This is a genomic window from Candidatus Yanofskybacteria bacterium, from assembly GCA_003514055.1.
Lineage (GTDB): Bacteria > Patescibacteriota > Minisyncoccia > 2-02-FULL-40-12 > GWA2-44-9 > UBA12115.
The window spans coordinates 57,672-107,249 of the sequence record DOSG01000001.1 but is presented as its reverse complement, the minus strand read 5'-3'; the positions used below and the strand labels follow the sequence as shown (position 1 = coordinate 107,249).

Annotated in this window: 53 protein-coding genes, 1 tRNA gene and 1 pseudogene (1 of these 55 cut by a window edge); 11 read left to right on the top strand and 44 right to left on the bottom strand. The window is 43.5% G+C overall.

The features are described 5' to 3' along the window. Both DEG18_00570 and DEG18_00565 read left to right on the top strand, forming a co-directional pair. Positions 1 to 339 (top strand): hypothetical protein (locus tag DEG18_00570; GenBank protein HBX58092.1); only part of this gene is annotated, 339 nt, incomplete at its 5' end. 3 nt (positions 340 to 342) lie between these two features. After that, a complete protein-coding gene (locus DEG18_00565; GenBank protein HBX58091.1) occupies positions 343 to 1,854 on the top strand; it encodes a hypothetical protein in 1,512 nt (503 codons plus the stop codon). Between the two features lie 22 nt (positions 1,855 to 1,876). Here the strand turns inward: DEG18_00565 and metG are convergent, their stop codons facing one another. Both metG and DEG18_00555 read right to left on the bottom strand, forming a co-directional pair. Further along, positions 1,877 to 2,197, bottom strand: coding sequence for a methionine--tRNA ligase subunit beta (gene metG, locus DEG18_00560; GenBank protein ID HBX58090.1), 321 nt, complete (start codon positions 2,195 to 2,197; stop codon positions 1,877 to 1,879). A 1,530-nt stretch (positions 2,198 to 3,727) separates the two neighbouring features. Further along, positions 3,728 to 4,621 carry a hypothetical protein gene (locus DEG18_00555; protein ID HBX58089.1) on the bottom strand — a complete coding sequence of 298 codons (894 nt, stop codon included), beginning with the start codon at positions 4,619 to 4,621 and terminating at the stop codon, positions 3,728 to 3,730. Here DEG18_00555 and DEG18_00550 point away from each other — a divergent pair. From DEG18_00550 to DEG18_00535, 4 genes are all read left to right on the top strand, one after another. Beyond that, positions 4,584 to 5,810, top strand: a complete 1,227-nt coding sequence (locus DEG18_00550; protein ID HBX58088.1) for a tyrosine--tRNA ligase — start codon at positions 4,584 to 4,586, stop codon at positions 5,808 to 5,810. The genes DEG18_00555 and DEG18_00550 overlap by 38 nt on opposite strands. Positions 5,811 to 5,861: 51 nt before the next feature. Further along, a complete protein-coding gene (gene hutH, locus DEG18_00545; protein HBX58087.1) occupies positions 5,862 to 7,394 on the top strand; it encodes a histidine ammonia-lyase in 1,533 nt (510 codons plus the stop codon). Between the two features lie 5 nt (positions 7,395 to 7,399). After that, positions 7,400 to 8,524: a hypothetical protein gene (locus tag DEG18_00540; GenBank protein ID HBX58086.1), complete on the top strand. Its 1,125-nt coding sequence runs from the start codon at positions 7,400 to 7,402 to the stop codon at positions 8,522 to 8,524. A 75-nt stretch (positions 8,525 to 8,599) separates the two neighbouring features. Next, on the top strand, positions 8,600 to 9,289 hold the full coding sequence (locus DEG18_00535; protein HBX58085.1) for a hypothetical protein: 690 nt from the start codon (positions 8,600 to 8,602) through the stop codon (positions 9,287 to 9,289). A 75-nt stretch (positions 9,290 to 9,364) separates the two neighbouring features. Here the strand turns inward: DEG18_00535 and DEG18_00530 are convergent. Continuing rightward, positions 9,365 to 9,441 (bottom strand) — tRNA-His (locus tag DEG18_00530). Positions 9,442 to 9,542: 101 nt separating this feature from the next. Here DEG18_00530 and hisS point away from each other — a divergent pair. Next, positions 9,543 to 10,925 (top strand): histidine--tRNA ligase, encoded by a 1,383-nt coding sequence (gene hisS / locus DEG18_00525; GenBank protein HBX58084.1) that lies wholly within the window; start codon positions 9,543 to 9,545, stop codon positions 10,923 to 10,925. 37 nt (positions 10,926 to 10,962) lie between these two features. Here hisS and DEG18_00520 read toward each other — a convergent pair whose 3' ends face one another. The 7 genes from DEG18_00520 to DEG18_00490 all read right to left on the bottom strand — a co-directional run bounded on the left by DEG18_00520 (position 10,963) and on the right by DEG18_00490 (position 20,574). After that, complete coding sequence (locus DEG18_00520; GenBank protein HBX58083.1) at positions 10,963 to 11,469, bottom strand: hypothetical protein; 507 nt, start codon at positions 11,467 to 11,469, stop codon at positions 10,963 to 10,965. Between the two features lie 132 nt (positions 11,470 to 11,601). Continuing rightward, a complete protein-coding gene (locus tag DEG18_00515) occupies positions 11,602 to 12,582 on the bottom strand; it encodes a hypothetical protein (protein ID HBX58082.1) in 981 nt (326 codons plus the stop codon). Further along, positions 12,575 to 13,057, bottom strand: coding sequence for a hypothetical protein (locus tag DEG18_00510; GenBank protein ID HBX58081.1), 483 nt, complete (start codon positions 13,055 to 13,057; stop codon positions 12,575 to 12,577). The genes DEG18_00515 and DEG18_00510 overlap by 8 nt, the downstream gene beginning before the upstream one ends. Before the next feature lie 90 nt (positions 13,058 to 13,147). Further along, positions 13,148 to 13,342: a DUF378 domain-containing protein gene (locus DEG18_00505; protein HBX58080.1), complete on the bottom strand. Its 195-nt coding sequence runs from the start codon at positions 13,340 to 13,342 to the stop codon at positions 13,148 to 13,150. 70 nt (positions 13,343 to 13,412) lie between these two features. Next, the gene (gene amrB / locus DEG18_00500) at positions 13,413 to 14,258 is read right to left on the bottom strand and encodes an AmmeMemoRadiSam system protein B (protein ID HBX58079.1); all 846 of its coding nucleotides are present in this window, start codon (positions 14,256 to 14,258) and stop codon (positions 13,413 to 13,415) included. Continuing rightward, positions 14,255 to 19,828: a hypothetical protein gene (locus DEG18_00495; protein ID HBX58078.1), complete on the bottom strand. Its 5,574-nt coding sequence runs from the start codon at positions 19,826 to 19,828 to the stop codon at positions 14,255 to 14,257. Before DEG18_00495 ends, amrB begins: the two co-directional genes overlap by 4 nt. A gap of 53 nt (positions 19,829 to 19,881) precedes the next feature. Continuing rightward, positions 19,882 to 20,574 (bottom strand): hypothetical protein, encoded by a 693-nt coding sequence (locus DEG18_00490; protein HBX58077.1) that lies wholly within the window; start codon positions 20,572 to 20,574, stop codon positions 19,882 to 19,884. A 237-nt stretch (positions 20,575 to 20,811) separates the two neighbouring features. On the opposite strand from DEG18_00490, the gene DEG18_00485 reads away from it, so the two are divergent. Beyond that, the gene (locus tag DEG18_00485) at positions 20,812 to 21,411 is read left to right on the top strand and encodes a hypothetical protein (GenBank protein HBX58076.1); all 600 of its coding nucleotides are present in this window, start codon (positions 20,812 to 20,814) and stop codon (positions 21,409 to 21,411) included. 108 nt (positions 21,412 to 21,519) lie between these two features. Here DEG18_00485 and DEG18_00480 read toward each other — a convergent pair whose 3' ends face one another. From DEG18_00480 to DEG18_00350, 27 genes and pseudogenes are all read right to left on the bottom strand, one after another. Continuing rightward, positions 21,520 to 21,921: a cupin domain-containing protein gene (locus DEG18_00480; protein ID HBX58075.1), complete on the bottom strand. Its 402-nt coding sequence runs from the start codon at positions 21,919 to 21,921 to the stop codon at positions 21,520 to 21,522. A 140-nt stretch (positions 21,922 to 22,061) separates the two neighbouring features. Further along, the gene (locus tag DEG18_00475) at positions 22,062 to 23,453 is read right to left on the bottom strand and encodes a cysteine--tRNA ligase (protein HBX58074.1); all 1,392 of its coding nucleotides are present in this window, start codon (positions 23,451 to 23,453) and stop codon (positions 22,062 to 22,064) included. 68 nt (positions 23,454 to 23,521) lie between these two features. Further along, on the bottom strand, positions 23,522 to 24,385 hold the full coding sequence (locus tag DEG18_00470) for a hypothetical protein (GenBank protein ID HBX58073.1): 864 nt from the start codon (positions 24,383 to 24,385) through the stop codon (positions 23,522 to 23,524). A 169-nt stretch (positions 24,386 to 24,554) separates the two neighbouring features. Then, positions 24,555 to 26,417 carry a hypothetical protein gene (locus tag DEG18_00465; protein ID HBX58072.1) on the bottom strand — a complete coding sequence of 621 codons (1,863 nt, stop codon included), beginning with the start codon at positions 26,415 to 26,417 and terminating at the stop codon, positions 24,555 to 24,557. A gap of 275 nt (positions 26,418 to 26,692) precedes the next feature. Then, positions 26,693 to 26,938, bottom strand: a complete 246-nt coding sequence (locus DEG18_00460) for an endonuclease (protein ID HBX58071.1) — start codon at positions 26,936 to 26,938, stop codon at positions 26,693 to 26,695. Positions 26,939 to 27,022: 84 nt separating this feature from the next. After that, on the bottom strand, positions 27,023 to 28,417 hold the full coding sequence (locus tag DEG18_00455; protein HBX58070.1) for a hypothetical protein: 1,395 nt from the start codon (positions 28,415 to 28,417) through the stop codon (positions 27,023 to 27,025). Continuing rightward, positions 28,417 to 29,178, bottom strand: a complete 762-nt coding sequence (locus tag DEG18_00450; protein HBX58069.1) for a hypothetical protein — start codon at positions 29,176 to 29,178, stop codon at positions 28,417 to 28,419. The genes DEG18_00455 and DEG18_00450 overlap by 1 nt, the downstream gene beginning before the upstream one ends. Positions 29,179 to 29,390: 212 nt before the next feature. Beyond that, entirely contained in the window at positions 29,391 to 30,161 is a 771-nt protein-coding gene (locus DEG18_00445) for a hypothetical protein (protein HBX58068.1), read from the bottom strand. A 1-nt stretch (position 30,162) separates the two neighbouring features. After that, on the bottom strand, positions 30,163 to 30,672 hold the full coding sequence (locus tag DEG18_00440) for a hypothetical protein (GenBank protein HBX58067.1): 510 nt from the start codon (positions 30,670 to 30,672) through the stop codon (positions 30,163 to 30,165). 49 nt (positions 30,673 to 30,721) lie between these two features. Next, on the bottom strand, positions 30,722 to 31,054 hold the full coding sequence (locus DEG18_00435; protein ID HBX58066.1) for a pyrophosphatase: 333 nt from the start codon (positions 31,052 to 31,054) through the stop codon (positions 30,722 to 30,724). 56 nt (positions 31,055 to 31,110) lie between these two features. Further along, entirely contained in the window at positions 31,111 to 32,391 is a 1,281-nt protein-coding gene (locus DEG18_00430; protein HBX58065.1) for an aminoacetone oxidase family FAD-binding enzyme, read from the bottom strand. Between the two features lie 10 nt (positions 32,392 to 32,401). After that, positions 32,402 to 33,850, bottom strand: a complete 1,449-nt coding sequence (locus tag DEG18_00425) for a hypothetical protein (GenBank protein ID HBX58064.1) — start codon at positions 33,848 to 33,850, stop codon at positions 32,402 to 32,404. Positions 33,851 to 33,959: 109 nt separating this feature from the next. Further along, positions 33,960 to 35,315, bottom strand: a complete 1,356-nt coding sequence (locus DEG18_00420; protein ID HBX58063.1) for a hypothetical protein — start codon at positions 35,313 to 35,315, stop codon at positions 33,960 to 33,962. Between the two features lie 46 nt (positions 35,316 to 35,361). Beyond that, the gene (locus tag DEG18_00415; GenBank protein ID HBX58062.1) at positions 35,362 to 35,886 is read right to left on the bottom strand and encodes a hypothetical protein; all 525 of its coding nucleotides are present in this window, start codon (positions 35,884 to 35,886) and stop codon (positions 35,362 to 35,364) included. A 173-nt stretch (positions 35,887 to 36,059) separates the two neighbouring features. Then, a complete protein-coding gene (locus tag DEG18_00410) occupies positions 36,060 to 37,121 on the bottom strand; it encodes a winged helix DNA-binding domain-containing protein (protein HBX58061.1) in 1,062 nt (353 codons plus the stop codon). Positions 37,122 to 37,305: 184 nt separating this feature from the next. Beyond that, the gene (locus tag DEG18_00405) at positions 37,306 to 37,677 is read right to left on the bottom strand and encodes a hypothetical protein (GenBank protein HBX58060.1); all 372 of its coding nucleotides are present in this window, start codon (positions 37,675 to 37,677) and stop codon (positions 37,306 to 37,308) included. 7 nt (positions 37,678 to 37,684) lie between these two features. Beyond that, positions 37,685 to 38,284, bottom strand: a complete 600-nt coding sequence (locus DEG18_00400; GenBank protein ID HBX58059.1) for a hypothetical protein — start codon at positions 38,282 to 38,284, stop codon at positions 37,685 to 37,687. 6 nt (positions 38,285 to 38,290) lie between these two features. Beyond that, positions 38,291 to 38,806: pseudogene (locus DEG18_00395) on the bottom strand (adenylate cyclase). Positions 38,807 to 38,814: 8 nt separating this feature from the next. Then, positions 38,815 to 39,495 (bottom strand): short-chain dehydrogenase, encoded by a 681-nt coding sequence (locus DEG18_00390; GenBank protein ID HBX58058.1) that lies wholly within the window; start codon positions 39,493 to 39,495, stop codon positions 38,815 to 38,817. Further along, positions 39,492 to 40,019 (bottom strand): hypothetical protein, encoded by a 528-nt coding sequence (locus DEG18_00385; protein HBX58057.1) that lies wholly within the window; start codon positions 40,017 to 40,019, stop codon positions 39,492 to 39,494. The genes DEG18_00390 and DEG18_00385 overlap by 4 nt, the downstream gene beginning before the upstream one ends. Further along, the gene (locus DEG18_00380) at positions 40,016 to 40,474 is read right to left on the bottom strand and encodes a hypothetical protein (protein ID HBX58056.1); all 459 of its coding nucleotides are present in this window, start codon (positions 40,472 to 40,474) and stop codon (positions 40,016 to 40,018) included. Before DEG18_00380 ends, DEG18_00385 begins: the two co-directional genes overlap by 4 nt. A gap of 32 nt (positions 40,475 to 40,506) precedes the next feature. Beyond that, positions 40,507 to 40,917 (bottom strand): hypothetical protein, encoded by a 411-nt coding sequence (locus DEG18_00375; GenBank protein ID HBX58055.1) that lies wholly within the window; start codon positions 40,915 to 40,917, stop codon positions 40,507 to 40,509. A gap of 56 nt (positions 40,918 to 40,973) precedes the next feature. Continuing rightward, positions 40,974 to 41,159, bottom strand: coding sequence for a hypothetical protein (locus tag DEG18_00370; protein HBX58054.1), 186 nt, complete (start codon positions 41,157 to 41,159; stop codon positions 40,974 to 40,976). Positions 41,160 to 41,480: 321 nt separating this feature from the next. Continuing rightward, entirely contained in the window at positions 41,481 to 41,903 is a 423-nt protein-coding gene (locus DEG18_00365; protein HBX58053.1) for a hypothetical protein, read from the bottom strand. A 62-nt stretch (positions 41,904 to 41,965) separates the two neighbouring features. Next, positions 41,966 to 42,451 carry a hypothetical protein gene (locus DEG18_00360; GenBank protein HBX58052.1) on the bottom strand — a complete coding sequence of 162 codons (486 nt, stop codon included), beginning with the start codon at positions 42,449 to 42,451 and terminating at the stop codon, positions 41,966 to 41,968. A gap of 70 nt (positions 42,452 to 42,521) precedes the next feature. Continuing rightward, positions 42,522 to 43,049 carry a hypothetical protein gene (locus DEG18_00355; GenBank protein HBX58051.1) on the bottom strand — a complete coding sequence of 176 codons (528 nt, stop codon included), beginning with the start codon at positions 43,047 to 43,049 and terminating at the stop codon, positions 42,522 to 42,524. 68 nt (positions 43,050 to 43,117) lie between these two features. Next, positions 43,118 to 43,585 carry a hypothetical protein gene (locus DEG18_00350; protein HBX58050.1) on the bottom strand — a complete coding sequence of 156 codons (468 nt, stop codon included), beginning with the start codon at positions 43,583 to 43,585 and terminating at the stop codon, positions 43,118 to 43,120. A gap of 165 nt (positions 43,586 to 43,750) precedes the next feature. On the opposite strand from DEG18_00350, the gene DEG18_00345 reads away from it, so the two are divergent. The 3 genes from DEG18_00345 (at position 43,751) to DEG18_00335 (ending at position 45,085) form a co-directional block, all read left to right on the top strand. Continuing rightward, positions 43,751 to 44,191 carry a hypothetical protein gene (locus DEG18_00345; GenBank protein HBX58049.1) on the top strand — a complete coding sequence of 147 codons (441 nt, stop codon included), beginning with the start codon at positions 43,751 to 43,753 and terminating at the stop codon, positions 44,189 to 44,191. Between the two features lie 138 nt (positions 44,192 to 44,329). After that, positions 44,330 to 44,560, top strand: coding sequence for a hypothetical protein (locus DEG18_00340; protein HBX58048.1), 231 nt, complete (start codon positions 44,330 to 44,332; stop codon positions 44,558 to 44,560). A 132-nt stretch (positions 44,561 to 44,692) separates the two neighbouring features. Then, complete coding sequence (locus DEG18_00335) at positions 44,693 to 45,085, top strand: hypothetical protein (GenBank protein ID HBX58047.1); 393 nt, start codon at positions 44,693 to 44,695, stop codon at positions 45,083 to 45,085. A 98-nt stretch (positions 45,086 to 45,183) separates the two neighbouring features. Here the strand turns inward: DEG18_00335 and DEG18_00330 are convergent, their stop codons facing one another. The 7 genes from DEG18_00330 to DEG18_00300 all read right to left on the bottom strand — a co-directional run. Then, positions 45,184 to 46,005 carry a hypothetical protein gene (locus DEG18_00330; protein HBX58046.1) on the bottom strand — a complete coding sequence of 274 codons (822 nt, stop codon included), beginning with the start codon at positions 46,003 to 46,005 and terminating at the stop codon, positions 45,184 to 45,186. 328 nt (positions 46,006 to 46,333) lie between these two features. Then, positions 46,334 to 46,864, bottom strand: coding sequence for a hypothetical protein (locus tag DEG18_00325; protein ID HBX58045.1), 531 nt, complete (start codon positions 46,862 to 46,864; stop codon positions 46,334 to 46,336). 123 nt (positions 46,865 to 46,987) lie between these two features. Next, positions 46,988 to 47,464 (bottom strand): hypothetical protein, encoded by a 477-nt coding sequence (locus tag DEG18_00320; protein ID HBX58044.1) that lies wholly within the window; start codon positions 47,462 to 47,464, stop codon positions 46,988 to 46,990. A 21-nt stretch (positions 47,465 to 47,485) separates the two neighbouring features. Beyond that, entirely contained in the window at positions 47,486 to 48,103 is a 618-nt protein-coding gene (locus DEG18_00315) for a hypothetical protein (GenBank protein ID HBX58043.1), read from the bottom strand. 34 nt (positions 48,104 to 48,137) lie between these two features. Continuing rightward, positions 48,138 to 48,692: a hypothetical protein gene (locus DEG18_00310; GenBank protein ID HBX58042.1), complete on the bottom strand. Its 555-nt coding sequence runs from the start codon at positions 48,690 to 48,692 to the stop codon at positions 48,138 to 48,140. A 256-nt stretch (positions 48,693 to 48,948) separates the two neighbouring features. Continuing rightward, positions 48,949 to 49,329: a hypothetical protein gene (locus tag DEG18_00305; protein ID HBX58041.1), complete on the bottom strand. Its 381-nt coding sequence runs from the start codon at positions 49,327 to 49,329 to the stop codon at positions 48,949 to 48,951. After that, positions 49,313 to 49,578 carry the final stretch of a hypothetical protein gene (locus DEG18_00300; GenBank protein ID HBX58040.1) on the bottom strand. It continues 916 nt past the right edge of the window, so 266 of the gene's 1,182 nt are visible here — the last part of the coding sequence; its start codon lies off the right edge, out of view — the gene reads right to left on this strand; it ends in the stop codon at positions 49,313 to 49,315. The genes DEG18_00305 and DEG18_00300 overlap by 17 nt, the downstream gene beginning before the upstream one ends.

The following is a 49,578-nucleotide window of genomic DNA, read 5'->3' as shown; positions in this document are numbered from 1 at the left end:
AGAGTTAAGCCGATTTTCGAACTTTCGGATGAAGAACTAGCCGACATACTGGCTTGGTTTAACAAACTGAATCCAGTCGAACAGGCGCAGGCGAAGAGATTTATAACCGAAGCTTCTCTCGATGAACTAAGAAAGATCTTAGCCGTGGACGATGAGTTTCGAGCCAAGTTAATGAGCTTATTCGCCGCAGAGGTCAGACCGTCTATACTATCGGTCATACATAAATTCATCAAAGAACAAAGCTCAGAGTTGTCAGATGTCATTCAACAAATGAATGCCATGATTGCGGCACAACGCAAACGCCTCCGAGAGAAACGTCTCGGAAAGAAAGGAAGGTAGCCTATGAAAGGACTGCTAGATCTCGTCGGAAACAGCGCCGGGCTAGCCTACGAAGGCGGAGCCTGGGCGATTTCGGCTTACATAGCAAAAATCAAGAGAGCGTTTACGGTTTTTGGCTTTGGCCTTATCGCGGCGGCTATATTGTTCCTAATAGGATCCCTGACCAAAACCGGCGCGCTCTTTAGTGTCGGCATTATCATTGCCCTACTCGGACTTATCTATTGTCTACTCATTTTATCCATAGTCATTATTGGAGCAAGAGTTGTAGCCAAAAAAGTTCCAGAAGTCGGCAGATTCATTGGCTCCTTGATAATGGTTATTATCTTGTGGTCTTTCATAGCACTCTATGTATTTATTACCCATGTCTGGGAACAGCCATTGCTGTTCGCTGGGTTGCTAGCTACTGCAGGACTGATCTCCATAATCACCGTCCTCGTTGGGGACGTAATTGACCTGAATGCAATCAGATTTAGAGCTAAAATAATGCTGGCACTGATCTCGATGCTAGTCATGTTCAATTGGGCCATTCCGAATGACTTCCAAAAGAGAACCAGGGCCATTGTTACAAACTCAGTTGCTAGAGAAATTTTATACGACGCTGCTAACGTCGACTCAATTGAATTCTTTGATCCAGTTACTGGTAAATCTAAGGTATGGTACTGGCTAAATGCCTCTACCGGCGAATACAAGTTATTCAATAATGATGGATTCCATTCTGGTTCTGGAAACAGACTCGCTCCGATCACGCTGACCGCAATCAACGATATTAAGCGTTACGCGATCCAAAAGAAATTGAAACAAAGCCAAGAAGTAAAAAAAGAAACTCCAGAACAGCCGAAGAGCCAGACGAGAGCTCAAGAGCCGACAAGCTCGAAATCAGTAGAAACGTCGCCGGACACACCGAAACCACCCATTTCAATTGTGCCGCCAGTAAAGCCTAGCCAAGTCGATCGATCTCCTCAAAACGAAATCGTGAAACCGACACCTCTTGATGAAGCCGATATCGTGATTCCGGCAACCACCAAAATTATGGTTGCGCTAGAAGAAGAAATACACTCAGACGCGACCCAATCCGGCCAGTTGATAGATGCCACAATAGTTGAACCCATATACGTAGATTCAACTCGAGTCATAAGATCTGGCCAAGCGGTCAAGTTATTGGCCACAACCATAAAAAGAGGTCTGCCATCAAAAGGCCCGTCAATCAGCCTTAAGCTCAATGCGATAATGCTGGATGATTATGGTCTTAGCGCATCGGCCGAAGAATGGTCCTATTCCGAAGAACCACTTTCCAAGACCAAACGAGTCATGGTCAGAATGGGTATTCCGACAATTATTGGCACCGTTATGGGCGGAGTGGTTGGAGGAAAAAATGGCGCCATCATTGGCGGTAGCATTGGAGCTGCTGCTGGGTTTGTCATCATGGACAAGACCGGAGCTAAACAGATTATTCTCAGTCGTGGATCAATGATCCCATTCGTTCTTTCCGAAGATTTAATCTTCCCTAAGAAGTAAGACCCCTTTCGGGGTCTTTTAATTAATTTATTTTGGAGCCGGAGGTAACTTCTTTGTCTGGCATTAGTAGGGCAATGCCATTTTCATCAGAAGCGGCCAGAAGCATGCCTTGGCTTTCAAGCCCCATCATTTGGCGCGGCTCAAGATTGGCTACGATAATAATCTGCCGGCCGACTAGCTGATCCGGCTCATAGTGCTTGCCAATACCTCCGAGAATTTGTCTCTTCTCTTCGCCCAACTGAAGCTGAAGTTTTATTAATTTGTCAGAACCCTCAACCCTCTCTGCTTCTAAAACCTTTGCGACCTTTAATTCTATTTTCTTGAAATCATCAATAGTAATCATGTCTATACTTTACTAAATTTTATTATAAACAAAAAGGGAACCCTATTCGTTGAGTTCCCTGAACGCTTTGCGAAGATTTAACTTCGTCTTCTGCTCATACTTGAGAATTGGAAGAATCCGCTGGGCCTTAGAGGCCCGGTACCGTTTCTAGAAAACGGTAGGACCTCCTGCCCTGCCATGTGGGTGGTACCACATGGGAACCGCAACAAATGCGGTTCAAGCTGGTGCGCATCCAGCCCTTTCGTTCCAGGCTCCAACCAATCTTCGGACTTTGCCGAATGACGGTTGGTGGAGGTTAACTCCAATTGAGCTCTGGTTCCCAACTGATCGACCGTAGTCAATCAAAGCGATTGGGCATTTTTTCAAAGGTTCGGAAGGGACTTTCGCCCTCCCTACTCCTTACCGCCACATGCCAACAACTCCGACCCCGGCTCATCTGGCAGATGAACTGGGGATTGTTCAGCTAATTGATAACTAGTTGAACGGTCTTCTTTCCAGCAACGCATTGCCAGTCCTCTTCTGGCAATTCAGATACGTTGTCGGTTCACGCTCCCTAGTCTCTCTTGTCGGCTAGCTCCGATGGAGAATTCTTCTCCTTCTCGGTATTCGCCTAGAGACAATCAGGCTCGTTTCGGCCAAGACCCGCAAAGTTCCGCGAGCCCCTTGAAGAAGTAAGGCCTACTATTCAATTTAATAGAACAAGAGGGGAAGCGAGTGGGATTGGCTTCTGCTTCGGCGGTATCGTAATCTCCCTGGCCCGTAGGCACAGATCCAGGACTACAGTGATGACGCCTCAGGCTTTAGCATTACCACTCGCTCCCCTTCCTGGTCCGGCAAAAGGCAGTAACCGGGCCAGGAAGAGGAAGAATCAGCGTGAGGACCACGTTTATAATTAAGTGGCTGATCTCGACATATCTCTGATTCCTTCTCCCATCTCATCTTGACACTCTAGATTATATACCCATTCAGTTTTTTTGTCAAGCCCTGATGACACTTTCTAGAGTCTAAGTATCAAATAACGGCTCTACAGAGCCGTTATTTGATACTTTACAGAAGTCATTTATGATAGACAGTCTGAAGACTGACGACATTCGGAACGATTTTCAGTCGCGTCATCGGCATTTGACATTTTCTCAGAAATATGCTAATATACATACAAGATCCCAGCGGTCTAGGCATGTCGCCAGACCGAAAAGGAGGTGGCTATGGGAGGCGTGTGACCCTTTCGGGGGCCCTCTTCTCTCGGGTCGGCCGACATAAGGCCGACCCGAGCAGTAAGAGACCAACGCCAAGCCACAAGAGAAGGAGGATCGTCATGGGCGCAGGTATCTAAGCTTCAGAGAAGCAGGGCAAACTGTTCATTCAGAAGACGGAGAAGGGCACGAGAAGATGAATCGCTCATTCTCGCACATCGGCTCGCCGCATCGAATACGTAGGCGAAGCCGCTAGTCGCCGCATCGCAGCGACGACAAAGCCGCCGTTCCGGATTCCCGGGACGGCGGCTGTTTCTTTTATATACCTAATTGAAAACTATTTATTCTCCGAATTAGACGTGAACTTCCATAAAAACTCAAAGAAATTTTTGAATGAGTTGGCTATCTCTGGATGCTCAATAATCACGCCCGAGATATTACCCCTAAGAGCAGTTATAGCGACACTACTACCATACACGGTGAGATCTCCCGTAAACGGCATATCGCTTGGAGCAATAAACTTGGATTCCCTCAGCATAGCTTCGTCGCTCTCTTTTAATATTGGCCCTTGGTCACTGGAATATATAAGCTTTGATCTTATACCCTGTTTAATTCTTCTTTGTGAATAATCACTCCTATGCGAAGGAAATACTTTCAGCACTTCATCTAGCGGAGTTATGGCATAGACCATCTTCTCGCCAGAAGCTAAAAATGTTTCCTGCATTCTAAGTAGCCCCTCTCTGCCCTCAAAAAATCTAACCTGGGGCCTAGTGCCAGATGAGTTATATAGGCTATTGAGATCTGGAAGTAGCTTAGATAGTTCTTCTTTCTTGTAATTAATCTCACTAGATTCTCTGTCCAGTAAGGAACTGAGTTGATCTGGAGATTCAGCAATAAAGATTTGCTTTTTACCCTTGGTTTGAGTGCTGACCAAGCCTTTCTGTTTTAAAGATTCGATCTGCACATATACAGTTGGTCTGTTCATCTGGGCTTTAGCTGAGATCTCTAGAACCGTAGCTGGTCCAAGCTCAAGCATGGCCAAGTAAACCTTAGATTCATTCTCCGAAAGACCTAAATTTTTTAATTGTGAAGTAGTAATCATTAATATAAGTATATATATTCTGCCAAAAAATGACAATTTTAAGCCGCAAACGTTATTTACACTCTGGCACAAATTGAATACAATTAATTTTATGAATACATACGAAGAGCTGAAGAGCCGCGGCTTCATTCAGCAACAATCGGACGAGCAGGGCATACAAAAATTACTAAACGACGGGGATGCGACTTGTTACGTAGGCTTCGATCCGACGGCCGACAGCATGCACGTTGGGCACCTACTACCAATTATGGCCATGGCCCATGCCCAAAAGAGTGGCAACAAGGCCATAGCTCTTATTGGTGGCGGCACAACTATGATTGGCGATCCAAGTGGCAAGACCGAGATGAGAAAAATCTTAGCCAAGGAAGAGATTTCAGCTAACGGCGAGAAGATGCTTCAGCAGTTTAAGCGTTTCTTATCTTTCTCTGATGACAAAGGTCAGTTCGTGAACAATGCCGATTGGCTTATCGGTCTAAACTATATTGATTTCCTAAGAGACATAGGAAGATATTTTAGAGTAAATGAGATGATCAAAATGGAAGCCTATAAGTTGCGCCTAGCCCGGGAAGAGGGACTCTCGTTCTTGGAATTCAACTACCAACTTCTTCAGGCTTACGACTATCTCCAGCTATTCGAGAAATTTGGTTGCCGACTTCAAATGGGCGGCGACGATCAATGGGGAAATATCTTAGCCGGCGTGGACCTAATTAGAAAGGTCAAAGGTGAAACGGCCTACGCACTGACCTTTCCCCTATTAACCACAGCGACCGGGAACAAAATGGGTAAAACCGAATCAGGTGCAGTTTGGCTTGATGCCGAAAAGACGTCACCTTACGAGTATTACCAGTACTGGATCAACACCGACGATCGCGACGTAGAAAGATTTTTAGCATATTTCACCTTTTTAGCCATGGATGAGATCAGAGAATTATGTCGTGAAGGTGGAGAAAAATTAATGACCGCAAAAGAAGTTTTAGCTTTTGAAGCCACTAAGCTAAATCACGGAGAAGCAGAAGCCGAAAAAGCCCGTGAAGCGTCAAAAAAATTATTCTCTGGGGACGCCTCGGATCTTGAGAACATACCGACAACAGAAATATCAAAATCTGACTTCGATACGATGACAACTGTAGATCTATTAGTTAGAACCGGTCTGTGTGACTCTAAATCCGAAGCCAAGAAGCTTATCGCAAGCAATGGAGCTTATGCCGACAATGCTGGGATCACGTCTGATTCTCAAAAAGCATCTGAGCTAGAGAAAGGCGGTATTATTATGTTACGCAAAGGCAAGAAAACATATCACAAAATAAAAATAGTCTAGCTTGACTTTAACTACTATCGGGCTAGAATGACGGTAAAATAACTCACCAAAATGGACACCCAAAAAATTGAGCTGGGGCCAGACCATCATAGCCTCACTCCCGAGCTAGTTGAGCATATAGCTCACAATCAAAAAGTTAAGATCTCGCTCTCCGAGAAAGCCAAAGAGAAAATACTCAAGTCGAGAGCTGTTGTAGAAAAAATGGTTAAGGATAATCGAGTAGTTTATGGTGTAACCACTGGTTTTGGAAGTTTTAAGAACAAAGTCATTGACCACGGACACACAGTTGAATTACAAAGAAATCTGATCAGAAGTCATGCGGCCGGAGTTGGCCCTTTTTTGTCTCAAGAAATGGTTCGAGCGGCAATGCTCGTTAGACTAAATTCGCTTAGTCAGGGATTCTCTGGCGTCAGGCTAGAACTCCTAGAACTATTAATCGGCATGTTAAACAAGAATGTAGTCCCAGTGGTACCATCACAAGGATCAGTCGGAGCCTCAGGAGACTTAGCTCCCCTGTCTCACATTGGGTTAGTCCTTATGGGCGAAGGCAGAGCCTACTACAAGAACGAGATACTCCCGGGTGGAAAAGCTCTTAAGGCGGCCGGATTAAAGCCCATAGAATTCATGCAGAAAGAGGGCTTAGCATTTAATAACGGCACGTCGGTCATGTCGGGCATGGCCTCAATAACCCTGGCTCGAGCCAAGAGACTTCAGAATATTGCCGACCTAGCTTGTGCTATGTCGCTAGAAGCTTTATGCGGTGTATCTGCGGCTTTCACTGAAAAGGCTCACTTGATCAGACCCCACCACGGGCAGATCACTGCCGCCAAGAATATCAAAAGATTTGTTGAAGGATCTAAGTTGGTAGATTCAGTCCCGAACAGAGTACAAGACTCTTATTCTCTTAGATGCGCTCCCCAAGTTCATGGTGCATGCCGTGGAGCTATTAAATACATAGACGACGTAATGGTCTGCGAGATAAACTCAGTAACCGATAATCCCATAATATTCTCCAATCCCGATGAAGCTATATCGGCTGGCAACTTTCATGGTGAACATATCGCCATAGCCCTAGATACTCTCGGCATTGCCCTATCAGAATTCGCCAGCATATCAGAAAGAAGGACTGCCAAGCTAGTCGACCCAGCTAATAATGAGGGCTTGCCAGCTTACTTGATAGCGGCGGATAAGGGAGGGCTACATAACGGACTTATGATTCCTCAGTATACAGCGGCGGCGCTAGTCTCGGAAAATAAGGTTTTAGCTCATCCAGCATCTGTTGATTCTATTCCCACTTCAGCCAATCAAGAAGATCATGTCAGTATGGGAAGCATTGCTACCAGGAAAGCATTTGAAATATTGAAAAACGTTGAGAATGTACTAGCCATAGAGTTTATGACTACGGCTCAAGCTATCGAATTTCGAGGGTCTTCAAAGTTAGGCAAGATTACCAAAGCTGCCCACAAAATGATTCGCGAGGTTATTCCAAAATTAGATGGAGACCGCGAGATGGCGAAAGACATAAATAAAATCCGGGACTTGATTTTAAGTGAAAACTTCTTCAAGCTTACGACATATAAGTAATTTTCGTGAAATCACTAGATATTCTTAAACAATTGGTCGAGATACCAAGCTATTTAGGACCAGCCACAAACGAAGTAAAGATCGCAGATTTTATATTTAAGTATCTCTCCACCATACCCAATCTCACCATCAAAAAACAGAAAGTCACGGAAAATAGATATAACATATTTGCTAGCTTTCCGGGGAAAACTAAATTATTGATTGCCGGCCACATGGATACGGTTGAACCGAAAGATAAATCGAAACTGACACCCATAATTAAAGATGGCAGACTGTATGGATTAGGAGCACTAGATACGAAAGGTGGAATCGCAGCCCTACTCAGTTCGATAGCCAAAGCAAAGGACATTCAGAACGTTGCCCTACTTTTTTATTGCGACGAAGAGTATGATTTTATGGGAATGCGTAAATTTATAAATACTAATCCAAAGTTGAAACCTAGTATGGCTATAGTGATCGAGCCCAGCCAACTTAAGATATGGAATGGTCACCGAGGGTTAATAGAGGTCTTTATCTCAATCAAGGGCAAGAGTGGCCACGCCGCAAGTCCAGAGCATATCAAAGGGGCCGGCTGGGAGATGCATTCCTTTTTGACTCATCTACGAAAAGAATTGGCCAGATACGCACATCCCCAATTAGGAAAAACATCTCTAAATATAGCCTATGCTCGAACAGGTATGTTTAAAAACAAGATGGGAGATGAAGTCGTGCTTGGAAAACAAGGCAACAATATAGCCGATTACTCAGAGATAATCCTAGATATTAGAACTACTAGTTCGAGACTTAGAGCTAGCACCATAGAGAAGTTGGCGAGGCTATATTTCAGAAAAACTAGAAATAAAATATTTGACTTCAGAATTAGGCACGATCTGGGATCGCTTTATACGGATAGAAAATATTTAAACAAGATTGAGAGAGCGCTTAAGACCAAAGAAAAAATTGGATATCTAGATCCTTCGGATTTAGGCTATGGCGATGGTCAAATGATAAATGAGAAATGGAAGTGCCCAGTGATATATCTCGGGCCTAAGGGTGCCGGAATGCATGCACCAGATGAATATGTAGACATCGCGTCGATAGACAAACTAGCCAACATGTTCTCGACTATGTTATGTGACCACGGATTCTAATAGAAGCAGATTTGACTTAATATTAATAAGCATTAATCTTGTAGTAGGACGTTCACAAGTCGGTAGGAGGATGCCATGACTGAAGGCCATCATGATATCATCCAGATATCACTAGACGAATCAAATCCTAATATAGTGGCGATCAAATTTGATCCGCAGGTCCAGTCAGATATGGTTCTCGATTTAGTACATTGCTATCGACAAGTATTTGCCGAAGAACCCTGGCACGAATGGAAAAAATGTCCGAAATGCGGGAAGAAATGGGGCATCGATCAGATTAATGAGCTTGCCGAAATGAAGTTTATGCATTGCGGGGTCCTAGTAGAAGACTACTGGCCAATCGCCGGTGTAGTAGAAGATGTAAATCACGAAATCGGCGCCGATGCATCAGCGTGGCTACTCAAAGATGGTGATCAAGTGATTGGTTTTATCTGGGGCTATATGATGCCCCTAAGAAACCTTCAGACGAAAATCCGAATGATGATCCACGAAGAAGTCCAAGAAAATCACGGATCGCATTATCTGGTTGCCTACCTAGATGACATGGGCCTATCGGCCGAATATCGAGGCAGGCACTACGCAGGGCGACTATACGATCTGTGGCTCAACGATATGAAAAAATTCGGCGCCAAACTCATCGTTACTCGCACGCAAGGCGATCCCGAGCCAACCGTACTCTATCATTGGTTTCTGCATAAATTGCACTATCGCCTACTCAAAAGATATCCCGACAGTAGCAATGTCATCATGACAAAAGAAATATAATCCCGTCCTACGGGATTTTTTGTTTAAATCACTAAGATAAAGAAAGACCGCCTAAAAGGCGGTCTTGAGAAGGGGTGGGGTGCCCAACGGGATTTGAACCCGCGACATCCTGCTCCACAGGCAGGCGCTCTAACCAGCTGAGCTATGAGCACCACACGAACGAACTAAGGGCATTCTACACCACAATATTTTAAATGCAAGCCCTAGCCAATATTTGACGAGTTCCCATATATGATCTAGACTAGCTACGAAGATGTTGCCTTCGTGGCAAAAGTTCTTTAAAATGGAGACATACATGACCACCGATAAACAAGCTACGATCGATCCTCAATTGGCTAGCGGATTCAAAGATTATCTTCCCGAAGATATGATACCCCGCCAGAAGATGTTTGACTCTATTAGAACCGTCTTCGAGCGATGGGGATTTGTACCACTCGACACTCCGGGACTAGAGAGAGAAGAAATCATAACCGGCGGAGATCCGAATTTTAAAATGAATATTTTTAGAGTTCGCCTGAACGAGGGTGACGATAAATACGCCCTGAGATTCGATCTGACCGTACCTCTTGCCAGAGTCGTGGCGGCATATCCTGACATCAAGAAACCGTTCAAAAGATATCAGACTGGTAAGGTCTGGCGCGGGGAAAGACCCCAAGCCGGACGATATCGAGAATTCGTACAGTTTGACGCCGACACAGTCGGATCGGCTAGCATGCTAGCCGACGCCGAAATCGTTGCCATAATGTGCGAGACGATGCCCGCCCTTGGGATAGAGAACTTCTTAGTGCGAGTTAACAACCGCAAAATCCTGAATGGGCTAGCTCAGTATGCTGGCTTTGACATGAACAAGATATCTGCAGTTTTGAGAGCCATAGACAAGCTAGACAAGCAAGGCTGGGATAAGGTCAGCGTCGAATTAGCTGGTGAAAAGATAGGACTCAACCAGGACCAGATTGCGGCCATTAAGAAATTCATAGATCTTAAAGTTGAAGGACAGATCGAGACTCTCAACGCAGTCCAAGAATTGATGGTCAACTCGCCAATCGCTATGCAAGGCATTTCCGAACTTAGAGAAATCGCAGGCTATCTGAATGCCATGGCCGTTCCAACTGACAAGTGGAAGATCGATCTTTCAGTAGCTCGTGGTCTCGGATACTACACTGGGCCTGTCTTCGAAACGGTGCTGACGGACCTATTAGAAATAGGGAGTGTTTTCTCTGGTGGTCGTTATGACGGTTTAGTCCAAAAATTCAGCACAGCATCAGTGCCTGCTACAGGAGCATCAGTTGGTGTGGACAGATTATTCGCAGCCATGACTAAACTTGGACTGATAACTCAATCTCGAACGGTCTCTGATGTAATCGTACTGAACTTCGACAAATCGGTTCAAGATCTGTGCCTAGCGACGGCCGCGATAGTAAGATCTTCTGGTATCAAGACCGAGATCTTTATCGATGGAGATAAAAAAATGAGAGATCAGCTAGGTTACGTATCCGATAAAGGGATACCCCTGGTCGTCATCATCGGACCAGAAGAAGTCAGTAAAAACGTAGTCCAACTAAAAGATATGCGAAGTGGGAAGCAAGAAGAGATTCCCCTCGATAGTCTCGTCGAGAGGATAAAAGAACTAATATAATGGCAAGGCCCCCGAAGGGGGCCTTTTTATTACTATCTTATTCTATTTTATCAATGCCGATTATGTCTATCTCTGGGTGAGCAGTCGAGCCGTAGATTGAGGAGTAGTCTCCACAGTCTATGCTTCGCATCTCGCCTCTGATCCTGTAAATACCACTTAGGTCGGGCGTTTCACCTTCTGGAAACTGTCCTCCGAATAAAGGATAGCTGGGATCTTCGGGCACTTTTTCAAAGGCATAATAATTGCCACTTTGCATGATTGAGCGAGTTTTACCGATCCATTCTATACTAATTGGGGCCTTTAGTTCTTTAGAGAACACATCTTCCGGCTTACATTCAAAAAGCGGAATATCTTCATACTTATCATAAGCCAATTTCCCACCGTCAAATGGATTAATTTCGATTATCCAGTCCTGAGCATCTAATATCTTGGCGGATATACCATATTCTGATAGGTCGGTCTTCTTTAAAAATAAAAAGGCCAGCGCAAATACCATCAAAAAGGGTAAGACTAGCAGTAAAATTAACTTATTACCTAAATTCATTTGCTTTAATTATAATCACAAACAAGAAAAACAAAAGTGTTGATAACTAACACGGTTGCCGCAGAGCGGCAACCGTTAATAGAATAAAGCTCATCCGCATATGCGGATGAGCTTTATTCTATACTCAATCTCCTATCTCCAGTTTATATTGATGCTAGAAACACCGACCTGCATTTGCATCTCAATCTTCTTGGCAGAAGAGCTATAATTCCTTGATTCGTAAGTCTTATTGTCGATTTTTATAAAATCTAGCAAGTCCTTTGACGCTAAATCTGAATCAATTCTAATCCTGGCTCCAATTGTCTTCGGTAAAGATATATTTATGGAACTCACTCCAGCGTCGACTCTTAACGTAGACGAAGGTAATTTATCTCCAATCTTTAAATTTACACTCGAGACGCCCGTCTTTATGCCTATCGTCCTAGCCTGAACCTCAGATAGGTCTAGATCCATATCTATCGCCCCCGTCTCGAAGGCTAGATCGAGTGGCAAATCATTGGCGACTCTAAGATCTAACTCGTTCTTCGACATACCGTCTGTCACGCTAAGTTTTCGTCCCTCAATCTTTACGCTCTGAAGACTTCCATTGATCTTATCTTCTAGGTCAATTCTCAAAAAGTCCGACTCAAGAGTCCCCTCAATTAGCCCTAAAGCGCCGCTATTTAAAATTAGCCTGCCAGCACCGGTACGTATTGTAATCGAGCCGCTCCTAGCAGCCGCATTTTTGGCCACACTAATCTCTTGCTTAATTACAGAGCCAATCTTGCCCGGCATATGGCTACCAACAAACACAAAAGAGAATACTAGGGCCAAAGCCAAAAGCATTAATAGAAAACTAACCAACTTAGATATCCATCCGCCCTGACCAATCATTGATAATCCTAAAAATATGATAACAACTGGCCAAAGAAGCCGCCAATTTAAGTTGAGATCGACATTAAACAAACCATAATTTTGACCAATGAATATTACCCCAACAACAATCAGAATAATTCCCAAGAACAATTTACCAAGATTAAAGCGTCCTCGATTATGATAATGATGATGAACCTCCTTGATGAAGTCTTTTTTTGGCTCTTCGGCCTTTGCTTGATTTACGTTTTCGTTATCCATTTCTTTTAGAATTAGTCAGCACGTAAAAACCCAAAAGAATAATTATAACTGACCAGAATATATTCCAAGAAAACCAGTGAATTGGTATAAAGCTCTTTAAAATCATAAACACACCGACAAGAACTAAGAGATAACCGATTACGCTCTTCTTGGCCACGCGATGTTCCACCTTAGCTTTATCAAACTCGGCTCTCATCTCTTCGGCCACGGTCTGAGCATTATCTTTTACCTCCTTCATAACTTCTCTTATCTTTTCCTTACCATCGTCAGAGACATCTCCTTCTTTAGGAATTAACATCATAAGCAATAGATAGACGAAGAACATCGGGAAGACATTACTAATCACTGTTAAGATGACAAAGGCTATCCTAAGGAATAGCGGATCAACGTCATAGTAATGCCCAAGGCCTCCAAGAACTCCAGCAAAAACCTTATTAGTATTCGACCTATATAGCTTTTTATTTGGGTTTTCCATTATCAGTATAATATATCTATATTGTGGCAATTTCAACACAAAACCGACCCCACTCGGTGGGGTCGGTTTCTAACTTGCCTGATATATAGATTAGCTCTTGTTCAACTTCGTAGCCAGCCAGATCATGTAGAGTCCAGCTAAACCAACTAAGACATACACCCACGAAGCAATACCGCCAAATATCGCGGTGACTAGGTTGCTATCAAAAGCCATTAATCCCCAGTTTAGGCCGCCAACTATAACTAGGACCAAGGCGATCCAGTCTAATACAGATAATTTATTCAATTCACGCACCCCCCTTCTTCCATTAGCTTAATTATACCATTCATAGAAATTAAAACATCAACAGCTCGGCCTACCTACCAAAAAACTTAACCACATAGCCAGTCGTAGACGTCTGATTATTTCCAAAATCTCCTGAATTAAAAACTCCCATAGCTTCTGATTTATTAGCCCCGAGAGTAGACATCGCAGCCATAAAAGCAGATAAGGCCTGCGGCGAATCGGCTTCAACAAGACCAGCCAACCTAGGGTTGATGGTTTGGAGTAAGGCCGCCGATTGATTATCTATGGCTCGGCTCTTATTCTTCTCCAGGTAATGAGCGAAATCTATACTCGCCACGATAAAAGTACTTGAATCTACGAGACCGCTGAGCATACTTCCAAAGGTTCGACCATCCTCAACCGATATACTAGAACGAAATACAATTGGCACCACTTTTGCCTTAGGAAAATATTTTGATATTAGTAACATCTGCGAATGAATTGAATGGTCCAACTCAAAAGGCTTCTCGCTAACTCCGGCTAGTCCAGTTCTCAATATCTTCTTTACCATATCTCCGCTAGAGCTAAGCTTACCAAATGGTGTCACGAAATCTTCTTCAGAAATAGATATTCCATATTTGCCAGCATCGACATGATCGGGGGCTAGTATTATTATAGTCCTTGGATTCAGATTCTTTTTGACCTTGCTATAGAACTGAGCCATCAGAGGAATGCCATCTGGTATGTGATGAGTAACGATACCGCCATATACTCGACTCATCTTTATTCTTGGGGCGGTAGAATACAGTCTGAACATTCTATTCACAAAAGATTTGTCGGATTCAAAGCGCGGCCCATGGATAGCATGGGCCGCGCTTGAGAGCATGAGCCCTCCACAAACAAAGATCGTTACTACTATTAAACCTATTCTGCTCATCTTATCTTTACGGTCATCGAATTAGATATGTTTTGTCTGTCTGGATATTTACTCGACTGGACAATGGCCGGCTCGGCCTTGAATGTTCCTTTTGACACGACCCTTGCGTAGTAGTGATAAGTGTTACACTGGCCACTGAATGGGGCATACTTGGAGAAAGAGATCATCTGATCCTTCGTATATTCTGGCCACAATCTGCACATCCACTCTCGACTATTGGAGACGTCATAATACCCATAGTAGCCAACTCGAGTTGAGAATTTCAGTCCGCTAGGCAAGTAATCTCTGACCTCGTATGTCCCGGGCGGAATCCCTCCCCTACTGCCGGTAGTAATATTAACTCTTACTAGATCGCCTTCTTGAAAATCATTCGTTATCTTACCGCTAACTTCATACGATTTAGTAATCGACAGATTAGCATCTTTCACAATTTTCGAGGGATCATCTACGATATCGTAGTAACTCACTACCCCCACTTTTCCATTGATATTAGAGAATGAGATATTTTTGAGCTCATCTGCCGATACGAATATCCTTTCCTCTTGTTCGGCTTTTAAGGTGACGCTCTCGGTTTTTCCATTGAGAGTATATGAGAAAGATACTTCTGGGTTATCCAGTCTTTTAAGTGACGCCGCGATAAAGCCAATCTTCTCAATGGCTACGAGCTCATCTACCGGCTGATTGTCAAACATATATCTGCCCAGACCTTCGGCGCTAGAATCGTCTAGCTCGGCGGCAAGTTTAGCGATAAGAGCGTTAGTGAAATATTTATCACTATTGCCCGTATCGTCAACATAGTTATACGTCGACCTACTCACAAGCTTAGGTTTTATATTTTTATCAAAATATTGCCTAGCCTCATCTTTGGCTCCGATTGCGTTAAAGGCCGACGCTACGAAAACTTTATCAATAAATTTTAATCCGACATCGTCTTGGATGTTGCGTAACGTCACCAGAACCGGCTCCTGCAACGCTGCAAGGCCGTACAGCGCACGAATCATAGTCGACAGGTCAGTTGCCTTGTCCGGGAAGAAACCATAGAAGTAATCGCTTAGTCCCTCTTTAGAATAGACAGCGTCCTCTCCCTTAATTAAGTCGGCCATTCTTGCCGATAATTCAACATCAGCATCAGCTCTTTGGAATATGGCAAAGCCTCCCGTATCGATCTGGAAATTATTAAGATCGATATTCTCGTTACTTATCTCCTCTTTGAAATATTTTTTGAGCAAGCTCTTGGCTATCGGCACCACGCCTCGCTGATCAATTCTAGGACCATCATTCCACGAGATGTCATTTAATGCCTGATAATACATTCCCCTATCTCGTGATACGAAAAGCAAACTCGCCCCAGCAGTGCCACCTTTTATATTCTTTAGATCAGACGACATGTCATAGTAATTGTAATCAGCTTTAGTAAAATATGTCTTCAGAACTTCGATATCCCTAATAATAGAGTCCTGCATTCCTCCGCCAGAAGCAGTGATTTTTATTTTATGTTTTCCAACAGCCAAGTTGCCAAGATCAAAATCGGCATTTACTGCGGCCTGTCTCTCTATCTTCTTAAACGGCAGCGTATCGCTCTCAATCCTGTAATTTATCGAGTCAGGTATACCACCGGTGCCAAACACTCTTGCCCTCATTATCAAGTTATCGCCCGCCAAGTAGGTCTTATTCAGAGATGCGTCAACGAAGAACGGCAAACTTACTGGAATAAAACTTGTATCCTTACCCGCAAATAGATCTTTGGTTACGGCCTCTATGTTTAGCCTCCAAGAGGTCAAATTATCTGGAAGTTTAAATTTAAATTTAGCAGTGCCGTTAGTTCCGGTTTTAATTTGATCGTAGACGGACACGTCTTTGAAATCTCCCCTAGATTCTCCCCCGCCCTTCTCTTCATTATGAACCCAAATACCATCGGCGAAGTAGGTATGCTTATCTTTAACCTCAAAATTATATACCCAAGTTACGCCATTTATCTTTTCGATCGTCTTAACCGGTACCAGTTTCCCAGCTTCGTTTATCAGCTTATCGCCAACTCTAATTTTGCCAGCCTCCAGCCATTCACCGTTAACAAATAACCTATGATTCTCCGTAACTCGCATCTTATCATTGACAATCAAGTATCCAACCACAAGGTGCTTAGTGGTCCTAACAACTTCTGCAGTGAATAAGCTGTCATCACCCTCATCGGAACGAGTCATGACCATGTCGCCAGGCTTGATACTCTCAATATTTTTATAGCCAAATGGAATTTTAATCTTCGTCTCAGCCAAGAAGCAGCCGCCACGTTCCGCTCCGCCGGCCATGGCATCAAAACGGCTCTCTAGCGGCGTAGCATGTGATGACCTTGTCACCAGCTGAGAATAAATTGCTTGGTATAATTCGACGTTAACGTCTTGTTCATTTGGATTAATACTAAATAGAGCCTCATCAATGCCCGAGATATTAACTTCGGCCTGCCTCGGATTGCCCTTGGGATCCTTGATCTCAATATTCAAGTCTACGCTCTCTCCCGGCCTATATTGATCCTTGTCCCTACTGACCTTAATAACTAGGTTTTTTTCTTTGGAATCGAGAGCCGCGGACCTTGGGCTAGTTTCGTAAAAAGTCTTACCATCAAACCAAACGCCATAGACGTTAAGGCTCGGAGCATATTCTTCCTTGAAAGTATTGTGATAATTAGTAGATTCGGTTACATTCCCAGAAATAATTCCCCTAGAAGTCTCATAGAATAAGATATTTTTACCATTTGACGCGATTGGATTACGACTACTATCGGTAATGTTAAAATCCATTGATTCACCGAATTTGTATGCCCACTTATTCTCTGGGCCGTTCAGTACAATTCCCCAAGCGCCATAATAACTGCCATAACCGAAGTTATAGTTACTACCATAAGCATATCGGGTGTCTACTATCGCTACGCCCTTGTCGTCTTGAGTAGAAATTTGAAATTTATAAGACTTATTTTTCTCCAATTTGTACGTATGCGCGGCCTTACCAGCGCCATCAGTACGGACAACGTCTTTCTGCAGTTTATTTTCCTCAACCCAGTATCTATACTCTGGGATCATTTCTTTCGTAATCGGATCATATCGTCTGCCCGTCTCCTCGGACTTAGAAATCTGTTCATAGATTTCGATATTAACATCGCGACCAGACACGGGAGCGCCCTTGTAGCCATTCCAAAAATCAAGCTCCTTGTTGGCCTTTTCTAAGTCAACCCTATTTAGATTGATATCCAGGGTACTATTTAGATTCTTAAGACCCTGGTTAATTTGCATAGTTACATTGGGGCCGAATACATAGACATAAGTCGAAGTAGATATTTCTCCCTCTTCAGCTACAGACGGCATTACGGTCATATTCATATATTGGGGATACCATTTTGATCCATAATTCTGAGCCACGACCGAAATCTTACCGACGCCATTTTTATCTAGGCGCAATTTCTTATTAATATTAGCGGCCTGGTAATATTTGATTTCTAGATTAGCTACAGGCGTGCCATCGAAAAATTCGGCCCTGATATTGTAGTTAACCGTCTCGCCTTCAAATACTGCTTTTTTGTCAGCATCCACCACGAGTCTATAGGCCGGCTTGGTATAGGTCTCAATATTCACTCCTTTGGCAACAACTATATCCTCGCCATTCTTTATAGTTAAGGTATAGTATCCGGGCTTAATATTCTTTATATCTAGTGCGCCGGTAAAAGTATTATAATCTGTAACTTTTGTTGTTCCTTCGGCCAATACGCGCGTGTCGGGACCATCAAAATCTGTCCAATAACTATTAGACAGATACACCTTCAATTCTCGCCCAGATACGTCTTCGCCCGAACGCTGCTTGGCTATTCCCCAAAAACGAATCTTATCGGTAGGCAGATATACGGTTTTATCAAAAGATACATATCTCCAGAACTGATCCGGCTTGACCACCTTATTTCTATAACCGTACATCGATCCCACGATCGGGATAGCCACTTCTTTATTGTTAATCTTGAAAGAGAAGAAATCTGTAGCCTGATCAGAATAGTAATAATATTCGCCTTCACCAGAGGCACTTATTAGACTTGCGGGCGTATCGAATATGGCCAACCCATCACCATTGGTCCGACCCAATTCTTGTCCTTTATAATAAACTACCGCCCCGGACAAGGCTTGGGCTGAGTCTATCGTAGATTTTAACCATGCAAAACTTTTAGTGCCACTAACAGATATGTAGTTGGCATAAGGCGTGACTTGAAACCACGCCTGCTGTATATATAAAAGTTCATCTTCTTTTGTAAAGCCTGGATTAGTTTTTGATAAATCGACTGATACGATATAATAGCCCTCCCCGAATTTCTGAGGAATTCTGAGATAATTAATATCGGACTGCGCTTCCAGCGACAGCTGGCCGTCGAAAACCTTTCTATCTTCCTTAGGTTTGTACGGATAATAACGATTGTGCTCAGACCACATTCTGTCTGGCCTTATCGATCCAGAGTATGCATCCATGTATTCCTTGGCCGAAGTGAATCTATATATTTTCACATCAAACTTATTGCTCTCCGACTGACTACTATTATAAGTCGTGAATGTTGGCTCAGTATCGGGCCGAAACTCCCAGAACGTTTTACCGAAACCAAGATAGCCATAACGGTCTCCATAATTATTAGAAACATCAGACTTAGCCTCGGTCTCAAAGCTGAAGATCTTATCAACTAACAAAGCGTCGTCACTACCCTCGACAGACAAGCCCTTCTTTATTGTAACGGTATAAACTGTCGAATAAGCCAAATCCTTGGCAGGAGCAAATACTAACTTATCCTTATTAAATTCAAATTTCCCTTCCACTTTGGGGAAAATATCGAAGTTCTGGTTAGGATCCTTAATCTTCTCTCTATTGAATTTCACTTCGATACCAGTTTTAACTGGATTCCTGGTCGACTTATCTCTTGGAATAGTGCCGACAACAGAAAATGGAGCCTTAACCTGATAAGCCCAGCTATAAGACTTTAAAGCCACGGGACCCTTATCAATGCTAATCGTAAATATCTTATTCGTAGCTAACTCTGCCGTGGGCTTAATCTCGTACTTGCCAACCCCTATTTTATCTACATCCACTTCGATATTCGAAGATGTCACCAGATATTTCTTTATAGATTTAGCCGAGAGATCCTCCGTGCTCTCTAGAATAAAGGTTGCATCTGGTCTAATCCCAGTCGCATCGGATATATTGGCTGACAATTTAAAATCTGCCCTTACAAGCGAGGTTTCGTAATAATTAAAATACCAAAAACTAATACCGCTGATAACCAAAATTACTCCTAATACGGCGGCGAGTTTTTCATTTAATATTTTTTTTAAGAATATTAATCGACGCCCTGCGTTATTATTATTGGCCTTATCGATCTGAGACGTAAGTCGTTCTTGTGATTGGACTCGAACGGAATCCGGATGAATTAAAGCTTCTTCAATATCTTGATCCAACCAACCCACGCTTTTTAATCCGATTCTAATTTGTTTCTCGGATAAACCCGACCTTTTGGCCTCTAAAATATAAGAGGTGAGCTCTTTTGTTACCATAAATTAATTATATACCAATAATCAAGAACATCCACGGAATATAGATGTTTTGGTTATTTGGCGAATATATACGTTGCAATAATAGCAGCCGTTTCGGCTCGCAGGACAAGCTTTCCAAGAGAAAATACTTTAAAGCCATTAATTCTGGCCCGTTCAACTTCTTCCTCTGTCCATCCTCCTTCTGGACCTATGAATATACCTAGATTGATACCGTAATCAGATTTATCGGGAAGATCGTGACTAGATACATCGAAAATTATGTTAGCGTCATTCGATTTTGCCGATGTCAGAGCTTCTTCAAAAGTCATTACCCCGCAGACTGTGGGAATTATAGCGCGACCAGATTGCTCCGCCGCTTCCTTGACTATCTTCTCTAGCCTATCCAGACGGACATTGGTTTTGACCGTCCTAGCGCTAACTATGGGCACAATATTGGTAGCGCCGACTTCTACGGCCTTCTGGGCAACCACCTCGAAATTGTCATGCTTAAGAATGGAGCAGTACAGAGTTATCTTTTTCTCCGGCTCGCTATCATTCTTAGATTCTTTGATTTTTTTAAGTATAACCTTGTTACCATCAAATGATTCAAGTTCCGAAAGAATATCGATACCATCGTCACATAGCAAAATGCTATCTCCCAGCTCCATACGTAGAACATTGCGCACTTGATTGACGAAATTAGCATCTTCGACGAAAACCGCGTCGCCATTAATCTTGAATTTTACGAAAAATCTATATAATCTCATACGATTAATTTATCACACAAGATACGAATAACAAAGATTGCATGAATTTGATGGCGGTCTTTGAAGCCAAAAAGACCGCCATCTCCCTCCAAAAAATCCAGTCGCCGGACCAAGTATCACTATTGACTAAATGGCGTACAATGTGCTATAATTATGTAATAGTCAGTCGGTTCTTTTCACTATCGGGCACTCAGACGGGTAGCCCGACTCGTAAACGACAGGACGGGAGTGTGCATCATGGCAAAACGAGAGACAAAGGCCGTACTCGAAGCCAAGCTGGTAGCAGCGATGGCCGAGGGACAAGCGGCCGAACGCCGACACCAGGCCGCACAGGCCGAAACTCAGGCGGCATATCGCCTGAACGCCAACCTGACGATGAAGATCGGCGAGCTGACGGAGACCATTCGCGCCAGGGACAATCTCCTCGCCGAATGCAACGAGGTGATCCGCATCCGGAACACCTGGATCGAGAACCTCCGAAGCGATGTCACGAACATCGCGGAAGAAGCCAAGCGACTGCGAGGGAGCGCCGACTACTGGAAGGGCCAGTACCAGAACGCTGACGCCCACGCGGCGGCGGCTGAAGCTGTGGCATTCCTGTTCGCCATCCCCGTAGCGGGAGGCGCCAGGGCGACGAAAGTCGTCATCAATGTGCGACAGAACGCAGAGGCCGTCGGCATCGAGATGACTGACGAGATCAAGTCAGCGGTGAGAGTGGCGCTGTCTAAAGCGACAGAGGCCGTCATCGCCAGCGAGATGGCCCGCGCTAAGGAGCAGACCGCCGCGGAGGATCCGCTGGGGCAAATCGCGCGACTCCTGAACAGCGATCGCGACTAGTCGTCTAGCCCGACCGCGGGATAAGGGAAGAGCCCTTCATCCCCCGGTCGGGCTCTTTTCTTACAAAAAACAGAGCCGTCGCTAGCGACGGCTCTGTTTTAAATCAATTTACTCTGTGGTTACTCCATCGAAATGCTCCTCGTTAGCTTCGGCTTCAGCCTTGGTAACATGAATAGTGCCGTCTTTGTGGTTAGCCGGAGAATATATGGTATACAACTTCATGTCCTGATCAGTGGAAGTATTAATCACGTTATGATTCGTGCTTGCGGGAATGATAATGGCAAAACCATCCTCAACTTCATGCTCGACTCCTTCAATCACGACCTTACCTTTGCCGCTATCAATTCTGAAAAATTGATCGACGGTATCGTGTATTTCCATTCCTATATCCTCACCCGGCTTTAGCGACATGACCACCAATTGACTAAACTTGCCCGTATAGAGAACCTTTCTAAAATTGTCATTCTCCAGTGTGTCCTTCTCGATATTTGATACAAATCCTTTGTTCATAATGTTTGCCGAGCTTTAGACACAGGTTTTTCGAGTACGGGCTGTATTTTCTACTGAAAATCACCCTCTCTCTCGCTCTCTCGCGCCAGTCGCGCTCCGAGAGCCTCTCAAAACTTGTATCTACGGCTCGTTTTTTAATTTTATACCTGTTTTTTTATTTTATAACCGTCAGGAGCGTCATCTACAGTATACCCTAAATCCAAGATCTTCTGTCTAGCGGCATCAGCGGCAGACCAATTTTTGGACTTTCTCATCTCTTCCCTCTCTTCGGCCAGCCTAACAACTTCATCTGGAATAACCTCCGGTGTATCGTCGACGACCGAAACCTCGGACAACTTCAGGCCTAGCACCTTATCAAAATCTAACAGCGTAGCCTTCTTTGTAGCCGACGATAGATCGCTTTTAGCTACTTCCCAAGCTAGAGCTAACCCCCTAGGAGCATCGACATCATTATTCACGATCTCTCTAAATTTAGCTACATAGCCTTCATCAGAAATACCACCATCATCGAGGCCAGCTATGATTTTACGTAGCCCATCAAGCGCAATCTTAGCGCTAGATAGCGATTCCCAGGTAAAATTCATCTCAGAACGATAATGAGCCGTAAGCATTAGATATCTAAAAACAAGTGGGTCGTATCCTCTGCCAAATAAATCTTCTAGTGTAAAAACAGTGCCCAAGCTTTTAGACATTTTCTTACCCTCAACCAACAGAAAGGCGTTGTGCATCCAATATCTGACGAACTGCTTACCCGTAGCCGCTTCAGACTGAGCAATCTCGTTAGTATGATGGATATTGATGTGATCGATACCGCCAGTATGAATATCAATAGTATCTCCCAAGAATTTCATGGCCATGGCCGAACACTCGATATGCCAACCGGGAAAACCGACTCCCCATGGACTCTCCCACTCCATCTGTCTCTTAATGTTTTGAGGAGAAAATTTCCAGAGAGCGAAGTCGGTCTGATTTCTCTTCTCTTGATTCAGCTCAACTCTAGCACCGGGCTTGATGGCATCCTTGTTTAGATTGGCCATATGCCCATAGTCTTTGAATTTCGAAGTATCGTAATAAATGCCATCGCTGGTCTTATAGGTATAGCCGAGAATCTCAAGCTTTTCTATTAGCTTAATTTGATCGTCGATAGTCGAAGTGGCCTTAACCAAAGTAGCTGGCGATACGATATTAAGCATTGCCAAATCACGAATAAAAACATTGGTGAAAAATTGAGAAATCTCTTGGGCAGTCTTACCGGTTTTTTCAGCCTGTTGTTCAATTTTATCTTCTCCATCGTCTCCATCAGACGTAAGATGCCCCACGTCGGTAATATTCATAACTTGATTGACTTCAAATCCATTATATTTGAGGGTCCGCCTTAGTAGATCCGAAAAGACATAAGCCCTTAGGTTGCCGATATGGGGGTAATCGTAGACAGTTGGCCCACAAGAATACATAGCCACCTTCATTGGCTCAAGTGATTTGAACTCTTTCTTTTCCCTGGAATAGGTATCGTATAGAAATATGTCTGGCATACTCTAATCTTAATTAAAAACACCGCGGCCGACAAGCGTCGGCCGCGGCCAATAACCTCTACCCGCCCCTACTGCGAAACACTTATGGAAACACTGTTATTTACGGAACCGGTAACTATGTTTATTAATCTGGCTTGTTCGCGAGACTGGTTACTGACTTCGGCTGATCCCAGGGCAGAGACCTGAACCGTGCCATTACTACTAGCGTCGTTAATTGCGATAGAAACTTGCTTGGCCGTAGCGCTAGAATTTTTTCTAAATAAGAAACTGTACCACGGTAATTTAATAGTTACGTTTTTACCAACGTCAACGTAAACCGTACCATCCAACTCTGTACTAAAAATTCCTAAAAACCTGCTAGGCTGCCTATATGAAACTTCTAATCTGTTATTGCTGACTTCTACGTTAGTGATCGCCGGCCTTTCTTCGACAACTATCTTTGCATAGGCATCGACATCCTGGTCACTATTTATAAGAATCTCCGAGCCATTCTGGAGATTAACCAGCACGCCCTTATCTTTTTCGCTAAGACTATTTTTGTTGACCAGGACGTTCAAATTACCATCCGCCTTCCTAACATTTATAGACGTGCCTGGAACAACGACATTCACACCACTGGCCTGGTTTTGTACTGTAACTCCCCGACCATTAGCATCAATCCTAACCGACCCCGGAACAGCATTGACGTTTACGTTCGCATTAGAATTACCAGCATTTACATTCACGCCTCCGCCAGGAACACTATTAACATTAACATTCGCATTAGTACCGGCGCTATTTACATTAACATTGCCGGTTGTTCTGTCGACATTTACTGAGTTGCCGTTAACATTAATATCCACGCCATACGCACTTGCTGTGTCTACGCCAACTACGACGATCGCGAGCGCTAAGACTAATATCCCGAGACTGATTTTTATATTTTTCGCCATTTTTTATTTAAACCCGCTTTCCGTTAGGAAAGACGAGTAATTACCTTGATTAGGTGACTACCTCATATTAACACCCCTGCATCGACCATCAAGCCGATTATCAACAAAGCAAGTACGCCCTGACCAACAAAAAAAGAGCTGGTCAGGCTCTTTTTGCTTAACGACCAATTTAACTCGTCGCTTCCTCTTTATGCTCATTGTATTGTCGCCACAGTTCCTGGAATTCAAGACACTGGTTCAGCAATTCGCTCAGACTACCTGAGGCGATGATCTGTCCATTGCTAAAGAAATAAATCCGGTTAAACAATGGCAAAAGATGTAATCGATGGATAGATGACACGATCGTTTTGTCGTAGAATTCTCTGAATATGTTTCCGTAGACTTTCATCTCTGTGCCAGTATCTAGACTGCTAGTCGGCTCATCCAGCAGAACTATGTCTTTATCGTGACAAGCCAACAATCCGCGAGCAAGAGCTAAGCGTTGCTGTTGGCCGCCACTGAGATTGACCCCCTTCTCTTTAATCGAAGAATCAAACTTGTTAGGCAGACTTTCTGCCACATCAGTGAAACATGCCATATCGGTAAAGCGCCGCACAAATTCCGGATCATAATCAGCACCCAATGTAATGTTCTCCAGAATCGTCGTAGCGAATATCTCTGGATTCTGTGGAATGAGGGCGATCGCTCGACTAACTCCTCCAAAGCCATCAGGAATATTTTTACCATCCACCGTAAGCTTCATATCTTGGGGACGATACAGGTCACGCATGATTTTCAGAATCGTGGTCTTGCCGCTACCACTCTCGCCAACCAGAGCGATACGCTCGCCGCGAGCTAGTGACATTGATATATCCTCAAGATGCCTATCACCATTCCCGCTACCATGATATGAGAAGTTTAAGTTACTTACATCAAGACGCCGCCACATATTAGGCAACACGTGGTTAGCGAAATTCTCGGTCTTAAAATCCTTAGTTAGCTCCTCGGAATTCATAACCCTGGATTTTCGCTTGAGGATATCGCTATACATACTCGTGAATCTGAAGAACAGCTCGCTGATCTTATTCAAATAATTCATTAATAGATACACGCTACCAATGGCGATACCCTGAGTTGCGCCGATATTCTGCCAGAAATAGACCCCCATCACGATTATAACCATTACCGTGCAAGTCAAACTTGTCATGAACCACTTAATCTCGCTTAGTCGTTGGTTGCGCTTGAAAAGCTCAAATGGCTTCTCGACTTTACGCATAATCGCACCAAAAACCAATTTCTCCACGCGCAATATGATTACCGTCGTGATGTTGCTAATGGCATCGAATACGCTTTCAGAGATATTATTTTCACTACGATTAAGTTCTTTGTATTGACCTATAAGAACTTTATCGAATCGCATTGTTATCCATACAGAGATTATGATCATGCCTAGAACGATGAATGCGGCCGGCCTACTAAAATAAGCCAATATCGAATAACTCACAACCAACTGGACGATTGAATAGATGACCTGGAAAGAATCTTCAGAAAATGAGAATAGTGAATTTGTCCCCTTCTCAATCTTATCAATAGTATCACCAGAGTGGTGATCGGCATGCCACTCCATAGGTAAGGTCATTACGCCTTTCAATAGAAATTTCCGATAATTTAAGCGCACCAAGAATGCATTGTAACGCTCGATACATCTGGCTGGACCATGTATGGCCCAAAAAGCCAGCTCGGCTACAAGCGTCAGCATCAGAAGTCCAAACAGAAAATTAATGTTGGCCGTTGTAATACCTTGCTTCTGAATCGTATCTATAATTTTGGCCATTACTAGCGGCTGACAAAAAAGTTCTATTGAATTGGCCACTACGAACATGATCCAATACCAAACAACTTTGTGTCGATTGCCCTCTGAATAGCGCCAGGTTTGGCCAAACAGATACAGAAGAGGATTTCCTTCTCTGGTTTTCTCTGCGACAGACATACTTTTGCCTCCATTGTTAAAGAGCATTGGCGCTGATAAAAACAACAGCGCCGCGGATTCCATCCGCGGCGCTTATCTACAAACGAATAAGATTAAATAGAATCCAGGAATCGTTTATGTCTAAATGCCGCGATACAATCGCGAATACTATAACCAGTGCCAGAAGGCACATAATTAAGGAAAATATTGATTTCTACAGTATTGTTGGACATTTTTACGATTTAGATTGCCTAGCTTTTATAGCCCTTTCGGACTGACAATCACCCAGACTCATCAATGATAAAGAGTCAAGGTATAGATATCATACCACGGCCTAGGATACGGGTCAAATATCGTCTCTATTTTTTGATTAGGCCTAGCTTTCTCTGGCGAGGCCAACTTTTTATTTCAAATTCACGTTTTAGTGCCTTGCTTCTTGTTTTAAGCTTCTCAGTATACACAACTCTGGCGACTCCTCTCGATCTCGTATAGTGCCCACCTTTACCAGTTTTGTGTTCCTCAAACCTACGCGCCACGTCCGTGGTTATGCCCGTATAAATACTTTTATCGCCGCACTCAATAAGATATACAAAATACATATACATCAGATTATAGCATAAGACTGGCTGGAGCAATTAAAAATGGCTCAGGTCGCTTTCACAACCTGAGCCGCAGTTACTCGATCCCCATTACACAACTAGCATTTTAGTTGCCGAAAGAGCATCTTCCATGTCGCCAATCGATATGCTGTCGATCGGATCTAGCAACTTCCCTAGCCTATCAGATGGAGAACCAACATCGAACAATGAATCAAGCAATTCTACATTCAACGCCGGTAACAAACCTAATTGATCTAGGCCACTCATCGCCAATTCGATCTCTGCTTCTATGCCAGTCCTAGCTGGTAGCTTTATCGAATTGCCGTCTTTATCCAAGAACCACATCGGTCTCTTGAGGCCGTAGAGCATGGCTGAAAGTCTATTTTCTCTGACCATATTGATCGGCAACAGTCTTTCGCCACTCATCTGAGAGTAGTGCAGCCTACCAACGTATAGAAGAGTAAGTAGCATCTCTTCTTCTATCGTTGGTTGTGTAGATGGTAGTCTCAATTCAACTATGGCCGAGTCACCGATGAACTTCGCACGAGCGTCGAGCCAAGTCATCCCTATTGATATCGCTAGCGCTGATTCCGGAGCATGCAGAATGAAAGGAAACGTTCCGGCTCTTTTAAGATAGCCCGCCATGTCTCTGAAATATCTGCCGGGTAAACCAACTCGCAGCTCATTGGACCAATCTTCACTCTTCCCTGGTCTTACATCGAAGCTCTTTTCCCAAGATATTATTCTCAGATCCTGCAATCTTGTATCTTGAAAAGCTCGATCATTATGACTTACTTCCCAACTCATCATCCGAGCATCTTGGATCTTAGTGTCTTGGCGACTGAGGTATCTGGCGTTACCAGAAAAAGCTAGCAGGTACGGAGCGATGGCTAACGATCTATTCATTTTGTCACAAACATCATCTAGCGAGCTGGCCTCCAGATTTACTTGGAAAGACTGGAATAGAGACACGATAGCTGCGTCTCCGATGTCGACTCTTCCCTTGCCAAAACCAATTATGGTATCCAAGTTCGGATTCCGATGTTGATTATAGAAATCTGGGACCAAGCGATACTTCGGCTTATCTGTCCTGGGAGTACCAATTGTCGGCAGGAATGGATTTGCACCCACGCGCAATATCCCAACCTTATTCCTGCGAGCTGATTCCAGCACATTAGTAAATCTTTTCTCGTATACATCTCTCAGCATCACGACGCCATTACTGGAAAGTAAATCTATGGGCGGAGTCCTTATCTCTACCTGGCTAGCTCCAAGCTCAAAGTCGGCGAAATCTATGTTATCGGCGATTATGGCGTCTCGTCTTTTAACTAATTCCTCGTCGCTCAGCCTAGCGTGAACTGCTAACTCTGATTCGAGCCCGACCTTAGCACCTCCGGCGATCTTTACGAATCTATCACCAGATTCCAACAAACTTTTCGCTTGGATATCGAAAGATTCGCGCATCTCTTTTTCGTGTTTAGACATCACAGCGCTCCTTTCGTGATTGCCTTCACAACAGAAATCCATTCGATTATTTCATCGACACTATTCGTCGAACCGAACATTCGCAACTCGACCGTCCCGTGGATACTAATCCTGATTAGTTTCCAACAATTTCTTGGATTATCGGCGAAGCCATTAGCCCGAGCAACCTCGAATAAATGCTCAGGCCCGGCATACACAACGGGCTGCCAATTCTGTGCCATGTCGCGATAAAGTCGCAACCTCTCCCCGCCTGAATGATCTCCGCGATCACACAATGCATTAAGATGTGGAACAAGTAGATTGTTAACCTCAATCGCGTGGGAAAGATCCCTTACCCCTAAATGAATATGGATACCAGCAACACGGCAAGCCGCTCTTAGGCGATCCCTGGAAATGACCTTAGCAATCTTGAGATATCTAGGATTAGGATATACATCAAGCGGCATATCTTCCGCCGCGACTTCCTCATTCACCAATTCTAGGCCCAGCTGGTTAGCAACTCTATTTCCGACATTCTCATTTGCCAATAGTTCTGCCTTGATGACGGCCAAACCAGTCTGAGGATTAGTCCTCGATTCAACCTGACAAGCCGATAATTCATATGTCCACTTCTCATTCATCGCAAGACTAAGAAATCTTGGCGACTCTGGCACATATATCCCAGAGTCGCCTTTCAAAAATTGTTCCCTTTCAATACCGATATATCCTGATAATTCTGGCCTAAACTTAAATAGAGCAGCGAAATTGTTCTGTGAGTCCATACTCGCTCTCCTTCCTTCAATTGTTAACGAACACTCGGAAGAGTTAACAAAAACCTCTTCCGAGAAAGAGGTTTTTGCAAGTTTATGTATTTTATATTATGACAGCAAAAAATCCCTTTCTCGAGAGAGGTTTATAAACCAGAAATATGAATAGCTTTGTATATGCCTTGATTCCATGCTTTATGCTAGTATATAGCGTGTTAACTGCGAAGTCAATCTCCGTTGATTACAAAATTATTTAAGAAATTATTAATTATTATCCTCCCAGCTTCGGAGTTAACCTTCAGGGATTTTAGAAATTTGGGATATTCTTTCCCGCTTCTAATGACTCCGTCCTTAATAAGCTGCTCCTTCGACGCCTTAGCTATGGCCATATTCTGGTCCTCGGTTCTTTCCGGATGAAATTGTACGAGGCGTATCCTGTCACCGATGGCCAGAGCTTGGATTGCGCACATCTTTGAACTGGCCAATAGCTTGGCATCTCCATCAAATTTACCGACCATACATTTGTGATTTGATGGCACGATAAAACTCTTTTTTAGGCCCTCAAAAAGTGGATCGGATCTTTTAATATGTACGGTTATGGCGCCGAACTCTTTACCCTTAGGATTAAGTATTATTTCTCCGCCCAAAGCCCTAATTACGAACTGCAAACCACCGCAAATACCTAATATGGGCAACTGCTTTTTTATGCCCTTATTTATAAACTTATATGTTTCCTTCATCCATTTATCTTCTTGGCCTTCTACGGGATCTTTAACCGATCCGCCAATTACTATAGCTGAAACATCTAGGGCCTTTATCGGAAACTTTCCCTTGGACGCATCTAAGCGCAACCATTGACTCTTATCTAATCCGAACAGCTTCCGAACATGATCAGAGTAGCTCCCGCCATCATATAACATGTGGCTAATTTCTTTTCTAAATTTCTCGTTATCCGTGAAAATATCTAAAAAAAGGATTTTAAGTTTTTTCTGTTTCATATTAATCACTTTTAATTTTAACCATAGTTACCTCGTTGCCAACTCCGTTATATGTTATTGAATCGAAAAAAGTCTTCATAAAAAGCATCCCGCGGCCACTACTCTCCAATACGGCGGTTCCTTCTGTCGGATCAGCTACTTTCGTGTAGTCAAAGCCCTTGCCCTCATCACGTACAACAACTTCTATCCGATAAGGAGAAATGTCTAATTTTACAAACACTTTCTTGCCAGTCGGCTGAGCATTAAGCACCGCGTCGGCGGCTTCAGCCCAATCTTGAGTCTCAAGTTTGTCTTTTATGCTCAGGTTACCGTGAACGATGGCATTGATCAAAGCCTCTCTAAATGCAACCCTCAACCAATTAATCTCATCATTGGTCCAGCCAGTCGCCACTAGTCGCTTGCCGAATTCTTCTTCGGCCCTAGACACGATATTCATATCCGTAGGCAGAATCCACTTGTTCCCAACTAGCGCCCCATCTTTTTGTTCCTGTCCCGGTAATTCTGTGGTCATATAATCTGAATTAAATCACTTTTTTACTGAAAACTCTATGATTCGAATTTTATTTCTTTAAATACGAGAACCACTTCTTGGTCATTGCCTTTACCGGATCAACGCCCTCACTTTCGGCGAAAAGAAGTAAATAGGCGAACATGTCGGCAAATTCGTTCGCGAAAAGGTCTTGTATCTCCTTTTTACTTTTACCCTTTTGTCTCCCGCGATCTGTCAGCATTAGATACGTCTGTAAGCACTCACCCCATTCTTCGGTAATTTTAAATGGAAAATAATCTCTATCCATCTTTACATCTGGATATTGCTCCTTATACATCCTTACGATAATTTTTGCCTTATCTGTCAGCTGTTCTATCTGCGTTTTTCTTTTTATTTTCTTCATACAAATAATAATTCTATATCCTCAGATTATAGCACAAGCAGCCACGCACAAACTAATTAGCAGTGGCTTCCGGCGACATAGCCGGTAGTCCAGCAAAGCTGGAGGCTGTAGCCGCCCGAAGGGCGATCAACGTCGAGGACATCGCCTACCAAGTACAATTGTGAGATGAGCCTAGACTGCATCGTTTTGAAGTCAACTTCTTCCAGTGCTACACCGCCGGACGACACTATCGCCTTCTCTTTGCCAAGTAATCCGGCCACGCTCATGGATACGGACTTAAGAATCGCGACGAGTATTTTTCGGTCCTCGGTGCGAACGCTGTGATTCGGCGTTTCGCCGTCTATGTGGCTGAGCATTAGAATCGTATCGACAAGAGCCGGAGCTATTAATTCAGAAAGTGAGTTCTTGATTTTCTTGTTGCTCTGCTCGACTAAAACGGTCTGGATTCTCTGCCTCAATGCGCCCATATCTTCCGATGGAAATAGATCTAGCGTGATCACGACATCATTTTCAAAAGATTTTGCATACGCTGATCCTTCAGAGTCATGCAATAATTCTCCCACCTCTCGACTCATATTTAAAACCACGGGCCCGCTTATGCCGACGTGCGTAAATAGCATCTTACCTTTGTGTGCTGCCTGCTTTGCGCCGTTCTTGTATGTCGTTAGCTTAATATGACTCAGTGTTACTCCGGCCAAACTCTCTACCCAAGAATCCTTGAGCGCAATGGGCACCAAGGCCATATCGTTCTTGACTATCTTGTGGCCTAACTTTTCTAGCCATTGAAATCCCTCGCCGGTGGAACCAGTCTCGGGGTGGGACACGCCACCCGTGGCCACGACGCAGGACTGAGCAAATATTTTTGAACCATCAGCAAGAATTACGATCATCTGCTTGTCCGCCTCATCGACGGCCAACCCTGCAACATCAGAATCGGTACGTACTTCTATGCCACCAATCTTCATGTATTGGACGAGTACGTCCAATACACTCTTCGATTTGTTTGAAACCGGGAATACCCTACCTTCAGCCTCCTCTTTGGTGACCATGCCGCGATCATTAAAAAATTTTAAAGTCTCCGTAACGCCGAACTGAGAGAAAGCAGAGAACAAGAACTTGTCACTTTCCTTGTATTGCGAAAGCATCGTCCGAATCTCAGGCTTATTATTGGTAACATTGCATCTTCCGCCACCAGTGATCAGCAACTTCTTTCCAAGAACAGGATTCTTTTCTAACAACAAAACACTCCGGCCACGCTCTGCCGCGCGTCCGGCGGCCATCATTCCAGCTGGGCCGCCGCCGATAACCACAACGTCCCATTGTTTGTTGTCCTGCATATGTTTGATATTAACCCAGGTCGAGCGTCTGGTCGATACGAATTTGATCTACAAAATCTGGCACGTGACTTACGAGAATCATTGCGCCTCGATACTGATCAAGGGCTTTGGCAATAACTGGCAAATGACGAAAATTAATATGGTTAGTCGGCTCATCAAGAATAAGTAAGCCGGGTCTCTGCATTACCAATCGAGCAAAAGCAACCAATCCCTTCTGACCTTCAGAAAGATCGCCAACCTTAGTCTTAATTGTTTCTCCGGTTATTAAAAACCCTGCGGCTATTGAGCGTATCTCTTGCTCATCAAGTCCTTTGGCCACGGCTCTAAGCGATTCTATAACCGTATCTTCAAAATTAAGCGTAGAAAAGTCCTGGCGATAATAACCGACAACAACGTCTTCGGCTATCTTGGCGCCCTTAGCCTTACCCGAAGCCAGAGCTTCAAGTAAAGTACTTTTGCCAATACCGTTTGGCCCAGTCAGTAATAGGTGCTGGTTTTTATTGAGTGCCACGCTTATCTTCTTTTGGGCTGGCTTGTGATTCTTAAAAATACTAACCGAACTTAGCGTGACAATATTTCCAATCAATTCTTCTTGATTCGGAATCGTAAACTGCCTTAAAATCTTGTCTTCCTTACGAACGTCAACTTGGGCTTCTTCCATATCTTCGGCATCCTCACGCATACGCTTGGCTAACAATCTCAACCGCCCACCCTTCATGGCAAAGAAATTGGCCTTCTCTTTTTTCTCGATTGCGATCTTGGCCAAACGAGCGTTAGCACTATTCTCTCTTTCGATACGAGCCGCAATTTGCTCAACCACGTTTAAGTAGTTGCCCTGATATTGCTCGACTTTCCTAGTATGCAAGTCTAAATACAGCACACCCTGAGTAAAGGCGTTCAAGAAATCAGCGTCGTGAGAAATGACAATACATGTTTTTTTGTAATCAATTAGAAACTGACGAAGATGAGTAATACCAGCCTTGTCCAGATTGTTAGTCGGCTCATCCAGCAACAGAACATCGGCGTCTTGGATTAGGGCCGAAGCCAATAAGAGGCGGGCCTGCTGGCCGCCAGAGAAAGTACGCACAATACGCTCGTGCGGCGCATGTAGATTAACTACGTCCAGCACGGCATCGATGCGTGGATCAATGTCATAAATCTTGTCAGCAAAACAGGCCTGAAAAAAATCTCGCACAGTTAGATCGAGTTGCTCACGGGGAATAACCTGCCGAGCGATAGCTATCGTTAAATTAGACACAGTACTAATAGTTCCAGACTCGGGCTTTAATCCACCAGTTATAAGTTGAAAAATCGTGCTCTTGCCCGATCCATTCTGGCCCATGATAGTCATCTTAATCTCTCGGCGAACCGAAAAATCCACCTCGTGGAGGATGGGTTTATTGTGTCCATAGTCGAATGACACCTTATCGAACCTGATTATAGCTTCACCTTGTGCCATGGCAATAGTTAAAGACAAAAGTATAACACGCTTTTCTCGTTTCGTAAACTAGGCCCAACAAAAAAGAGCTGGTCAGGCTCTTCATCTTTATTTAATGATCAATTCTGAGCTAAGGATGTATAATTACGGTCCAGCGACGATCTCTCGCTAACAGCGGAAAGATAGACTTGACCTCTTCTACCGTAACAGCGGCCGAAACCCTGGCCTCTTCCTCATTTGATAGAACACGATGATGGAACTTAAGGTCACCCACAGAGCCGTCGACTACTTTACTGCCACTGACGTCTATAATCTTATAGCCAAGGACAGACGCCTTGATGTGATGCTGGATTAGATCATCATTCTTCTCTGCCATAGCAAGGCAGTCATCTACTAAACCTTCTATGGCCTCTAGCCCATTCCACGGGAAAGCTCCTTGGATATTAAACTCATAGGCTTCTCCGAAGTCCTCCCATCCAGAACTAAAGCCATAAGTCCAGCCTCGCTTTTCACGAATCTCTCTGAAGAAAACGTCTCCTAATACATCGGAGACTCTAGCCAAAGCCTTACGCCTCACGGTGCCAGGCATTGCAACAAAGCTTTCAATTGCCGATCGATCAGCGGCTTGTAATGAATAATCTGATATCTTATGAATTAACATATTCTCTTCTGGTGGATTGAAATGATCGATGAGCTTCACCAATGGAGTGCGTATGCCAGATTTCTCAAAGCCAAATGGACTCTTGCTAAGAATAGCTGCGAATTCTTCTGGCTTTAATCCTCCCACGGCCACGATAGTCATATTAGCTGGCGTATAGTATTGATCATAAAACGACTGCATATCTTCAGCAGTAATACGAAGAATAGATTCCGGAGTTCCAACCCAGCCAGGACTCCTCGCTAGCTTAACTCCAGGGAATAACAATTGGCGTCGCCTGAGCACTCTATCGGCCATCCATCGTATTGGAAATCTTCTAGCAAATTCCTGAATGATAACCTGACGCTCACGCTCAACCATATGTTCAATTTTACAATCCACTAGCATGTGCCCGAATAGATCTAAGGCACGCTCAAGATTATCGCCTTCCAACGGCATATCAAAATGAAAAGAAGTAGCGTTATAGCCAGTTGATCCAAGCGATGCCTTACCGCCAGATTCCTGAAAATACCGCTTGATTGTTTCGTTAGTCCAGGGTCGAACATTTTCGCCGACAAGATGCTCAACAAAGTGGGCTGTGCCCTCCTTGCCATCGACATCTTGCCTAGCACCACTATGGACCACTATCCCGACTTTCAGCCAGGGGCGATCCCAGGTGCCCAAGTAGACTGTAAGGCCGTTGGGTAATTGAAATTTCTTTAGCTCCGCATATGGGTCCCACATAGCAAACCCCTCCTCTGGGTGTAAAAGAGCCTCTGCCTGTTGGACAACATTATATACCGACATGAGATGTCCGTCAATTTGACGTGCTACCTTCTGATCAAGCATTCAAATATGTAAATTCAAACAAAAAGTCCCCAATTGGGGACAATGCTTAACTCAGATTGAAAACCTTAAGACCTTGGTTAGTTGCTACCGAAACGTCGAATCCTTCCAGCGACACTACGCCATTGGTCTGGACAGTTTCCTTAGTCCAGACGTTCCCTAGACAACCCAGATCTACGAGCTCATGACACCTGCGACAATAGCCGCCTCGCATAATAGCACCACCGGCCTGATAAGCCACGTCATCGGGCACATCGTGACCGAGCTTGAGACATTGCTGTTTTCTCGACAGTGATACTTTGTTGAATTTGTTATATCTTACAGCAAGCTTTGAACCATCTTTATCGGTAAGCGTGACATACGAATATCGCCCAGTGGACATTAGGCCGCTCAATGCCGGCCCGATATCAAATTTGTTCGCTCGAGGTACGCGCCTATGGACCTCTTCAAATAATGACGTCAGCTCTACCCCATTGGGGTCTGCGAGGATGATACGGATCATCTCACCATTAATACTAATATCTCGAAAAAATTTTATCGTAGACCTGCCTATGTTTTCGAGGAATCCTCTCATCAGGTGCCTCCCGCTATCAAAATGCTGGCGATAGTATCGCAACTAAGCCGAGGGAAGTCAAGCTAAGCATCATCTGCCAATGACTGACTATCTGGATATGAGATACCAAAGCAAGACTAGGCCCAAAACAATAATAAAGCCGATTGCTCTGCCAATGAAAAAATTTCTTAGGTTCAAAGATTTAAGAATTTAAGATAAGCCTCTTTCTCCTTATCGATGGATTTCATTTGGTCAGTCGCAAGCTGGGCAAATGGTTTGAGCTCGATATCGATCATGCCTCTCTTGGTAATCCTCTTCCAAGTCCCGAGTACTTGTCCATTAATCACGATCACTGGACTCAACATGCCATTTGCTCCTGGATTTATATGCTTAGCGTGGATCGCCTCAAGAGAAGCGCTCCGATCGCGATAGGCCACCAAAAACTCATCGAACGCCGGTAGCAAATAGGCCGTGTTACTTTTTACTACCCTAGACTGCTTGGGCGCCATCCAATATGTTTTACCATCAGCCACTTCTTTTACGAGTTCAGGCCCAGCGAGTTCAATCCCGACGCCAATGTCTTTAATCGAAAGACCCGACCACCAAGCCAAGTCCTTAATTTGAGCTGGGCCATGACCAGTGAAATATCTAATTGCTAACTTGGCCAGAGACTCATCTCGGCTAAGTTTTTTGGATTCAGAAATCCATTCGTCAAAGAGTACAAAAACCTGCTGCTTATCTTTTCTAGGACCAAAGCATATTACTTTTTCAAGAGCTAGGCGACCCAGAATGTGTAGTCCACGACTGTTCTTAGTATCTATGTCCTGCCTCTCTAGAACTTGGTAAAGCTCTGGACGAGATAATGATTTGCCGCCACGTAAAGCTTTTTGAATTACTCGTTTGCATTGATTAATGACGTTATCATTGAGACCGAATCTTTTATCGCCGCGTAAGGCCGCGGCTCTGATATTCTTAGACACCAGCAGATCCATCATCCAATGAGCATCTTCCGTGGCCACGAAATGCAACGTCCCGCGCATCGGCCATGTTCGAACAATCTTTCCCTCGGCCAGTGCCCTCTCGACGTCAGCCTTATCGGCTTTCTTCATGCGCAAACCAATGGCCCACAAAGCGCTTTGATAATCTTGAGCTTGAATGGCACCCAAATGCCTGACAACTTCCTCGGGTCTATTAAATTTGTCGCCAACGATCCGCTGGTTGTACATGCGGAGCATGGCAATATCGTATAGTTTCATGTTTTTAGAGCCCGAGTAGCTTGTAAACCAACATCGCTGGCCAGACGATGGCCTTGAGAACGCCCACCACTCCAGCGCCAAACGACGTTGCGTGCTGAATATAGAAAACAGCCGCACCGATTAGACCCAAGCCATACACCGTCCCTGATGTTCCTTTACACATATGTTTTTATTAATTATAATTTTATTTTTTTGACTTATTCCTACGCTCATTAGTCTTGTACCCAGTATCAGAAGACCATATTAAGAATAACCTTTTATCGAAACCGCCCTTTTTATTAAAATTCTCTTCTAGAGCTTGGGATATTTGTTTATCTGTAATCTTTTTGAATTTCTTTATTTCGTCGATAACGGCAATAATGTCAGCTAATTCAGAAGTTATCTCCTCTCTGGTTTTAGAAGATAGCAACCCGCTTGCTTCCTCACCCACTTTAGTCAAAAGTGCAGCCTCGAATGCTTTTTTATTAAGTTTCTCAATCGCGTAATCTCCGCCATTGCGCTTAATCTTCTCTGGTATTCTGTCTCTTATGAGTTTGTTATAAAAAATCTTTTTCATTGTAGCTTTATCTCTTTAAAATTATTGTAAACCAATCTTGGCCCCCATGCTCGTGTTCGTCTTTCCAAACGGTAGTAAACCTAGGATCCAGCGCTTCAATATCTTCGGGAGCATAATAGTAGTAAACCCTAGTGCCAAATTCATCTTCTTGAATCTCCCTATGATAGACGCCTCGCTTCAAAGATATATAAAATATGCCATTTTTTGCAAGCGCTTCATAGGCTCGTTCGGCTATTAGCCTAAGATTTTCTATGTCTGAGTGCAACAATGATGCGAACGAGAAAATAATATCCAAACCGTCCGGAAACACATAATTCTCGATGTCAGATACAACGAAATTGCCATCAGGCACATCGTTTTTCGCCTTCCTTATCATCTCTTCGGAAATATCCATCCCTAGGTAGTGGCTAGTTAACTTCAATATTTCTTTCGCTTCTCGGCCATAGCCACAGCCAATTTCTAAGACATTTGGATTTTCTTTAGAAATATACGAGAATCCTCGCTTAATGTCTTCGATGCGGGGTCCAAAATTCGCGAATTTCTTTACCAGCGCTTGGATGCTAGTGTTATATGTCTCTATAGTTTTATCTTTGTGATTAATCGCCATACTTAGTTATTTTTTTAACAACATGTCGGAATAAGAATTTGATATTAGATCGCCGGCAGAGATTCCGAAAAGATCTAGATAATACTGGCACTGCTCTTGAAGCTTATTCTTCCCGATAACGTCATCCTTATCGATAGCTTCAATTTCTATAAAAGTGCCGAGATTAGCAACGGTATCAATATGAAATTTTACGTTATCTATAAAATATATTTCCCTTTGCTTATCTACTACGACCAATCCTCCCAAAGAGCTACAGAGCACACTCTTGAGCGGTGAGCTTGGATCGTTTTTAAAAAGCGACACGTTAGATTGTTTTGGACCCTCCTTGTCTTCTCTCTCATAAAATATAAGACAATTTTCGATATTCCCCTATCTTAATTTTAACCTGCCATTGGGCACATTGAAATATGTATCAATTTGATGATCGGTGCCTTTAAAGTTGGCAGACTTCGATTTTAAGATTTCACGAATCTTTTCGTGATTATCGCATCGAGCTTTTATCTCTACATTAATATGTGCCATTTCGTTGATTACCAATCCATTTTTTGGCCTTCTTTCCAAAATTGGCCGGTTTCTGTGACGGTAGTTACTAATTGAAATATATCATCAGCCGCCTCTTCGGGTTCTCGATAGGGTCTATCTGTGTCTGTAGCGATAATATTGCCCATATCCGTATTCACCCAGCCCGGTGCAAAAGCCGAAACTATAATCCCCTTTGATTCTACTCGAAAAGCTAAATGACGAGTATACATATTTAAAGCCGCTTTCGATATGCGATATCCGGAAGAGGTCTCGTCGTCTAATTCTGGTTTCGAGATCGAGCCATAGCCGGAATTCATGTTTACAATATGACTGCCCGTGTGAAGTAGTGCCAGCAGTCGTTCAGTTAAATCAATGACGCCGATTACATTAACTTCGAGTGTTTTTCTGATTTTGACCGGATCAGCAACTTTGTCGGTGGCGTCAATAAGGATTCCAGCGTTGTTAACCAATGCATCCACGCTTGGTGCGATCTTGGCAATCTGCGTGGCCACTTCGGCCACACTCTCCGAATTACCTTGATCATATTGAATGGCAACCAGATTCTCGTGTTCTAGCGGAATTGGCTTATCGAAGTATGTGCCGATAACACGCCAGCCCTCATCCAAAAACTTCTTGGCCGTGGCCAATCCAATTCCCTTGCTCGTCCCCGTTATTACAACAGTTTTCATGGTTTTTTACTTTTCTTAATGACTGTGGCATCTCCGTTATCAAAAGTTGCCTCAAGTTTTGTAAAAACATCTGCCGGATGAAGGTCTTTCTGGTCGAAGGATAATCTTTTAATCTCCGGCTCTACGAAAATTTGAGTTTTCGTAGGCTTACCTTTTTCTCCGGCATATACCACCAATCTTTTACCAACTTTAGATTCTGTAAGAACGGCGGTTGCAAAATATTTATTATCTTTGGATGATGCTTTTGCTTCTGCAATCGGAATGGCTTCGTCGTCCAGGTTGATAAATCTCATGTTCTTAAACATCTTCGAATCGAGCTTGTCTAAGATGTATTGTTTCTGAGCATTAAATTCTCTCTTGAACATGTAAGAGTTAGCACATTCTTCGCATTTTAGATAACACTCGTTGTAGTCGTTAACTTCTAGATAGAGTGGGAGGTGATGTTTTGGACACAAGGGTTTAACATGTCTAAAACTATCTATATACCATTTAACGCCATCAATTATTATTGAATATTCGCTCATCTTAACCAGATCTTTAATATGATAAAGCCTATGAGGATATAAAATATACACGTCATTACCATTGGGGATTTAGAGACAAGCTTATCACTAAATAATACATCTTTTTCTAGATCTCCAAGTATATCTTCTCTATGATATGACTTTATAGTTTCTAGGGAATTTTTTGCGCTGTCTTCAATGTCCTTAATGTAGATATGCAAAGAGATAGGTATAAGGATTAGAAATATTGAGAGAACCGTACGTATTTCGTTATCGCTTAGTGGCACTAAGGCCCTATTAAGCGTGGAGATAATTATAAGGGTAGCCGACAACGCAGCAACCGATGACAACGTGGCCATTTTTTTAGAAACAGCTGACGCATATAGTTGCAATTGCGGACCCAAAAGATTGATCTTCTCTTCTGGAGATAATCGCTCAAAAAGCTCTTTTTTCTGATCCTCTAAATATTGATCCATATATTTGAACTTAGCCCATTCTTTTTATTGGCTTACAAAAAAGTTGATATAGCTACATATGACATAATGCTTAACCCAAGTATATATAAACATATACTGAGTAGAGCTATGACGTTTACGAAAAAGCCAACTATCTTTGCATCATTAAAAAAACTCAATATCTCCTTACGAGTGCTCATAGATTCTATACTCGCCATCTTGCCAACAATTAGCGCAGACAAAAGATTTCTAATGGGTGATAAGACTAAGGCGGCTATCATAAAAATGATCGAGTATCTCGCCAGTAATCTAAGAGACGGATTATCTATTGGACTTATTCTCTCTATGAATCCTATTAGCAAGGTGAGTGTTCCGCCTGAAAGAAAGGTCCAGTTCCAATGAAATTTTTCATGAGACGATCTTGATTCTTCAAGTAATTTTAATTTTTCTATCTCGCTATTCATATTTATTTACGCAAATTATATATTCCCTGAAAGCCAACGAGAAGAACGACTAGCAACTAGCGATTTTTCACCTTAGTCGGATCGATTATGGTGAAACGCTGCTGCTTCCCTTGATTGTTCGGCGGAACACGATCACCCTTAGAAAGGGTAATTTCGCGATTCCGCGGAGCTCCCGCAGGATGGTACTGTCCAGACTTGGGAGTTACCTCCCCGGTATGGACTACAACATGTTTTTTGGACATATTGATATACCACGACAATTAGATGATCGAGTGTCGATGACCCTCTTTCATCCTAAGTAGTCGTGCAATTGATTAACAGCGAGGGTCGTCGACCTTTATTCTTTCCCCCACCATAATTGCCCTAAAGCAGCTATGGAGGGAGAAATAAAAGCGACTTAGCGTGAAGTTAAAAAGAGCCCGGAACCTTGTCTCCCCGTCAGCTTCCAAAGAACATATGCATTCATTTAAGCACTTGGGCGCATCAATACAAGCGCAAAGAATGTTGATAAGCTCATACAAGAATAACCGCTCATTTGGTGGAAATGAGCGGTTTAGAAGGGATTAGTTGAGCGGTTTGTAGTGGACGCTTCTACCATCATTGCCAATCTGCTGAATCTTGCCTTCTTTCTCTAGCTCAGTCAAAAAGCGTCTGGCCGTGGCGTCAGAACATCGGAGAAGCTTACGGATATCTTCATTGGTCAGCTGGCCTTTTTCGGCGAGGGCGGAGAGAATCTTCTGTTTCTTTTTCTCTTTGCGTTGTTTGATGGCTTGGCGAGCTTTAGTCAGAAGACGAGAGATAATGCTTTCGGATGATCCGGCAGCTGCCGGAGGGGGTTCTGTGGTCGGTGGCGGCTGAGGAGCCATTGGCTCCGGGGCCGACGCTGTCGGCGATTCTTCAACTTTGATCTCAACCTGCGGCACATCCTGCCGTGTCGTGGATTGATCTTCAACTATCGGTGGTATGCTTTGGTTTTCTTCTGGCATCTTAGTTCAATCTTAATGGCGGTCTTTTCCGGCAGCTGCCGGAGCTCAAAAGACCGCCATTGTTATCTCGCCATATATTCTTCGAGGGCTTTGATTTTTATTAAATCAGCGTCGCCTTTTTTACTCTGGCGATAGCTATCTTTGAGACAAGCCCGATAGGCACGTAGATATTGTTCTGGAGTAAGTACCAAGTAATTTACGCCGTCGTGGACGACTTCTTGAAGGTCGTCTCTGTTTAGCCCAGAGTGAATATGCGATTCTTGGATTGAAGCGAAAGCTATCCAACCTTTAATATCCGGATGGGAGAATTCGTGCTCATGCTCATCGTCCATTCTAAAGCCATGAGATTCTAAGTACGCTTTAAACTCTGGCCACCTATCTTTCAACCATTCGTCAGATACAAGCATATCGATGTCATCAATTTCGCTCAAAGGTTTAATGATTTGATATAAGCCTAAAGAACCATAGAGAACGGGTACGATGTTCTTGTCGTTTAAAATCTTAGCAACTTTTAGAAAATCTTTAAATTTTGATTCGATATTACCCATTGGAATTAAGTCTTAATGACGGTCTTTTAATTAACAATGGCGGTCTTTGCCGCCTAAAAGACCGCCATTTTTATATGATCCTCTTTTTTAACTCCTCCATGTATTCGTCTTTAAATCTTCGATATTGACCATAGTCGTCGGGATATTTTTCAAATAATTCTCGCTTGAGATTCATATACTTCGTTACTTCTTCTGGATGAGTGCGGAAATAATCTCTTAGTTTAAGCATATCTTGTACGTGCGGATGATCGCTGGGGAATACGTGGACGTTGAAAAGCCTGTCTGCGTTATCGGGTCGTTCTTTAACGAAAAGGTGCGTCCCAGGCTTCACATACTCTCCGAGATGTTTATACCCTATAGATTCCATATCTAAAACATGAGATTCCACGGTAGCGATATCTTTAACAGTTATTAGTATATCCACGGTCGGCTTACTGTCTAATCCTGGAACCGAGGTGCTACCAATGTGCTCAATCATTAGAGCATCCTCTCCGAAAGTTAATCTAAGCCTGGAGGCTTCTAATTCAAAAAGTTTCGGCCATTCTGGATCATACGCCACAACTTCATATTTTCTACCCGCATAGTTATGTCTGCTCATTGTGATTAGATCTTAATGGCGGTCTTTGATCCGGCAGTTGCCGGACAAAAAGACCGCCATTTTCATAATTATTTAAAATGTTCGGGGAATTCGTGCTTGTCCCATGGAAACACAACCCAATCGCCATCCACCTCTAATGCGTAGAAGTCAGGATGAGGATTACTATCTTTCAGAACAACAAGGGAGATCGTCTTCAGTTCTCCGACTTTGTACTTGTCGTTCAGAACAGCCGAGACTTCTTTGATGGTATCGCCTGTACCCACAATTTCATCCAAGAGTAACACCTTCTTACCGCTCAGATCTACTTCGGGCATATATTTGATATTCACGCTTCCCTTCTTGTCTTTGTTATACGAATTGACGGATATGGTCAGGATATTAGATGTGCCGCCTAACTTCTTGGCCAAAAAATGAAGCGGAATCAATCCGCCAATGGTTATGCCGATAATATAGTCTGGCTCAAAACCGCTGGCCTTAATCTTGCCGGCCAGTTCGTCTGTCATTGTTTCGATATCATCCCAGGAAAGTTTCTTCATATCTAAATTTAATCATAAACGACTTAGAATACAATGGCTGCCTTTTTGGCTCCGGCAGCTGCCGGAAAAGGCAGCCATTGTATTCTAGTCACGCCAAGTTCACACGCTTGACATTATGCCCTAGCGTGCTAGTATGTGGCCATCGTCAACCAGGAGGTTCTTTCCATGAAGATCACAGTCATTCAGTGTCCGTGTGGCCTCGAACGGCCCCATCGCAAGCTCCAGGCCGAAGGCGGGCCAACATCGCGAAGCTTCTTCTCCATCGCGGGCGGAGAGGAGCTCGTGACCAGCGGCCTCGCCGAAGGCAAGATCGAGCAAACGCCGGAAGAGACGGCGGCCACGATGCAGGAGTTGGACTCCTGCGGTCTGCCGGCGACTGATGTCGAGGCCGTGGCGGCAGCAGCCGAGAAAGCAAAGTCGTCGAGCCTCTCAGACAAGGAAGTTAGGCTCTCCGCCATCAAACTCTCGAGGTGGCCGGCGTTATTAGATTGGCCGAGCGTAATGGCCCTGGCAATCGCAGAAGGCGTGGTCAGCGTCGAGAATGCCGAGAAAATCCTCACCCTCACGGACGCGATAGCGCCGACGACGCCAGTCGTCGAATCGTAGTTAGCGCCAAGCACCATAGGTGCCAACGGGCGGCCACCAGGCCGCCCGTCTTTTTATTTAGCAGAGGCTCTACATTGACACGGGGGCCCTATTGTGGCAGCATATTCTTAGTCCATTCGTTCTCTAAGGAGAAGTGCCGTGGCGATTCCTAAACACAGATTTTTCTTGGACGATCACAATCGCGTACTCAGAGTCAGAATTTGGCCCAGCGGCTCAGTCCAATTGCATTTGATTTCTGACGATTCTGGCGATGCGATCGCCTTGCCGAGCACCACTCGTAAAGTAACCACCAGCGGAAACGAATCGTTTGAATATGATAGTCTTGTAAAAAAAGCGGCAGAATGCCCAGCTACAGTCATAAAGAAGTAGATACCTTCTGCCCCCCCCACATCGGCCTCTGGCCGATGTTTTGTATTGAGGCCTAAGCAACTTGACGATATCTACCAACATGTTATCATCCTCATCGCGTAGAAGGTTCTTTCAACAGACGTGGAGGGTCTCATGGAACTAGTAGTTGTACGTTGTGATTGTGGAAACCCACGAGCTCATCGGAAGCTCGAAAGCCCCGACGGCGAACAGTCGCGAGGCTTCTTCTCTATCGACAGCGGCAAAGAACTCCTTGCCAAGTTGATTGCCAAAGGCAATATCGAGCAGACTGATGAGGAGACGGCGGCGACCACGCAAGAAATCGAATCCTGCGGCCTGCCGATGACGGACGAGTTGGCTTCGGAACAATTCCTAAAAGACACAGCCGAGGTCTTCGTGAATTTTCCACCGGCCAACCACCGCAAAATGCTCGACATGGCAATCGAAGACGGAGTCATCAGTACCGAAGAGGCCGAGAAGATCCTCGCCATGGTGTCGGCGCCGACGACGCCAGTCGTCGAATCCTAATCAGCCCCAGCATCAGGTACACCAACGGGCGGCCACCAGGCCGCCCGTTTTTTATTTACAAGAAAAGCCCCGCTAAAGCGGGGCCATACTGTCTTTGCCTATTCTCTGAATCGAGACCTATACTCCTCTAGTTTCCTCGCCATAGCCATCGATACTCTCAGCGCCTGCATGGCGCCCTTTTGGTTCCTAGCTCGACCAGCTACTATTGTCCATCCATTCAGCTGTGATTTAATAATCGCCTCTACTATATCTCTGGCACGATTCATGTTCCCACCGACCTGCCTAATTCTGTCGAAAATATTCGACACCATATTCAGGCTGACCAGTCCTTCTTCTTGGACATCGGAATCAAAGTCGCTGATAGCCGATACTCGACCCAACTTCCAAAAGAGAAACTCTTCTTCGGAGCTGAACGTCCTTGTTAGCCGAGGAATTATATAATCATCACCTCTGTAGTCCTTTCTTAGACCATTCAATATGCCAGGCAATAGCCCGAATTCTCTAGGATTATCATCCCACCTTGCTGATTCGACAAATCTATATATTAAATGCCGAACCTCTCTTACCGTAGACTCATCTTTCTCTAGGCCAGATAAGACGATTATTCTATAGAATCTCCTCAACCATTCCATCATCCTTCTTTGCCATAGATAGTAAGAAAAATGATCAAACCATATCAGACAGTACCGAAAACGGTTTTCCAAGGCCCAAGAATCACGATCTTGCATCATTTCGATATACATACCCAGCAGACGATCGATCATGTCTTGACCAATATTGGCGTCCTTGAATGCATTGATAATAATACGAGACAGATAGAATGGGTCATTAGCACCTAGAGTTAGGGCGTTCTCATATTCGCCCGCAGAACAATGATCATTGATTCGACTCTCTAGCGTAACTTCTTTTCTCCTGATCATGACTACCTCCTTGTTAAAGTTCTCCAGTTGGCAACAAAAAAAGCGCCTCGGCCAATCTGGCCAAGGCGCTTTTGCAAATAATATTACTTCAAAAAAATCTTGGTCAAATAAGCCGAAAAGACGCTTTTCTTATAAGTGGCAACCGTATTCAACGTATTGTTATTCTGGGCAATATTCATGATTCCAAGATTATACTATAATACGCTGACTAGGTCAATCATAGTGCTGTGGGGCCTGGATTCGAAGTTGGAACGATACTGGCATTTCTCCACAAGAACAATAAGGGCCCGCCGAGCGAGCGCCCTATTGTCGATGTCGCCGGACTGGTCTATTTAAAGGGATACCTAGATTCCACGCTCCAGCGGTCTTCGCTATGTATAAATAGGGCTATATTATTAAAACTTAATTCAAAATGAGGAGCGGGAAGTGTCTCAAGATATTCCCAAACTTTTTTTGCCAATTCCGGGCTAAGATAGCGCGCGATGGACGCGTGGAGACGAATCGGAAGATGGGTTGGTAATCTTTTATCTCCAAATTCATAAATAGCATTCGCGATCTCGTCTACGTTTTTTTGAAGGATCTCATTCCCGGCTGGAGCTAAATATATTGTTAAGTCATAGTCTCCGAAACGTCCAAATTTATTTAATACGAACGGTATAGCCTCTCTTTGTGCTAATTCCCTTAATCGCTTATCGAAAGGCTTGATATCATCTGATTCAAAAGGAGCCTTAAAAGTCATATGTAAAGGCTTGGTTAGTGATATATTTTTCACGCCAAAACGCTTTGATAAATCCTCGCCTAAAGTCTTATAGTAATCTACTGCTTCTCCTTCAATGATGTATCCGACAAAATATTTCATGCTTTAAAAATTTTTTTGCTGGCCAAGTCGAGCTCGAACCCCTAACGGGTCAAGCCCAACAAGGTTATTTTAGCTATTCAAGTCTTATCACAAACAATGCATCTCGGGCACCGCTACTTCTGTCTAATTTAAAGCTATTGTCCAAACTTGACCGTTTCCGCTAACATCGAGCTTGCCAACTCTTGCGAAGCCGAGCTTATCGTAAAACCCCCAACTATCACTCCATTTTTCGTCGCTGTATACAACTATCTCTGTATATCCAGCTTCCTTAACTTGTTTGGTCATTTCTTCAAGGAGCGGGCGCCCGATTCCTTTAAATTTCTCTTTTACAAAAAGACTGTACAGTTCGACTGGCCTTGATGTCTTGGTAAATGATAGCAACTTTTTAAGTGGCTTACAAAAACCAATCAATCCAAGAACTCTATTATCAATTTCTGCTACCAAATAATGAAAGTCCCACTGTTGGGCGATATCTGATCGATTGATAGCTTCTCTTACTCGATTTAAAAAGTGCTCGAGATCTTTCTGATCATCGTAATATAAAGAATAGATTTCTTTGATATCTCCCAAATCTTTTTCTTGAGCAATTCTTATGATCATAGGCAGCTCTTCTCGGGCAGGCTAGTTTATCTTTTCTCCAAACTTATTATAGAAATCATTTATCATATCTATGATTTTATCATTTTGCCTCATCTCTGCTAAAATTTCTTCTGTCTCAAAAGTATTCTCGTCGCTAAAATTCATTTCCGTAAATAGAACTTTTCTACTCCCCGCATTAGGGCCTTCCACGAAATAATGTTGCAGTGCATTGTGCCATCTTTTTATAGAATCTTCGCCTATTGGATAGGCTAGCTCCTCTGCCAGTATGGAATCAAAATAAGAAGCAATGACTTTCCAGTCTTCTATTTTATTGTACAAGACCTCATCCTCCAACAGCTTGAGTGTTTGGATACTAATCCCATTCTTCGGAATCATCTTGTATATCCCAGCTTCCTTCAAAACTTTTTCCCTGACTCCATCTACGAATGAATGAAACATCATACCTGCCTGGGCATCGTTCTCTTTCTTAATATCTGCCAACAGGGGGCTTGTAAAATGCGTCTTACTTCTTTCAATTACTCCAAGATACCTTATATCCGGGAAACTAGTCCCAACAAAAAATTTTTCCCTAGAAAAAAGTGGAAATTCTTTAGAAAAAACTTTATTGGCTAAAACTATGTGGGTTATCGGTGCTGCCATAATAGTAAAATATTTACTGACCGTCTCGAGCAGGCTAAATAATATAATCTTTAACTAGTTTTTCGCCTTCCTTTGTATATCCCATTTTTTTGGCGAGAAAAGTTGTTAGCCCATCATGTTGCCTATTCTCGCTTTGTGCCCGAGAATTATCTGCGATTTCACTTCTTAATAAACTTGATGAAAACTTATCTTTATATTTTTTTATAATGTCTTTAATGATACCGTCTCTTAAGTACAAGAGAGCGCTGCCAAATCCCCTACCTTCATATTTCTCATCTGTACCGAATTCTCCATGCACGCTACTGGATTCAAGATTAAACATTAACCGTGTCATTGAAATCTCTCCTACGTTAAAACTGCTTCCATTTTCTAATTTAGCGCCTTGATAATCATTAAACAACCCAACTCTTACCCACACATTACCAGACTCTCTTGGGAATATTCCATATACCAAAGTAAATTTTTCTCCTTTAATCTCGAACGGCAACACGGATATCATCTCCATAGACGATTCAATTAATCGATTTCCATATTCTAAAACTGCCCTAATTAGCTCCTCTCTATCAGAATTGGGATTTTCTAAGCTCATAATTTATGTCTCGAGTGAAATAACCTATCTAAATTTAATACCTACCGCCTACTGGCGCTGGGCACTGCGCTCACCTACGTTCGCTTGCTGGACTCGTATGTCTAGTACGAGGCTGTTAGGGGTATTCTAAAGGTTTTTGAGAGCTTTAGCCAGCGACTAAACGAAGCTCCTTGGTCGGGGTAAATGAGACAAATGCGACAGTATAAAAAGGACTTAAGAACGTCCTATTGAGTGCTGGCAAAAAACTAGATCTAAACTAGAATCTAATCTTCAGAAAATCAAGTAATGATTTACGTCCTTTATCTTTTCTATAATATGCACCCTTAACTTTCTGGTCTCTTTTATTACCTTCTTCAATCTGGCGTTTAGACCACTTAGGTGCCCACTCAACAGCGTCATTGGTGATCCAATAGTGCGACTGGCATTTAAAATTCCAATTCCCAATCGATGGATATAGGGAGATTGCCTCACCGTTAAATATCAATTCCCAATCAGTTGGGGAAAAAGGGGTGACAACTTCATTGCCACATCCACAACAACATTTGTGGATGGCCGTGGCGTACTCTATAGAAACATAAATTACCCCATCATCTAAATGTTCCGGTATATTTTGTACAAATTTATGAGATAACGTCATTGTTGATTAGCTGGTTAACATTGATGCTATAGACGGAATCGTGCTCATTCCCAAAATCATGATAGACACCAAAAATCTTTTTCCATTTTATAACAGCAAAAGCGGCATTAAGTGCGTTCAACTCTGCTATTTGGATATTATTATGATAGTCTTCACTTCCATTATCGGCAAAAGAAATTCTTTTATCAATATGGTCGTTTTTGCCTTCCGTAACTGCGGTAGTCCGAACACTTCCAGTTAACTTGCCAC

Excerpts from the sequence above, each read along its gene's own strand:
- DEG18_00565 (HBX58091.1), top strand. The coding sequence starts at position 343 with ATGAAAGGACTGCTAGATCTCGTCGGAAACAGCGCCGGGCTAGCCTAC.
- metG (HBX58090.1), bottom strand. The coding sequence starts at position 2,197 with ATGATTACTATTGATGATTTCAAGAAAATAGAATTAAAGGTCGCAAAG.
- DEG18_00550 (HBX58088.1), top strand. The coding sequence starts at position 4,584 with ATGAATACATACGAAGAGCTGAAGAGCCGCGGCTTCATTCAGCAACAA.
- DEG18_00555 (HBX58089.1), bottom strand. The coding sequence starts at position 4,621 with ATGAAGCCGCGGCTCTTCAGCTCTTCGTATGTATTCATAAAATTAATT.
- hutH (HBX58087.1), top strand. The coding sequence starts at position 5,862 with ATGGACACCCAAAAAATTGAGCTGGGGCCAGACCATCATAGCCTCACT.
- DEG18_00535 (HBX58085.1), top strand. The coding sequence starts at position 8,600 with ATGACTGAAGGCCATCATGATATCATCCAGATATCACTAGACGAATCA.
- hisS (HBX58084.1), top strand. The coding sequence starts at position 9,543 with ATGTTGCCTTCGTGGCAAAAGTTCTTTAAAATGGAGACATACATGACC.
- DEG18_00520 (HBX58083.1), bottom strand. The coding sequence starts at position 11,469 with ATGAATTTAGGTAATAAGTTAATTTTACTGCTAGTCTTACCCTTTTTG.
- DEG18_00515 (HBX58082.1), bottom strand. The coding sequence starts at position 12,582 with ATGGATAACGAAAACGTAAATCAAGCAAAGGCCGAAGAGCCAAAAAAA.
- DEG18_00510 (HBX58081.1), bottom strand. The coding sequence starts at position 13,057 with ATGGAAAACCCAAATAAAAAGCTATATAGGTCGAATACTAATAAGGTT.
- amrB (HBX58079.1), bottom strand. The coding sequence starts at position 14,258 with ATGAGCAGAATAGGTTTAATAGTAGTAACGATCTTTGTTTGTGGAGGG.
- DEG18_00495 (HBX58078.1), bottom strand. The coding sequence starts at position 19,828 with ATGGTAACAAAAGAGCTCACCTCTTATATTTTAGAGGCCAAAAGGTCG.
- DEG18_00490 (HBX58077.1), bottom strand. The coding sequence starts at position 20,574 with ATGAGATTATATAGATTTTTCGTAAAATTCAAGATTAATGGCGACGCG.
- DEG18_00485 (HBX58076.1), top strand. The coding sequence starts at position 20,812 with ATGGCAAAACGAGAGACAAAGGCCGTACTCGAAGCCAAGCTGGTAGCA.
- DEG18_00480 (HBX58075.1), bottom strand. The coding sequence starts at position 21,921 with ATGAACAAAGGATTTGTATCAAATATCGAGAAGGACACACTGGAGAAT.
- DEG18_00475 (HBX58074.1), bottom strand. The coding sequence starts at position 23,453 with ATGCCAGACATATTTCTATACGATACCTATTCCAGGGAAAAGAAAGAG.
- DEG18_00470 (HBX58073.1), bottom strand. The coding sequence starts at position 24,385 with ATGGCGAAAAATATAAAAATCAGTCTCGGGATATTAGTCTTAGCGCTC.
- DEG18_00465 (HBX58072.1), bottom strand. The coding sequence starts at position 26,417 with ATGGAATCCGCGGCGCTGTTGTTTTTATCAGCGCCAATGCTCTTTAAC.
- DEG18_00460 (HBX58071.1), bottom strand. The coding sequence starts at position 26,938 with ATGTATATGTATTTTGTATATCTTATTGAGTGCGGCGATAAAAGTATT.
- DEG18_00455 (HBX58070.1), bottom strand. The coding sequence starts at position 28,417 with ATGTCTAAACACGAAAAAGAGATGCGCGAATCTTTCGATATCCAAGCG.
- DEG18_00450 (HBX58069.1), bottom strand. The coding sequence starts at position 29,178 with ATGGACTCACAGAACAATTTCGCTGCTCTATTTAAGTTTAGGCCAGAA.
- DEG18_00445 (HBX58068.1), bottom strand. The coding sequence starts at position 30,161 with ATGAAACAGAAAAAACTTAAAATCCTTTTTTTAGATATTTTCACGGAT.
- DEG18_00440 (HBX58067.1), bottom strand. The coding sequence starts at position 30,672 with ATGACCACAGAATTACCGGGACAGGAACAAAAAGATGGGGCGCTAGTT.
- DEG18_00435 (HBX58066.1), bottom strand. The coding sequence starts at position 31,054 with ATGAAGAAAATAAAAAGAAAAACGCAGATAGAACAGCTGACAGATAAG.
- DEG18_00430 (HBX58065.1), bottom strand. The coding sequence starts at position 32,391 with ATGCAGGACAACAAACAATGGGACGTTGTGGTTATCGGCGGCGGCCCA.
- DEG18_00425 (HBX58064.1), bottom strand. The coding sequence starts at position 33,850 with ATGGCACAAGGTGAAGCTATAATCAGGTTCGATAAGGTGTCATTCGAC.
- DEG18_00420 (HBX58063.1), bottom strand. The coding sequence starts at position 35,315 with ATGCTTGATCAGAAGGTAGCACGTCAAATTGACGGACATCTCATGTCG.
- DEG18_00415 (HBX58062.1), bottom strand. The coding sequence starts at position 35,886 with ATGAGAGGATTCCTCGAAAACATAGGCAGGTCTACGATAAAATTTTTT.
- DEG18_00410 (HBX58061.1), bottom strand. The coding sequence starts at position 37,121 with ATGAAACTATACGATATTGCCATGCTCCGCATGTACAACCAGCGGATC.
- DEG18_00405 (HBX58060.1), bottom strand. The coding sequence starts at position 37,677 with ATGAAAAAGATTTTTTATAACAAACTCATAAGAGACAGAATACCAGAG.
- DEG18_00400 (HBX58059.1), bottom strand. The coding sequence starts at position 38,284 with ATGGCGATTAATCACAAAGATAAAACTATAGAGACATATAACACTAGC.
- DEG18_00390 (HBX58058.1), bottom strand. The coding sequence starts at position 39,495 with ATGAAAACTGTTGTAATAACGGGGACGAGCAAGGGAATTGGATTGGCC.
- DEG18_00385 (HBX58057.1), bottom strand. The coding sequence starts at position 40,019 with ATGAGCGAATATTCAATAATAATTGATGGCGTTAAATGGTATATAGAT.
- DEG18_00380 (HBX58056.1), bottom strand. The coding sequence starts at position 40,474 with ATGGATCAATATTTAGAGGATCAGAAAAAAGAGCTTTTTGAGCGATTA.
- DEG18_00375 (HBX58055.1), bottom strand. The coding sequence starts at position 40,917 with ATGAATAGCGAGATAGAAAAATTAAAATTACTTGAAGAATCAAGATCG.
- DEG18_00370 (HBX58054.1), bottom strand. The coding sequence starts at position 41,159 with ATGTCCAAAAAACATGTTGTAGTCCATACCGGGGAGGTAACTCCCAAG.
- DEG18_00365 (HBX58053.1), bottom strand. The coding sequence starts at position 41,903 with ATGCCAGAAGAAAACCAAAGCATACCACCGATAGTTGAAGATCAATCC.
- DEG18_00360 (HBX58052.1), bottom strand. The coding sequence starts at position 42,451 with ATGGGTAATATCGAATCAAAATTTAAAGATTTTCTAAAAGTTGCTAAG.
- DEG18_00355 (HBX58051.1), bottom strand. The coding sequence starts at position 43,049 with ATGAGCAGACATAACTATGCGGGTAGAAAATATGAAGTTGTGGCGTAT.
- DEG18_00350 (HBX58050.1), bottom strand. The coding sequence starts at position 43,585 with ATGAAGAAACTTTCCTGGGATGATATCGAAACAATGACAGACGAACTG.
- DEG18_00345 (HBX58049.1), top strand. The coding sequence starts at position 43,751 with ATGAAGATCACAGTCATTCAGTGTCCGTGTGGCCTCGAACGGCCCCAT.
- DEG18_00335 (HBX58047.1), top strand. The coding sequence starts at position 44,693 with ATGGAACTAGTAGTTGTACGTTGTGATTGTGGAAACCCACGAGCTCAT.
- DEG18_00330 (HBX58046.1), bottom strand. The coding sequence starts at position 46,005 with ATGATCAGGAGAAAAGAAGTTACGCTAGAGAGTCGAATCAATGATCAT.
- DEG18_00325 (HBX58045.1), bottom strand. The coding sequence starts at position 46,864 with ATGAAATATTTTGTCGGATACATCATTGAAGGAGAAGCAGTAGATTAC.
- DEG18_00320 (HBX58044.1), bottom strand. The coding sequence starts at position 47,464 with ATGATCATAAGAATTGCTCAAGAAAAAGATTTGGGAGATATCAAAGAA.
- DEG18_00315 (HBX58043.1), bottom strand. The coding sequence starts at position 48,103 with ATGGCAGCACCGATAACCCACATAGTTTTAGCCAATAAAGTTTTTTCT.
- DEG18_00310 (HBX58042.1), bottom strand. The coding sequence starts at position 48,692 with ATGAGCTTAGAAAATCCCAATTCTGATAGAGAGGAGCTAATTAGGGCA.
- DEG18_00305 (HBX58041.1), bottom strand. The coding sequence starts at position 49,329 with ATGACGTTATCTCATAAATTTGTACAAAATATACCGGAACATTTAGAT.